52 protein-coding genes (1 of these 52 running past the window's edge) are annotated in these 57,671 nt (G+C 50.0%); 46 read left to right on the top strand and 6 right to left on the bottom strand.

Features of this window, described 5'->3' with window-relative positions:
• The 3 genes from DWZ45_RS13165 to DWZ45_RS13155 all read right to left on the bottom strand — a co-directional run.
• On the bottom strand, positions 1-1,457 hold the 5' portion of the coding sequence (locus DWZ45_RS13165) for an alpha-amylase family glycosyl hydrolase (protein WP_233430286.1). Its footprint begins 88 nt before the window's first position; 1,457 of the gene's 1,545 nt are visible here — the first part of the coding sequence; the start codon lies at positions 1,455-1,457; its stop codon lies off the left edge, out of view.
• A 23-nt stretch (positions 1,458-1,480) separates the two neighbouring features.
• Positions 1,481-1,723, bottom strand: a complete 243-nt coding sequence (locus DWZ45_RS13160; RefSeq protein WP_107001765.1) for a YaaL family protein — start codon at positions 1,721-1,723, stop codon at positions 1,481-1,483.
• Positions 1,724-1,804: 81 nt separating this feature from the next.
• Entirely contained in the window at positions 1,805-2,218 is a 414-nt protein-coding gene (locus tag DWZ45_RS13155; RefSeq protein ID WP_227589694.1) for a metalloregulator ArsR/SmtB family transcription factor, read from the bottom strand.
• Positions 2,219-2,748: 530 nt separating this feature from the next.
• Here DWZ45_RS13155 and DWZ45_RS13145 point away from each other — a divergent pair.
• From DWZ45_RS13145 to DWZ45_RS13085, 13 genes are all read left to right on the top strand, one after another.
• Complete coding sequence (locus DWZ45_RS13145) at positions 2,749-3,324, top strand: prepilin peptidase (protein WP_182426679.1); 576 nt, start codon at positions 2,749-2,751, stop codon at positions 3,322-3,324.
• Between the two features lie 35 nt (positions 3,325-3,359).
• Positions 3,360-4,364 (top strand): hypothetical protein, encoded by a 1,005-nt coding sequence (locus tag DWZ45_RS13140; RefSeq protein WP_022360412.1) that lies wholly within the window; start codon positions 3,360-3,362, stop codon positions 4,362-4,364.
• A 120-nt stretch (positions 4,365-4,484) separates the two neighbouring features.
• Positions 4,485-5,693 carry a CpaF family protein gene (locus DWZ45_RS13135; RefSeq protein WP_338126572.1) on the top strand — a complete coding sequence of 403 codons (1,209 nt, stop codon included), beginning with the start codon at positions 4,485-4,487 and terminating at the stop codon, positions 5,691-5,693.
• Positions 5,644-6,426 (top strand): type II secretion system F family protein, encoded by a 783-nt coding sequence (locus DWZ45_RS13130; protein ID WP_227589695.1) that lies wholly within the window; start codon positions 5,644-5,646, stop codon positions 6,424-6,426. The genes DWZ45_RS13135 and DWZ45_RS13130 overlap by 50 nt, the downstream gene beginning before the upstream one ends.
• Before the next feature lie 6 nt (positions 6,427-6,432).
• Positions 6,433-7,656: a hypothetical protein gene (locus DWZ45_RS13125; RefSeq protein WP_118469392.1), complete on the top strand. Its 1,224-nt coding sequence runs from the start codon at positions 6,433-6,435 to the stop codon at positions 7,654-7,656.
• Between the two features lie 26 nt (positions 7,657-7,682).
• Entirely contained in the window at positions 7,683-7,871 is a 189-nt protein-coding gene (locus tag DWZ45_RS13120; RefSeq protein ID WP_118469391.1) for a Flp1 family type IVb pilin, read from the top strand.
• A complete protein-coding gene (locus DWZ45_RS13115) occupies positions 7,868-9,802 on the top strand; it encodes a DUF5702 domain-containing protein (RefSeq protein ID WP_227589697.1) in 1,935 nt (644 codons plus the stop codon). Before DWZ45_RS13120 ends, DWZ45_RS13115 begins: the two co-directional genes overlap by 4 nt.
• Before the next feature lie 207 nt (positions 9,803-10,009).
• A complete protein-coding gene (locus tag DWZ45_RS13110) occupies positions 10,010-10,849 on the top strand; it encodes a hypothetical protein (protein ID WP_118469390.1) in 840 nt (279 codons plus the stop codon).
• Positions 10,850-10,894: 45 nt separating this feature from the next.
• On the top strand, positions 10,895-11,458 hold the full coding sequence (locus tag DWZ45_RS13105) for a prepilin peptidase (protein WP_118469389.1): 564 nt from the start codon (positions 10,895-10,897) through the stop codon (positions 11,456-11,458).
• The gene (locus tag DWZ45_RS13100) at positions 11,455-11,847 is read left to right on the top strand and encodes a hypothetical protein (RefSeq protein ID WP_118469388.1); all 393 of its coding nucleotides are present in this window, start codon (positions 11,455-11,457) and stop codon (positions 11,845-11,847) included. The genes DWZ45_RS13105 and DWZ45_RS13100 overlap by 4 nt, the downstream gene beginning before the upstream one ends.
• 13 nt (positions 11,848-11,860) lie before the next feature.
• Positions 11,861-13,483 (top strand): DUF6382 domain-containing protein, encoded by a 1,623-nt coding sequence (locus tag DWZ45_RS13095; protein WP_118469387.1) that lies wholly within the window; start codon positions 11,861-11,863, stop codon positions 13,481-13,483.
• 215 nt (positions 13,484-13,698) lie between these two features.
• Positions 13,699-14,121, top strand: a complete 423-nt coding sequence (locus DWZ45_RS13090; RefSeq protein WP_022360422.1) for an HIT family protein — start codon at positions 13,699-13,701, stop codon at positions 14,119-14,121.
• Positions 14,122-14,131: 10 nt separating this feature from the next.
• Entirely contained in the window at positions 14,132-14,689 is a 558-nt protein-coding gene (locus DWZ45_RS13085; RefSeq protein WP_227589698.1) for an RNA polymerase sigma factor, read from the top strand.
• Positions 14,690-14,789: 100 nt separating this feature from the next.
• Here the strand turns inward: DWZ45_RS13085 and DWZ45_RS13080 are convergent, their stop codons facing one another.
• Positions 14,790-15,857 carry an undecaprenyldiphospho-muramoylpentapeptide beta-N-acetylglucosaminyltransferase gene (locus tag DWZ45_RS13080; RefSeq protein ID WP_117796602.1) on the bottom strand — a complete coding sequence of 356 codons (1,068 nt, stop codon included), beginning with the start codon at positions 15,855-15,857 and terminating at the stop codon, positions 14,790-14,792.
• A 175-nt stretch (positions 15,858-16,032) separates the two neighbouring features.
• On the opposite strand from DWZ45_RS13080, the gene DWZ45_RS13075 reads away from it, so the two are divergent.
• A complete protein-coding gene (locus DWZ45_RS13075; RefSeq protein ID WP_117796603.1) occupies positions 16,033-16,875 on the top strand; it encodes a hypothetical protein in 843 nt (280 codons plus the stop codon).
• Positions 16,876-16,888: 13 nt separating this feature from the next.
• Complete coding sequence (locus tag DWZ45_RS13070; RefSeq protein WP_117796604.1) at positions 16,889-17,425, top strand: hypothetical protein; 537 nt, start codon at positions 16,889-16,891, stop codon at positions 17,423-17,425.
• A 191-nt stretch (positions 17,426-17,616) separates the two neighbouring features.
• Here DWZ45_RS13070 and DWZ45_RS13065 read toward each other — a convergent pair whose 3' ends face one another.
• Positions 17,617-17,865, bottom strand: coding sequence for a TIGR03905 family TSCPD domain-containing protein (locus tag DWZ45_RS13065; RefSeq protein ID WP_022360027.1), 249 nt, complete (start codon positions 17,863-17,865; stop codon positions 17,617-17,619).
• Positions 17,866-18,323: 458 nt separating this feature from the next.
• Between DWZ45_RS13065 and DWZ45_RS13060 the strand changes: the two genes are divergently transcribed.
• The 31 genes from DWZ45_RS13060 to DWZ45_RS12910 all read left to right on the top strand — a co-directional run bounded on the left by DWZ45_RS13060 (position 18,324) and on the right by DWZ45_RS12910 (position 57,019).
• The gene (locus tag DWZ45_RS13060) at positions 18,324-19,022 is read left to right on the top strand and encodes a 5'-methylthioadenosine/adenosylhomocysteine nucleosidase (protein ID WP_118469386.1); all 699 of its coding nucleotides are present in this window, start codon (positions 18,324-18,326) and stop codon (positions 19,020-19,022) included.
• A 331-nt stretch (positions 19,023-19,353) separates the two neighbouring features.
• Positions 19,354-20,439, top strand: a complete 1,086-nt coding sequence (locus DWZ45_RS13055) for a hypothetical protein (RefSeq protein ID WP_118469385.1) — start codon at positions 19,354-19,356, stop codon at positions 20,437-20,439.
• Positions 20,440-20,565: 126 nt separating this feature from the next.
• Entirely contained in the window at positions 20,566-21,915 is a 1,350-nt protein-coding gene (locus tag DWZ45_RS13050) for a glucose-6-phosphate isomerase (protein WP_118469384.1), read from the top strand.
• Between the two features lie 428 nt (positions 21,916-22,343).
• Positions 22,344-23,711: an ABC transporter substrate-binding protein gene (locus DWZ45_RS13045; RefSeq protein ID WP_117796607.1), complete on the top strand. Its 1,368-nt coding sequence runs from the start codon at positions 22,344-22,346 to the stop codon at positions 23,709-23,711.
• Positions 23,712-23,924: 213 nt separating this feature from the next.
• The gene (locus DWZ45_RS13040; RefSeq protein ID WP_022360022.1) at positions 23,925-24,815 is read left to right on the top strand and encodes a sugar ABC transporter permease; all 891 of its coding nucleotides are present in this window, start codon (positions 23,925-23,927) and stop codon (positions 24,813-24,815) included.
• Complete coding sequence (locus tag DWZ45_RS13035) at positions 24,805-25,629, top strand: carbohydrate ABC transporter permease (RefSeq protein WP_118469383.1); 825 nt, start codon at positions 24,805-24,807, stop codon at positions 25,627-25,629. Before DWZ45_RS13040 ends, DWZ45_RS13035 begins: the two co-directional genes overlap by 11 nt.
• 42 nt (positions 25,630-25,671) lie before the next feature.
• Positions 25,672-26,820: an ABC transporter ATP-binding protein gene (locus DWZ45_RS13030; protein ID WP_117796609.1), complete on the top strand. Its 1,149-nt coding sequence runs from the start codon at positions 25,672-25,674 to the stop codon at positions 26,818-26,820.
• Between the two features lie 78 nt (positions 26,821-26,898).
• Complete coding sequence (locus tag DWZ45_RS13025; protein ID WP_227589700.1) at positions 26,899-27,702, top strand: sugar phosphate isomerase/epimerase; 804 nt, start codon at positions 26,899-26,901, stop codon at positions 27,700-27,702.
• A gap of 150 nt (positions 27,703-27,852) precedes the next feature.
• The gene (locus DWZ45_RS13020) at positions 27,853-28,119 is read left to right on the top strand and encodes a hypothetical protein (RefSeq protein ID WP_107001749.1); all 267 of its coding nucleotides are present in this window, start codon (positions 27,853-27,855) and stop codon (positions 28,117-28,119) included.
• A 45-nt stretch (positions 28,120-28,164) separates the two neighbouring features.
• Positions 28,165-29,259 carry a hypothetical protein gene (locus DWZ45_RS13015; RefSeq protein WP_117796611.1) on the top strand — a complete coding sequence of 365 codons (1,095 nt, stop codon included), beginning with the start codon at positions 28,165-28,167 and terminating at the stop codon, positions 29,257-29,259.
• A 215-nt stretch (positions 29,260-29,474) separates the two neighbouring features.
• A complete protein-coding gene (gene yyaC / locus DWZ45_RS13010; RefSeq protein WP_117796679.1) occupies positions 29,475-30,074 on the top strand; it encodes a spore protease YyaC in 600 nt (199 codons plus the stop codon).
• A gap of 191 nt (positions 30,075-30,265) precedes the next feature.
• Positions 30,266-31,564 (top strand): LysM peptidoglycan-binding domain-containing protein, encoded by a 1,299-nt coding sequence (locus tag DWZ45_RS13005; protein ID WP_117796612.1) that lies wholly within the window; start codon positions 30,266-30,268, stop codon positions 31,562-31,564.
• 72 nt (positions 31,565-31,636) lie between these two features.
• Entirely contained in the window at positions 31,637-32,920 is a 1,284-nt protein-coding gene (locus tag DWZ45_RS13000) for a DUF5711 family protein (protein ID WP_022360015.1), read from the top strand.
• A 46-nt stretch (positions 32,921-32,966) separates the two neighbouring features.
• Positions 32,967-34,952 carry a transketolase gene (gene tkt / locus DWZ45_RS12995; RefSeq protein ID WP_118469382.1) on the top strand — a complete coding sequence of 662 codons (1,986 nt, stop codon included), beginning with the start codon at positions 32,967-32,969 and terminating at the stop codon, positions 34,950-34,952.
• Positions 34,953-35,181: 229 nt separating this feature from the next.
• On the top strand, positions 35,182-36,126 hold the full coding sequence (locus DWZ45_RS12990) for an ROK family glucokinase (protein ID WP_118469381.1): 945 nt from the start codon (positions 35,182-35,184) through the stop codon (positions 36,124-36,126).
• Positions 36,127-36,498: 372 nt separating this feature from the next.
• Positions 36,499-38,163 (top strand): putative manganese-dependent inorganic diphosphatase, encoded by a 1,665-nt coding sequence (locus DWZ45_RS12985; RefSeq protein ID WP_118469398.1) that lies wholly within the window; start codon positions 36,499-36,501, stop codon positions 38,161-38,163.
• Positions 38,164-38,257: 94 nt separating this feature from the next.
• On the top strand, positions 38,258-38,533 hold the full coding sequence (locus DWZ45_RS12980; protein ID WP_107001743.1) for a type II toxin-antitoxin system HicB family antitoxin: 276 nt from the start codon (positions 38,258-38,260) through the stop codon (positions 38,531-38,533).
• A 12-nt stretch (positions 38,534-38,545) separates the two neighbouring features.
• On the top strand, positions 38,546-39,232 hold the full coding sequence (locus DWZ45_RS12975; protein ID WP_338126573.1) for a flavin reductase family protein: 687 nt from the start codon (positions 38,546-38,548) through the stop codon (positions 39,230-39,232).
• Positions 39,229-39,765, top strand: a complete 537-nt coding sequence (locus DWZ45_RS12970; RefSeq protein WP_022360009.1) for a shikimate kinase — start codon at positions 39,229-39,231, stop codon at positions 39,763-39,765. The genes DWZ45_RS12975 and DWZ45_RS12970 overlap by 4 nt, the downstream gene beginning before the upstream one ends.
• 196 nt (positions 39,766-39,961) lie before the next feature.
• The gene (locus DWZ45_RS12965; protein WP_107001742.1) at positions 39,962-41,242 is read left to right on the top strand and encodes a DUF1576 domain-containing protein; all 1,281 of its coding nucleotides are present in this window, start codon (positions 39,962-39,964) and stop codon (positions 41,240-41,242) included.
• 101 nt (positions 41,243-41,343) lie between these two features.
• Positions 41,344-43,023 (top strand): potassium/proton antiporter, encoded by a 1,680-nt coding sequence (locus DWZ45_RS12960; RefSeq protein WP_118469380.1) that lies wholly within the window; start codon positions 41,344-41,346, stop codon positions 43,021-43,023.
• A 155-nt stretch (positions 43,024-43,178) separates the two neighbouring features.
• A complete protein-coding gene (locus DWZ45_RS12955) occupies positions 43,179-43,730 on the top strand; it encodes a TetR/AcrR family transcriptional regulator (protein WP_181357261.1) in 552 nt (183 codons plus the stop codon).
• Between the two features lie 360 nt (positions 43,731-44,090).
• On the top strand, positions 44,091-45,212 hold the full coding sequence (locus DWZ45_RS12950) for an efflux RND transporter periplasmic adaptor subunit (protein WP_227589701.1): 1,122 nt from the start codon (positions 44,091-44,093) through the stop codon (positions 45,210-45,212).
• The gene (locus DWZ45_RS12945) at positions 45,209-48,259 is read left to right on the top strand and encodes an efflux RND transporter permease subunit (RefSeq protein WP_107001739.1); all 3,051 of its coding nucleotides are present in this window, start codon (positions 45,209-45,211) and stop codon (positions 48,257-48,259) included. The genes DWZ45_RS12950 and DWZ45_RS12945 overlap by 4 nt, the downstream gene beginning before the upstream one ends.
• A gap of 88 nt (positions 48,260-48,347) precedes the next feature.
• On the top strand, positions 48,348-49,007 hold the full coding sequence (locus DWZ45_RS12940) for a TetR/AcrR family transcriptional regulator (protein WP_107001738.1): 660 nt from the start codon (positions 48,348-48,350) through the stop codon (positions 49,005-49,007).
• Positions 49,008-49,009: 2 nt separating this feature from the next.
• Complete coding sequence (locus tag DWZ45_RS12935; protein ID WP_181357260.1) at positions 49,010-50,251, top strand: TolC family protein; 1,242 nt, start codon at positions 49,010-49,012, stop codon at positions 50,249-50,251.
• A gap of 111 nt (positions 50,252-50,362) precedes the next feature.
• Positions 50,363-51,571, top strand: coding sequence for a TolC family protein (locus DWZ45_RS12930; RefSeq protein WP_118469379.1), 1,209 nt, complete (start codon positions 50,363-50,365; stop codon positions 51,569-51,571).
• A 313-nt stretch (positions 51,572-51,884) separates the two neighbouring features.
• Positions 51,885-53,312, top strand: a complete 1,428-nt coding sequence (locus DWZ45_RS12925; protein ID WP_107001735.1) for an amino acid permease — start codon at positions 51,885-51,887, stop codon at positions 53,310-53,312.
• Positions 53,309-54,622, top strand: a complete 1,314-nt coding sequence (locus DWZ45_RS12920; RefSeq protein WP_347475388.1) for a M18 family aminopeptidase — start codon at positions 53,309-53,311, stop codon at positions 54,620-54,622. Before DWZ45_RS12925 ends, DWZ45_RS12920 begins: the two co-directional genes overlap by 4 nt.
• Before the next feature lie 309 nt (positions 54,623-54,931).
• The gene (locus tag DWZ45_RS12915; protein ID WP_022359566.1) at positions 54,932-55,696 is read left to right on the top strand and encodes a carbon-nitrogen hydrolase family protein; all 765 of its coding nucleotides are present in this window, start codon (positions 54,932-54,934) and stop codon (positions 55,694-55,696) included.
• A 12-nt stretch (positions 55,697-55,708) separates the two neighbouring features.
• Positions 55,709-57,019, top strand: a complete 1,311-nt coding sequence (locus DWZ45_RS12910) for a cytosine permease (RefSeq protein WP_118469378.1) — start codon at positions 55,709-55,711, stop codon at positions 57,017-57,019.
• Positions 57,020-57,149: 130 nt separating this feature from the next.
• Here DWZ45_RS12910 and DWZ45_RS12905 read toward each other — a convergent pair.
• The coding region (locus tag DWZ45_RS12905; protein ID WP_147353114.1) for a LysR family transcriptional regulator substrate-binding protein at positions 57,150-57,671 on the bottom strand (522 nt) is incomplete at its 5' end.

Below are 57,671 nucleotides of genomic sequence, written 5' to 3'. Positions count from 1 at the left end.
TTTCCGGTAATCAGATCCGTAGCTTGTTCCGCTGTCGTGTGGAATGGAAGTGGAACTTGTAAATAAGCGGCGTTGTCATCGTTGTTGGCAGCGGTAAGGATCGCCTGGTGGTCACCGTGTCTGGCAAATGCGTACTGCCGGTTTGTCAGCAGAAGTTCCTGATAACGCCCACCGTGAAGCGCCGGTTCGGCGGCGTGGATGGCGGCGAGTTTCTGGATCAGAAGTGTAAGCGGTGTCACGGTGCCTGCGCTGGTATCTGTGTTTGAGCCTGTGGTGCTTGAAGTGGTCTGGCAGCAGGTGTTTGCGCCTGCGTGTATGTTTGGGCCTGTGGCGCTCGAAAAGCTCTGGCAGTTGCCATCTGTGCGGATGCCGGTGTTTTGTCCGTCGCTGGTCTGCATTTCTTCTGCAAGCGGTCTCGGCGGCAGGATTCTCGGACGGAGTTCCGTATCAGAGTTGTGTCCGCGGCGTCCCTGAATGCCCCATTCACTTCCATAATAGATGGACGGAATGCCCGGAAGAGTGAACAGCAGCGTGTAAAGCGGCGCAAGATGTGCCGGATTTAACAGTTTGCTTGCGATCCGGTCTTCGTCGTGGTTGTCCACAAAGGTGTAGAGATCCCGCCCCACCGCTTCGAGGCGGCGGACATTGTGTGCCAGTTCGAAATAATTGTGGTCGTTGTGCGCGGAATAGATACTTTTGTGCATCTCGTAGTTGGTGACGGAATGAAGCATCTGCGGATTGACCCAGCGGGCGTATTCGCCGTGGATGACTTCGCCCATCAGCCAGAATTCCGGCTTGATTTCATTTGCCAGCCGGCGCAGTTCCTGCATAAATTCAAAGGAAAGATCGCCCGCGCAGTCGAGGCGGATACCGTCGATGTCAAATTCCTGCACCCAGAAACGGACAGTGTCAAGCAGATAGTTCCGCACTTCCGGGTTTCGGTGGTTTAAGCAGGGAAGCTCCCAGATGCCGTGCCAGGATTCATAGCCGAAGGAATCGCCCAGCGGGCTGCCCCAGCCGAAATTGACGTTCCTGTACCATCCGGCGTAAGGGGACTGGTCACGGTGCGCCTGCAGGTCGCGGAAGGCGAAAAATTCGCGACCGGTGTGGTTGAACACGCCGTCCACGACGACGCGGATGCCATGCTCATGGCAGCAGTCCACGAAAGATCGGAACGAAACGTTGGTTCCCAGCCGCCGGTCGATGAGCCGGAAATCGCGGGTATCATAGCCGTGCGTGGATGATTCAAACAGCGGTCCGATGTAAATCGCGGAAATATGCAGGCTCTCTAAATAGGGAATCCACTGCATCAGTTCGTCCATGCGGGAATCGGAGGAAACGTCCCTGGTGCCATCCGCTGTCCCATCGGAGACAGGATAGGGATTGGCAAACGGTGCTCCGGTCATTCCCAGAGGATACATATGGTAAAAGATAGCTTTGTCGTACCAGGCTGTCATGAGAAAGGTCCTCCTTGTGTCGGTTAAATGGTATTTTCCTGTTGTTTAATATGTCGTAAAAGGAACTGATACCGGAGGTGTGCGGCTTTCAGTTCGTAGATATAGCAGTCAATCAGAGTCGGATCGACGACCTCTTCAAAATGGTTGAAAACGGTGTTGATCGTGCTCATGGTCTGTCGCAGTTCTGTCAGCAGCTCCGGGTCAGGGTGGGCGGAAAAAATGTCCGTGCTGGTGCTCCCGGAGCAGTGGGTGCGGTTGTGCTTCATGGTTTGATGCTCTCTTTCTGAATCCTATAAATTGGTACAACGATCAGTATATTCAGAAAATGGAAAGATATGCATCCTGGTTCAGGCGTTCATGGAAAGCACGGATTCCAGCAGATGTCCGAGCTGCATCAATTTCCGGGTGCTGTCTTCGATCGAGAGGTAATAATAATTGCAGGTTCCCTCCCGGTGGACGTCGATCAGCCCGGCTGTCTTTAAGATCTTCAAATGGTGGGAAACTGCCGGGCGCGACAGGCTGGTCCGTTCGGTGATTTCCCGGACATTTAAGCCGTGCGGACGGGGCTGGGTGGGCAGGCTGATTGGACGGTCATCGTTTTTATCAGGCTGATTTGTGTTCATAGGGGTGTTTTTTGTGCGTCCCGTGAGGGCTTCGTCCGTCAGTGCTTCGATGATCGTCAGCCGTATTTCATCACCCAGTGCGATAAAAAGAGGCATACAGGTATGAAAATGCTGTTTAAGTTCTGTTCCTTTTTTCATCGCGCTTCCTCCTTCTCGAATGGTTTAAAAATTTAAACTAATAATATTTTACCATTTTTTGTTTCGTCAGTCAATGAAAAGGAAAATGCTGGAATGGGTATTTATAGATAAAAAATAAAGAGATATTTTGGCAATTATTTTCAAATAACGAAATTGTCTAGCTAAAATAACGGGGTCAGATGCACAAAGTTTCTGAAATATTTTTGGCGCTTATTTTGGGTGTTTTGGGATTGACTTTTGAACAAAAACTGTTCATAATGGAGGAACATTCATGGATGGGTTCTTCCATCTGTCACGGGAATCCGGATTTCCCGTTGATCTATTATTAAGATTCTAAAAGTTAAGTTCAGAGAAATGTTCGATAATTTTTCAGGAATGTTTGAAGTGCATACAGGAAATGAATGGAAAAAGGTGGCGGTAAAAGCTGGCGCAGGATTGGCAGCTATCGTTTGCGGCAGGAGTTTTGACAAGAGGACATACTGTGCAGAAATTGTTCGTTTCATGTATGCGAAAGAGAAGGAGGGGATGGATTGACCTTTTTGCTGCTGTTGTTTACTGGCGGCTGTGCGTTTTGGGATTTGAAAAAACGCCGTATTCCCAATGGGATGCTTCTGATTGGCGGCCTGTTGTTTCTTTTGATTCGGTTTGATCTGGGGATGAAGATGGGATATACGGCCGGATGGGGAGGGCGGCTGCCGGGATATGGGGCGGCGCTTATGATGGGGATTGGCGAGACTTGTGGATATTTGATTCGTATCGGGAGTTTACTGATTGTCCTGTTCCCTCTGTATCTGTTTCGTATGATAGGTGCGGGGGACATCAAAATGGCAGCCGTCCTGTTTGGTGCCGCCGGGCTGCAGCAGGGCGGGCGGATTTTCCTGTGCGGGCTGGCAGCTGCCGGAATATGGTCACTTGTATTACTTATCCGGCGTGGGATTGCCAGGCAGCGGCTTACATATCTTGTGTTTTATTTGTACCGGTCCGCGCTTGGGGGAAGCGTCGAGCCGTACTATCTGGAAGCGCGGGATGGAAAAGAGGCATCTTTTTGTCTGGCACCGTGCCTGTTTCTGGGGGTGATTGGGGCGGAGCTGATTCGGTATCTGTAGGGGAAATGGTTTGTGATTAGGGAGGTGGCGGTGCGATGAAGCATATTCTGGCGGTGTATGATGTGGATCCGGTCTATGCGGCGCGGTTTGCAGAGGTAGTTAACCAGAAGGAAAAAATACCGTTTGAGGTGGTGGCGTTCAGCTCGATCGAGCGGCTGCGGGCATTTGCGGCGGAACATCCGGTAAAGCTTCTGTTGTTGGGCGAGCATGTTCCGGCGGAAGAAAAGGAGTCCATCCGGGCGGAAAAGGTTATTCTTTTATCGGATAATGGGGGAAAACCGGTCAGTCCGTCAGTTCCCTGTGTCTACAAATACCAGTCCAGCGATGCGATTGTGCGCGATGTGATGACCTGGTATGGGGAAAGCCCGGGGGAGCTGCCGGAGGTGTCCGGGCGGGGGCTGGCGAAGGTCTTGGGAGTGTATTCGCCGGTTGGACGGTGTTTAAAGACCTCGTTTGCCCTGACAATGGGAAAACTTTTGGCACAGGAGGAGCGGGTGCTGTATCTGAACCTGGAGGAATTTTCCGGTCTGTCGGTTTTGATGAAAGAAGAATATAAGAGTGATTTGTCGGATCTGTTGTATTTTTACAACGGTGGAAGCTATAATTCGCTTCGTTTGAGCAGCGTTGTCCACACGATGGGGGAGCTGGACTATATTCCGCCGGTGCGCTATCCGGAGGATCTGGATCAGGCGGGAGAGGAGGCAATCGCGGGGCTTATACGGGCAATTGCCGGGGAGAGTGCATATGATACGCTGGTAGTGGATATAGGAAGCGGGCGCAGGACGGCGCTTTCGGTAATGAAGCTGTGCCGGGTAATTTATATGCCGATCCGGGAAGATCCGGTGTCTTTGGCAAAGCTTAAGGAGCTGGAGCAGTATTTTTCACAGACAGGAAATGGCATGCTAAGGGAACGTATTAAACGCCTGAAGCTTCCGTATCACGGCAGTTTTGGACGGGGCGATTATATTGACCAGCTCTTATGGGGAGAACTGGGGGATTATGTACGGCAGCTGCTGCGGGGAAGCAGTGTGGGCGGATAATGTTCATTGTGGGTTAAATTAGAAGGGGCAAAGTCTTTTGACAGGGATAAATTGAGCGGGATTTTGCCAGTCATTCTAAAGAGTAAACGGTTGTGAGAGAAACAACTGGCAGGGGGAAGTATGCAGGAGCAGAAAATGGTTTTGAGGCAGCGTCTGATGGAGCAGATGGAGAGCCGTATGCAGGTGGAGGATGAGGAGCTGCGCGACCTGATCGACATGGCGATTCTGGAAGCGGCAGAAGGGGCGTATCTGCCGTTAAAAGAGCGGCTTTGTTTGAGAAAAGAGCTGTTTGATTCATTCAGACGGCTGGATATTTTGCAGGAGCTGGTCGATGATCCGACGATCACGGAGATCATGGTAAATGGCACGGAGCACATTTTTGTCGAGCGGCAGGGGCGTGTGGAAGAATTAGAAAAGCACTTTGATTCGGTAGGGCAGCTAGAGGATCTGATTCAGCAGATTGTAAGCCGTGTCAACCGGACGGTCAATCTGGCGTCTCCGATTGCGGATGCGAGACTGGAAGATGGTTCTCGTGTCCACGTGGTGCTGGCACCGGTGGCGTTAAATGGGCCGATTTTAACGATCCGGAAGTTCCCGGAACCGATCACGATGGAACGCCTGATTGAGTTAAAAAGTATCAGCCGGGAGGCAGCGGCATTTTTGCAGAAAGCGGTCGAGCGGGGACTCAATATTTTTATCAGCGGCGGAACCGGATCGGGAAAAACGACGATCTTAAACGCCATGTCCGGCTATATTCCACAGGAGGAACGCGTCATTACGATCGAGGATTCGGCAGAACTTCAAATCCGCCATGTAACGAATCTTGTCAGCCTGGAAACAAGGGTAGAAAACCGGGATGGTTCGCAGGAGATTTCCATGCGCGATCTGATCCGGGCGAGTCTCCGAATGCGTCCGGACCGCATCATCGTTGGGGAGGTCCGGGGCGACGAGGCGCTGGAAATGTTGCAGGCGATGAATACGGGGCACGATGGCTCGCTCTCAACCGGACATGCCAACAGCGCAAAAGACATGCTCTCAAGACTGGAGACGATGGTTCTGATGGCGGCAGAGCTGCCGCTTGCGGCGGTCCGGAGCCAGATCGGTTCAGCACTCGATCTGATGGTCCATGTCGGGCGGATGCGGGACCGGAGCCGGAAGGTGCTGGAGATCACGGAGGTGATAGGCTATGAAAATGGGGAAATCCGCCTTTCTCCCATCTATCAGTTTCAGGAAAGCGGGGAGGCTGGTTCCGGACAGGTGGAAGGAGCACTTGTCCAGGTTGGCAGATTTGAAGGGCGGCGCAGATTCGCGGGAGGAAGTGCTTTCTGATTACCGGTTTTACCACCTGACGGGGCAGGAGTGGATACGTTACCTTCTGGAGGGAACAGCGGTGTGCGCCGTGACGGCATATGTATTCTACCGTTCATTTCTGGCGTTCGTTCTGATGCTTCCGGCGGGGATGCTGCGGCCGTTTTTTAAGAGGCGGGAACTCTGCCGCCGGAGAAAAGAGGAGCTGCGGCTCCAGTTTAAGGAAGCGATTCAGATCGTGGCTTCGGCGCTGGCTGCAGGCTATTCAGTGGAAAATGCGTTTATTGCGAGCGTGCGCGATCTGGAAGAACAATACGGAAAAGAAGGGATGATTACCCGTGAGTTTTCATATCTGGCAAGCCAGCTTAAAATGAACCGGACCGTGGAGGCGCTGCTTTCTTCCTTTGCGAAGAGGAGCGGTCTGGATGAGGTGGAAAATTTCTCTGTTATTTTTACTGTATCCAAACGGAGCCGGGGCGAGCTGGCAAGCGTGGTTCACCATGTCGTTCACGTGATTTCGGATCGCATTCAGGTGCGGGAGGAAATTCTCACGATGACGGCAGAAAAGCAGTTTGAACAGAGAATTATGAACCTGATGCCGTACCTGATCGTGCTCTACGTGGATTTGTCATCGCCGGGCTTTTTCTCACAGATGTATGAGACAGCGGTGGGGCGGGTGGTGATGACCGGGTGTCTGGTGGTCTATCTGCTGGCATGGAGGGTATCGGGGAAAATTCTTCAGATTGAGGTGTGAAACAGCATGGGAAAAATGGGGAAAAAGCAGGTTTTATGCATTCTTTTGGGGATAATTCTGGCAGTTGCGGGATATCTGGTGGAAAAACGGGATGGGGCGCTGGAAGATGGGAACCGGCTGAACCGCTATGCATACGGAGAAGGGGAACGGCAGCAGGAAGTGTGGGTGCGCGGACTGTGCGAGAAGGAGATTCCGGTGGAGATTTCGCTCGGAGAGCGGGAATATGCGGAAGAGGATGCAAAAAAAGTATTGCTGGAGGCGGGAGGTAAACTGGCGGATTTAATTCGGGGAAACAATCTGTCCCTGCAGGAGGTAAGGGAAGATCTGCATCTCGTCGGCTGGCTGGAAGAAGAGGGCATCCGGGTCCGCTGGACACCGGAGGATGCGGAATGGATTCAGACGGATGGGACAGTTTTAAATGAAGAATGCCCGGAGAAGGGGATTCAGACAGAACTGACCGCATCCCTGCAGGCGGGGGTATTCAGCCGGGAGTACCGGTTCCCGGTCACGCTATATCCGCCGCTTCGGACGAAGCAGCAGGAAAAAGAGGCAGGTTTTAAGCGGCTGTTAAAGCAAATGGATGAGGCGCAGAGAACGGAAGGGCAGCTGGTTCTGCCAAAGATGTATGAGGGGAAGAATTTATCTTACCGGGTGCGCGGAGACAGGGAATATCTGCTGTTTCCGGTGCTGGGGATTGCGGCGGCAATTCTGCTTCCTCTTTATGAAAAACAGAAGGAGAGTGAGGCGAAAAAGAAGAAAAAGCGGGAGCTGATGGAAGATTATCCGGAGATTGTGTCAAAGCTGACTGTATTTTCCGGGGCGGGGCTTCCGGTCCGCCGGGCATGGGAGCGGATTGTGCTGGAATACGAGGCGGCATGCCGGGCGGGAACACAGACGGAGCGGGCGGCATACCGGGAAATGGCAGCGGCATATCACCGGATGCAGCGCGGTGTCCCGGAACTACAGGCATATGCGGAATTTGGTGCGGGCTGCCGCCTGAGACCGTACCGGAAGCTTTCCGGGCTTTTGGAGCAGAATGTCAGAAATGGGGCAGAAGGACTTCGAAAGGCGCTGGAGACAGAGATGGAGTCGGCATTTGAAGAAGAGAAAGCACTGGCAAGACGCCGGGGGGAAGAGGCATCCACAAAGCTGATGCTTCCATTGTTTTTGATGTTGATGATTATTATGGTGATGGTTTCAGTCCCGGCGTTTCTGGCGTTTGGGATCTGAAAATGGGGAGAAAGGAGAAAAAGTATATGGATAAAGCGTATCTGGTAAGAGAAGTAAAATCGTTTCTGATGGACGAGGGTGGTGTGGGGGTCATTGAGTTAGTGCTGATTCTGGTGGTGCTGATCGGTCTGGTCATTGTCTTTAAAAAGCAGATTAATACGCTTCTTACAAATATCTTTAAACAGATCAACAGCAAGTCGAAGGAGGTATATTGATCCGGGCAGAACGGCACATTGAAACAGAAAAGGAAGTTTGCGGGGAGATCACAGTTTTCCTGAGTTTGATTCTGACCTGTATCTGTGCGCTGATGGGCGGGCTGTTTGAGTCCGCCCGGGCAGCCGGAAGCGGCTGGTATATGCAGATGGCGCTCAATTCCTCACTGGATTCGCTGATGAGCTGTTATCACCGGGAGATTTGGGATAAATACCGGATTTTTGTGCTGGAATGTGCGGATAAAGAGCGCCTGGCGGCGGAGATGGAGCCGCAGATGGAAACATATCTGGCGGCAGCGCCCTTTTATCCGGTCAGCGGCGGCAAAGTACAGATCGAAGCGATGGATGCGATCACTGGGCATAATGGGGATTTTTTTGCGAAGGAAGTTACCGATTATATGAAAGTGGGTGTCTGGACGCTGGAAAGTGAGGAGTCTGAACTGCCTGAGATGGAAAAACGGATGACGGAAGCAAGGGCGGTTCATGGAATTGCGGAAGGATATCAGGAAAATGGCAGAAAAGTGCTACGTCTGGAAGAGTCGATCGAGGCGATCGGAGCCTGCCTGCAAAAACAGGAGAAACATCTGGAGGAGATGGAGGCAGCGGTCCGCCAGGTGGATGGAAGCTCGTTCTTTCAATCGGCGGAAAGCTTAGAGAAAGAATTAAAGCAGATTCCGGGGCTGGTTGCGGCGTATGAAAAACAGGCAGACCGGCTTGCGAAAGAATTGCAGGGATCGGAGCAGGGGGCGCAGGAAGCCCAGCCGGATCTGGAAGAAGGCTCCTGGGGCATGGTACAGGAGGAGATGCGGGGGTATCGTTCGTATTTGGATGCGGATGGAGCGCGCCGCCAGGAGGTAAAAAAGACAGAAGAGACGGCTCACGGAAATGAAGAGGTGGTTGCAGAAGCAGTTCGGAAAGGAAAGGAGATACAGGATTATATTGATGATTGGGAGCCTGACGATGAGGACGATGAGCTGGACGAGGAAGCGCTGTGGGCGCCGGTTCTGACGATCACAGCGGGTTTTCAGAAGGATGGACGTTTCCGGGTTCCGGCAGTCCGAGACAAGAAAAAAATGAATGTGCTGGAAGCAGTCAGCCGCCTGTCGGGGACGGATCTGCTGAGTCTTTGTGTGCCGGCGGGAACTGTGATTTCAGAAAACTGGATTTCGACCGCGGCATTTCCGTCGGCATTGTATGCAGGCGGAGAGAGCGGAAAGCGGGGGACAGCTGGGGATGTCTGGACGGCGGGGCTTGAACGGGCTCTTTTAGATGCGTATGCGGCGCATTTTTTTACCCGGTTCGGGCAGGAAAAGACGGGAAGTGTCCATTATGAGCAGGAATATCTCTTACAGGGAAATGCGTCGGAGCGGGAAAATTTAAAACGCACCGTCAATGAACTTCTGGCTGTGCGCGAGGCGGTGAATCTGGCAGCTTTATATGCGGATTCTGAAAAACGGTCGGAGGCGGAAGCATTGGCGCTGGCAATCACGGGGCTGGCGGGAATCACACCGATCACGGCGGCGGCATCCTTCTTTATCATGACAGTCTGGGCGTTTGCAGAGTCGGTGGCAGATGTGAAGGTTCTGCTGGCTGGCGGAAAAATTCCTTTTTTCAAACAGCCGGGGAAATGGCAGATTTCGCTTTCTGCTCTGACGGAAAAGGGCGCGTCCATCTTTCTGGAAACGGGGAAGGATCCTTCATTGAAAAACGGGACAGACGACAGAGGGCTGGACTACCAGGACTGGCTGAAACTCTTTTTCCTGATACAGGGAAAGAGCCGTTTCTGTTACCGGATGATGGATATGATTCAGAACCGCATTTCAGAAAAAGAGCCAGGATTTCGGATGGATCAGTGCCAGTATGGGGTAAGTGTGTCCTATGAGGCACAGGGAACGTTGATACCGCTTCGTAGAACGTCCCAGAAGGAATATTAAACACAATTACAGGGGAGTGGAGGACAGTGTCCTTTTTCAGGAGATGATGCAAGTGAATGTGCCTCTCCAAGTACATAAAGAAAGCCAGTAAAAAAGATGATGACAACTAACCTAACAAAACGAATAAATGAAAGTATCTGTGCGGTCTGGATACCTGTCCTTCGGCGGCATAGAGCCCAAGTAACAAAACGACCCTGGAAAAGGGCATTGTCCTCTGCTTCCCTGTGTGCGAGCCTGACGATTGAGGCGGCGCTTAGTCTGACATTGTTTATGTTTACGGTGATTCTCCTGTCAGTTCCGATGGAAATACTGGATACTCAGAGAAAGGTGCAGACGGTGCTGGAAGTGACGGGGCGGGAACTGGGATGGCAGGTGTATCGGACATCCCATACGGTGCATCGGGCAGAAATGGAGGCGGGAAAAGCGGCAGAGGCAGGAGAAAAGGGAACGGGGGGCTGGTCAGAACTTCCGTCCGGGCTTATCCTGCAGGGATATTTAAAGGAGAAGATTCAGACAGCGGTCGGGAACAAAGTGTCCAATATCCAGTGTGGCGCCAGCCGCGTATCGGAAGATGGAGAATGGATTGACCTGCGCGCCTCCTATCAGGTGCGGCTGCCGTTCTCGGTATTTGCGCTTGACCATGTGACGCTTACTTCCCGGAGCTGGAAGCGGGGATGGATTGGGGCGGAAGGCGGGTATTTCTCAGAGAAAAACGGTTCAGAACCGGAGGAAAAATGGGTCTATGTGGGGCGGGACAGTACGCGCTACCATCTCTCGCCTTCGTGCCATTATATATCGAATCAGATCACCGCGGCTGCGTATGCAGATGTAATTTCGGGGGTGCTTAGAAACAGCGGGGGATGCCGTTATAAGGCTTGCAGATACTGTGGAAAGACGGTGTCGGCGGGAGGTCTGGTGTATATTCTTCCGTCCGGCGAGGTTTACCATGGAAAGCAGGACTGTTCGTCATTGGCATATTATGTGCAGAAGGTGCGGCGATCAGATGTGGAATATATGGGTGTGTGTTCATACTGTGGAAGTGGATAGGTGCGGATGGCGGAAAGAATCAAGGAGGGGTGAGAGGGCGGAGTGATGGAAAACAGTGCAGGGATAAGTTTCATGGGATTTACGCGGATGGATTTGGAAAGTGCAGTATGTTTCCTCTGTGCGGTTGTTTTTTCCCTTTTTCTGATAGTCTTTTCCTGGCAGGATCTTCATAGAAAACGGATACGTGTAAGCTGGCTATATGGATTTGGAACGGCAGGAATGGCGCTTACGATGATACGGTGTGTACTGTCGGTTATAAAAGATGGATGGGATTGGAAAAAAAGTGCGTTGCAGATAACGGTATGGCTTTTGGGAATGCTGCCGGGGATTTTTTTGTTCTGGATGGAGCGGCAGACGAAAGGTGCGGTCGGACTGGGAGATGGCTGCTTTTTTCTGATCACTGGGTGCTATCTGGGGGGATGGCGGACGCTTGAACTTTTGATGGGAGCTGTATTTGTGAGCAGTCTGGCAGGAGGTGTCTGGATGCTTACGGCACTGCTTGGCGGAAAGGGGAATGGTCTATGGGAGAAAATGCGGAAAAAGAAGCTGCCATTTCTGCCGTGTGTGCTTCCGGTGTGGATTTGGATGCTGATAGCATCTCTTGGATGAAGCGGGAGGTTTCTGCCAGTTATACGGTGGAAGCCTCGTTTGTGATGGCGGTTGCATTCTTTTTTATCGCGGCACTGTTAAATGGGGTGTTTGAGGTGCATGGCAGGATTACGGGGCGTTTTGTCCTGCAGGAGGCGATGGAACGGTGCCTGTATCGGGAGGAAAAAACGTTGCGGGGAGATGGAATGACTGTGGGGGAGATAAGCAGCAGAGCTGGACAGCGCCTGCGTGGATTCTTCCGGTGCGGGGATGCAGTTTTGACGATCCGGGAAGATGGGGGAGACTTGGACGGAAGGGTAAAGAGCAGTACAGAGACGGAGATATCCCTGCGCGGACAGGAGCCGGAGCGGGCGATCCGTTTGCTGACAGTGTTGGAAAATGCAGAGTGATGGAGGATACGGGATGGAGATTCGGTATAGCCGGGAAATGAATCATAATTATATGATAATCGAAGCGCCGGAGAAAGAAACGGGCTATGCGGTACAGATGCTGTCGGCGAATGCCATCGAAGGGCTTTTGAAGTTCCGGGTCCGCCAGACGGAGGAGGCGAGAGAATATTATTATGAGATAACGTCGAGACAGCCGCTTAGACGGGTGTTGGAAAAACGGACCTTGTCGGGACAAGAACTCCGGTCGATTCTGCTTGGTGTGCTGGCGGTTCTGAAGCGGGTGGAAGAGTACCTGTTAAAAGAGGAACAGCTTTTGCTGGATCCGGAATACCTGTATCTGGAACCCGATCATTTTACTGTGGAATTATGTCTGGTTCCGGGGCATCGGGAAGAGGCGCCGCAGGCGCTCTCAAAACTGCTGGGGTATCTTCTGGAACGTGCGGATCATCAGGATCGGGAGGCTGTTGTATTAGCTTATAATCTGTACCAGATTAGTCTGCGGGAGAATTACGGAACGGCAGATCTGCTGCGCCAGCTTTCGGGGGAAGATCGGATCTTTTCGGCAGAAAAACGAAACGAGGATGAGGGGGATCCTGAGACGGCGGGAGTGTGGGCGGATCGGCAGGAGTGGATTGAAGCGGAGCAAAATCGGAGGGATACGTTGAAATCTCGATCTGGGAAAATGGCTTTTGACACTCAAACGCCAGCCAGGAAGGATTGGAAATATAGGCAGGAAGCGTTGTATCAGGAGAAAACGACGAAAAAGAACCTGGAGTCGGTAGAGAATTCAGATGAAGTGGGGGAAAAGTCTGAAAGGGCAGGTGGAAAACAAAAGGGACAATGGCAGAACAGGTGGATAAAGGTACTTGGAAGCGCGGTGGCAGCTGGCATTGTGTATTGGTACGTGACGGGAGAAATGGATGTATGGCTGTATGCAATCAGCGGCGGCATCGGGGGAATCGTGTTTTTGAGGGAGATGTTGGCAGCCCGCAGAAAATGGCAGGTATATGGTGGCAGGAAGAAAAATCGAGGTCAGGGAGAGGATAGAGAGGAAAGCACGGAAGTGGATCAGGCGAATGAAGCTGGACGAGGTGGAAAGAGTAGTCGTGTGCGGAATGGTGAGAGGAAAGTGATCCAGAAAAAGAAAGAACGGTCTGGGATAGAAGGGACTCTATCATATCAAGACTGGCAGCAGACAACGCCTGAAAACCGCTGGCAGGTCTATCCGGAGAGTGAAGAAGCTTATCGGCAGGAACTTCGAAGAGAAGAAGAAGCACAGATAGAGCGGGCGAGAGAAGCGGGGACTACGCTTCTGTCTGCCTCAAAGAATGGGGAAGGAACGGTGCGCTTAGAGCCGGTGGAAGCCGGAGGAACAGTGATTCAGATTTCCTATATTCCATTTACACTTGGAAAACATCCGGGGCTGTCGGACGCATGTATTGACCGTCCGACCGTCAGCCGTCTTCATGCGCGGATCGATCAGAAGGAGGGCGTATACATTCTGACAGATCTCAATTCAACCAATGGAACATCGGTCAATGGCTATCCGCTTCAGGCAAATGAAACAGTCAGTTTGGGGAATGGGGATTCCATTTATTTGGCGGATGTCGGATATAAATTTTGGGAACACCGATAAATTGTCTGAAAATATGAAATAATAACCAAAAACACGAAATTGATGTGAATTATTTTGCAAGTACATCAATTTCGCGTTTCTGCAAATTTACATAGAACAAGCCATGGGGATATGCTATAATAAAGGCACTTGACATGGAAGTTTCAAGCCAAGTGACAAAAGAAAATACCGCTTTTCCAGTGAATGGAGAAGCATAGAGAGAAGGAGAGACCGACATGACAGACAAAGAATGTATTTTTTGTAAGATCGCTGGCGGAGAGATTCCATCCTCAACGGTTTATGAAGATGAAGATTTTCGTGTGATTCTGGATTTAGGACCGGCATCGAAGGGACATGCGCTGATTCTGCCGAAGCAGCATTTCAAAGATTTATGTGAGCTGGATCCGGCGATTGCGGCCAAAGCTCTTCCATTAGCTGGAAAGATTGGTGCGGCGATGAAGAAAGCACTGGGCTGCACGGGTTTCAATGTGGTTCAGAACAATGGCATATCCGCAGGACAGACTGTTTTTCATTTCCATGTACACATTATTCCGAGATATGAAAATGGACCGGATATGGTGACATGGGCGCCAGGAAAAGCAACGCCGGAAGAGCTGGCAGAAATTAGCAGCTCCATCCGCGAAGAACTGACGCGATAGGAGTTTGGATATGCACCATGAGAATGAAAAAATGGCGCTTTTTGAAGCGCTTTACAGAGAGTACCTGGTACCGCTGAAGAAATATGCGTATAGAATTGGAGTAGGGTACGATGACATTGAGGATATGGTGCATGAAGCTTTCATTGAATATTACAAGCGCTATTCGTTAGATCTGGATCATAAAGTAAAGTTGGTTTTACTGATCCGCATTTTACGGAGCAAGTGGATCGATAACCGGAGGCAGATGCGGCGCCGCGAGATGCTGCATCTGGAAGATCCGGATGCGGAAGAAGAGATTATGAACCTTCTTTTGGAAGGGGAGATAGGAATTCAGCTTCTGGATCAGGAGGTTATCGATAGGGATATCTATTGGAACGTATGGAAGATTGTCAAATCTATGAAGAAGGACTGGCGGGATGTTTTGATTCTCCGTGTTTTGGAGGGCTTGACGGCGGAAGAAGCCTGTGCGGTTTTGAAAATCAAATCAACGGTATGCTGTACACGTCTTTACAGGGCAAAAGCAGAATTGCAGAAGCGCGTGTTGAGGGCAAAGCTGTTTGATATTTAAAAATCACATCGAAGCAGAGCCGTTTCGAATCTGTCCGATGTGATGATAAGCTTACATATTCAGTGTTTTAGTCTTGTACTATACAAACGTAGCAATGCTACTAACTGCGTGCGCAATCATGAATCAGCCCCATGATGGTTTTGACAGCATTGTTTAAGTGGCTTTCAGACATTTTATCAATGAACTGCTGGCGATTTTTATAGGTCTCTTCGATTGCCTGGCTGAGAGTATCTGCGGTTAAAACTTCTTCTTCCAGAACGGTGCTGAATCCCTGTTTTGCAAAGGAGTTGGCATTTAAGATCTGGTCGCCGCGGCTGGCAGCAGCCGACAGAGGGATCAAAATGTTCGGTTTGCGGAGTGCCAGAATTTCGCAGATGGAATTTGCGCCCGCGCGGGAGATGATCAGATCTGCCGCTGCAAAGAGATGGCGGAGTGGTTTATCCACATACTCATACTGAACATATCCTTCGGTGCCGATGAGAGACTCATCCAGATTGCCTTTTCCGCAGATATGTATTACCTGATAGGTTTTCAGAAGCTGCGGAAGAATGCCGCGGACAGCCTGATTGACCGTGACGGAGCCGAGACTTCCGCCGATGATCAGAATTACTGGGCGATCGGCAGAAAGATGGGCGTACTGGAGTCCCGCCAGACGATCCCCGTGCAGAAGCTCTTCACGGATCGGGGAACCGGTCAGAACCGCCTTATCTTCCGGAAGATATTTAAGTGTTTCCGGAAAGTTGCAGCATACCTTGGAAGCGGCTGGAATACAGATTTTATTTGCCAGTCCTGGGGTCATATCGGATTCATGGATGATGACAGGCACTTTATAATGCTTGGCAGCCAGAACGACCGGAACAGCGACAAAACCGCCTTTGGAAAAGACGATATCCGGTTTGTATTTTTTCATAAGCTTGCGAGCCTCAAAGTATCCTTTCAGAACGCGAAGCGGATCTGAAAAATTCTTAAGGTCAAAATAACGGCGCAGTTTTCCAGATGAGATTCCATCGTAAGGGATGCTGGCTGCCTCGATCAGGCGGCGCTCAATGCCGTTATAAGAACCAATATAGTGAATCTCAAAGTCTTCCTCGCGCAGTGCCGGAAGCAGGGCGAGATTCGGTGTAACATGACCTGCAGTACCACCGCCGGTCAGAATGATTTTTTTCATAGTAGTTTCCTCCACACATCAGCCGCTGGTTACGGTGTGAGGGGACAACCATAACCTGAAAACAACTGTTTTTATGCTTTATCATACCCGCAAAGGGTTACATTTAGTATAGTAAACGGAAAAAAAGAAAAGTCAACCTAAAAGTTAGGACGAGGACAGAGAGGAGGGATAAAAAGTGAGCAGAAGCCGGCGCGGAAAAAAAGCTGGAGAAGATGCAGAGCGCCTGCTGCAGGAAGCGTTTGGAGTCAGCGAAGATCAGCTGTTGAAGGATTTTATCCTTGCACAGACGGAAGTAAAAGACAGCGACATACCTCCAGGATCAGAAGATGGCTTTGAGAGGTTGATGGCAAAGTTAGAAGCGGAGGTGGGAACAAGCCCGGAAAGTGAAAAAGAATCATCCAGCGAGAACATTGTCAAACTGCACGAAGAAGCTCGCAAACCACGCCGGTTGAAATCGATTGTAAAAGTCTCTGTAGCTGCCGCCGCTATCGCAGTGATGGTTGTGGCGATGGGGATTTCGGTTGGGGCGAAGAGGGAGTATCGGTATGTGGTGCGGGAGAAGGACAGTGTACGGAATGAGATTGTCTTAAATAATGTTGAGGCTATTCCTGGAGAGGATGAATTAGATAAAGCATATATAGAAATAACTAAAAAAACAAAGGTTCGTCCGTTGAAACTTGCGTATATGCCTAAAAAGATGAAGTATGTAAAAGCAGATATAGGAGAAACGTGGGTTATAATGTATTTTTCTTATGAAAAATATCGTGTAAAGATATTAGAAGAAGTAGGTGGTACTGGTAATTCTACAAATGTTATATCTGATAGAAAAAAAGAAGAGTATATTTATAATGATTTGTTAAAAGAAAATATTTATTTTGAAAAATCAGAGCTTTCAGATGGGAAATTTGAATATAGTGCTAATATTGTAAAAGGGGATACATACTATCAAATTTCGGGGATAATTCCTAAAAAAGAGTTTAAAAAGATTGTTGAAAATTTATTTTTAGAAAATTATTAGGGGGAAATTTTATATGAGAAAAAAATTATATACACTGATATGTGCAGGAATGATTATAGCTGCAAGTATGATGCAAGTTTATGCAGCAGACACACAGTATATTAATGGAGTTTCGGTTGAAGAGGCGGATTATAGCAATGCTTGTTTATTAAATGAAAATGTTTCGGAGGGAATTGCGAGGGGGATAGAACCAAGGGGAAGTATTATTGATACGGCATTAACAAGAATTAGTAATTTAGGAAAAGGAGATATTGGAATCCTTATTCAGACAGTAGCTCATGTAGAGTGTGATAAAATAAAAAATATTGCAGTTCTGCAAAGAGAAGAGGATGGTAAATGGGTAGAAGTTTCTAGATATATATATGATGCTAGCAAAGAGGATTTTCCAACGGAAGATTTATCAGGAATGTCGAATGATTTTACAGTGAAAAACCAGAAAACAGGATATTATTATAGAGTAGTTGGCGTTCATTATGTAGAGTCAAATGGAAAGGGACAGTCCTTTATGACAAAAACAGAGGGAATCAAAATCACCGAATACGGCGACTAATTCTAAACGGGGACAGTGTTACTAAATTTATATTTGCAACACGAAATAGTATGAAAAAAGCGATCACATAAATACCCCCACCTGCAACCATCCAGGAATTTCTGATTCAAAATTCCAGATGTTTTCAGGTGGGGGTTCTTAAACGGTTTTTCATTATGCCAACAGGCGTGAAAGAATCTCCTCAAAAATTCCTATTTCACGTTCGCTTTATACTCCTTCAACGCCTGTGCCAGCTGATCCGGGCAGGAAGTTGGGCGGAAGCCGCACTGGATGCCTTCGATGCGGGAGATTGCCTCGTCAATATCCATGCCATCGATCAGGCGGGCAACGCCCTGTGTGTTGCCGGAGCAGCCGCCGACGAACTGCACATTCTTTACTTTATTATCTTCTACTTCAAAATTAATCTCACGGGAACAGACTCCCTTTGTCTTGTATGTCATGGTAAAACCTCCTCAAAATGGTATGTGTTTTAATCTGCTGTGGCGGGAATCCACCGCAGTAAAATGATTATAGTCTGCCAGTAAAGGTGTTGTCAAGATAACAAAAATCCAGTATACTTTCTTTTGAGAAGATACGGTGTAACTGTTCATAGGTAGGCACTTTTGGAACCGAAAGTGCCGTAAGAAAACATGGTGGCAGCAGGAATTTGCACAACGTGTGAACTGTGACGATACGGTCGTGTTAAAAAGAATAGAAGGATGAATAATAGAATGTACGCTCGGAGTCTTTTCTGCACTTGCTTTTGCGGCTTATTTTCCGCCAGCTGCACCCGAATTTCAGAGGCGGACGCAACGCCAACGCTTCAGAAATTTGGGCGCAACTGACAAAAAATTATCTCACAAAATCAAGCACAGAAAGATTCCGAGAGTACATTTAGAAAAAACAGGAGGATAAACAGATGTTAGGAATCATCGGAGCGATGGATGAAGAGGTGGCTCAGATCAAGGAGAAAATGACGGATGTTACCGTGACAAGCGTAGCCGGTATGGATTTTTATCAAGGCAAACTGGGCGGAAAGGACGCAGTTGTGGTCCGCTCTGGTATTGGCAAGGTAAATGCAGGTATGTGCAGTCAGATTCTGGCGGATCGGTTCCATATCAGCGCGATTGTGAACACAGGTATCGCCGGTTCCCTGCGTGCAGAGATCAACATTGGCGATATCGTTGTATCGACGGATGCGGTGCAGCATGATATGGATGCGAGCGGATTTGGATATCGGATCGGACAGATTCCGCGTGTAGATACCTTTGCATTTGAGGCGGATGAGAAGCTGCGCGAGCTGGCGATTGAGTGCAACCAGAAGGTCAATCCGGAGATTCGGGCATTTCCGGGACGCGTGGTAAGCGGCGACCAGTTTATCTCGGATAAGGCAAAAAAGGAGTGGCTGATCGAGCAGTTTAGCGCAAGCTGTACCGAGATGGAGGGCGCAGCGATCGCACAGGCGGCATATTTAAACGGAATCCCGTTCCTGATTATCCGTGCTATTTCAGATAAGGCGGATGACAGCGCAGGTATGGATTATGCGGCATTTGAGGCGCAGGCGATCAAGCATTCGGTAAACCTACTGCTTGAAATGGCATCCCGGTATGAGGCATAATGAGTCATAAATATGATTCACAGACGGAATTTTTAACAACCAGAAATTTTGCATGATACGCATTATTAATACCTATTAAAAATCGAATTAAGGCAGAATTTGACGAACGATTTTCCCCTTTCTCATCTTCACAAAGACTCTTTCGGCGGATATAATAAAGCCACGATGCAGGCGGGATTTGACAGGGCGCAAAAAGCAGAATGTGAAAAGCAGAATGCAAAAAGCAGAATGTGAAAAGCAAATTGCAAGAGACAAACTGCGAAGCGCCTAAACCTGACCTGTGGCAAGCCACCCGGAAGTGATCCGGAAGTAGAGAAAGGGGAGCTTTTTTATGCTGGAATTTTTACAAACTGGAAAAGCGCTGTCCGTTCTTGCGGCAATCGGAATGATCGGATTTGTCAGCAAGTTGATTACACGGAGCCTCTACAAAAGATTATTAAAAGAAACTGACAACATGGCGATGACCCGGAACAAGAATCTTCAAAATCTGAAGCAGCGGTTGGAAAATACCTGCCGCCTGGGTCAGAACATCGTGAACACGCAGGCATATCTGGACAAGCAGATTGACGGATTTTCATTTTTACATATTTCGCTGGATGCGTGGAACGGCGTGTCAATGGAAATGGTGCTTTTAGGGCTTCTGACCGGAGCAGCGGAGGCATTTCTGGCATACTGGTATGAGCTGGATGCGAGCTATATTGTGCTGTATGCGTCGGCAGCTGTCATGAGCGGTCTGTTTCTGGCATTTATCGAGAGCTGTTTCCAGATTGACCAGAAACAGCAGCGGCTGGAAACGGCGCTTTTGGAGTATGTGGATAATTCGGTGTTCCTTCGGGCGGCACGTGAGAAGGAGACGCGCGGACAGGAAATGTCCGGAGCTTCTGGAGTATCCGGCGGAATTGCTGGCGTGGACTCGAATGTGCGGGAAATGCCGAAATGGCTGCAGAGTACTCTGCGGGCAGATCGTGGCGTGAGTGGTCGGGATGGTGCTGAAACGGATAACCGGGATCTGGGAGAAACGGAGTTTGAAAAAGGAAAATCGCGGACAGCGATGAGAGTGAATCCGTTCCGTGAGCGGGATGCACGGGCACAGAATCTGATGCGGGCAGTTCGCACTGCACCGCGCGAAGCGGAGGAACGGGACAAGCATGAGACAGATGGGCATCTTACGGATCGCCGGATGGTATCAGGAAATGAAACGGAAAACAATACGGGTCCCAGGCAGGAAGCGAAGGAGCGTCCCGGCGACAAGGAAATGGAGTATTTGAAGCAGAGCCTCGACCAGATTGCAGCAAGCCGGGATACGCGGAAAACACGAAATGGCGAGGCAAATGCGGGTGACTGGATGAAAGGTTTGAGCCGCGAGGAGGCGCAGGTTCTGGGGGATATTATGAGGGAGTATTTATCGGGGTTGTAAATGATGATTCCAACTGAAAACTGGTTGCACACGGGTGTCCAGATTGCTATAATAAAGATAAGTTAAGTTTTTGACAAAGTAATCACGCCGCCTGCGGACGGCTGAAATGCAAAGGAGAGGAAACATATGGGAAAAGATGTGATCTTTGATTATTCAAAAGCAGCTGCATTTATTCATGAGGAAGAGATCGCCGGTATCAAGGCGGGCGTGCAGGCGGCAAGAGAGACGCTGGTAGAAAAGACCGGCGCGGGCAATGATTTCCTTGGATGGATCGACCTTCCGGTGGACTATGATAAGGAAGAGTTCGGACGCATCAAAAAAGCGGCGGAGAAGATTCAGAAGGATTCCGATGTCCTGCTGGTAATCGGTATCGGCGGTTCGTATCTGGGCGCAAGAGCGGCGATCGAGTTCCTGTCCCATAGTTTTTACAATAATCTTCCGAAAGAAAAAAGAAAAACACCGGAGATTTACTTCGTTGGCAACAGCATCAGCAGCAAATACATCCATGATCTGATGGATTTGGTCGATGGAAAAGATTTCTCTATCAATATTATTTCCAAGTCCGGTACGACAACGGAGCCGGCGATCGCATTCCGTGTATTTAAGGAGATGCTGATTGAGAAATATGGTAAAGAAGAGGCAAACAAGCGAATTTACGCGACGACAGACCGGGCGCGGGGCGCACTCAAGAATCTGGCAAATGAAGAGGGCTACGAGTCCTTCGTGGTTCCGGATGATGTTGGCGGTCGTTTCTCCGTCCTGACGGCAGTCGGTCTGCTTCCGATCGCGGTCAGCGGCGCGGATATAGATGCGTTGATGCAGGGCGCGGCAGACGCGAGAAAGAATGCACTGGAGACTCCGTTTGAGAAGAATTCTGCTCTGTTATATGCGGCGGTCCGCAACATTCTGCTCCGGAAGGGCAAACAGGTCGAGATTGTGGCAAACTATGAGCCGAGCCTGCACTATGTATCGGAGTGGTGGAAACAGCTCTACGGCGAGAGCGAGGGCAAGGATCAGAAAGGTATTTTCCCGGCAGCGGTTGATTTAACGACCGATCTTCATTCGATGGGTCAGTTCATCCAGGACGGCGCGAGAATCATGTTTGAGACAGTTCTGGAAGTGGCTGAATCTCCGGCGGAGGTCATTTTGAAGAAAGAAGATGTTGACACGGACGGTATGAACTATCTGGCTGGCAAGAGCGTGGATTTCGTCAACAAGAGTGCGATGAACGGCACGATTCTGGCACATACCGACGGCAGTGTGCCGAACCTGAAAGTGATGATCCCGGCGATGGATGCATACAGCTTGGGACAGCTCTTCTATTTCTTTGAATTTGCCTGCGGCGTCAGCGGATACCTTCTGGGTGTCAATCCATTCAACCAGCCGGGCGTAGAGAGCTATAAGAAAAATATGTTTGCACTGCTTGGCAAACCGGGCTATGAGGAAGCGAGAGAGGCGCTGCTTAAGAGACTGTAGGGGGCGGACATATAAAAAAGTATGCGTTCTGCGGCATTCTCTCCGGCATGTTCCATGAAGGAAACTGCAGCCCGGATATAAACATAGAAAACGGAACATAGAATAAAAAACGCTTTTATCAGCAAAAACTGATAGAGGCGTTTTTTTGTGTAATAGGAAATTCCTTGGAATTCCCCATTACACAAAAAGGCACATTCTTTTATGCCGCAGAACCTCGAAAAAACAATTTTCAAAAATTATAGATAATTTTTACATAAATCACCTCCTGCATTTTACAAACCATCTTTAAGATAGAATCTGGACACAGCACAAGTGATTTGACAGAAGAGAAGCGCGGCAAAGGACTCCCGATCACGATTTTGACATAGATGGCTGGTTCCAAGGTAAGACAGACTGGGAGATGGGACACCGCAGCAGGAGGAGAACGAATGAAGGTAAGTATGAGACGTCTGATGGCGCTTGCGATGGCAGGCACGATGACATTGATGGCAGGATGCAGCCAGGCATCCAGCTCGGCGACAGGAAGCAGCGACACACAGAGCGCGTCCGGAGAGAGCGGGGCAGAGAAGGCGGCATCCGGCGATAAAACGGTGATTGAATACTGGCACTGTAACGCAGAAACCCAGGGAGGTCTGGTCGTAGACGATCTGGTAAAGAAATTTAATGAGGAAAATGATCACATCGAGGTAGTAGCGAAATACAACCCGGATATGTACAAAGGTCTGATGCAGAATCTGCAGGCGGAAGCGGCGACCGGAAATACACCGGCGCTTGTTCAGATTGGCTGGGCATTTCTGGATTATTTCTCCAATAACTTTGACTATGTGGCGCCGCAGGATGCGATTGATAAATTCGACAGCGAGGATGCAAATTTCTTAACCGACAATTTCCTTCCAAATGTCTTAGACCTGGCGGTCAACAGCAACGGCGAGCAGGTCGGAATCCCGTACTCCTTAAGCAGCCCGGTTCTCTACATCAATAAAGATCTCTTAAAAGAAGCGGGCCTTTCCGAAGATGGACCGGAGACCTGGCAGGAAGTACAGGAATTTGCCGAGGCAGTCAAAGAGAAGACAGGAAAATATGGTTTCTATATGCAGGAACCGGCAGACTTCTGGGCGCAGCAGGCATTGGTTGAGAGCGCGGGAGCGGATATGTTGACTGCGGATGCATCCGGCAAGAAAAAAGCAAGCTTTGCAACCGAGGACGGCATTGCGGCAATGCAGATGATGCAGGATATGGTAAAAGATGGTTCTGCCCTTCATGTTTCATGGGAAGAGGGCTGCCAGAGCTTTATCGACGGCAACTGCGCGATGCTCTACACCACCATTGCGAGACGCGCTTCCGTACAGAAGGGGGCACAGTTTGACGTAGCAACCGTGAAATCCCCGCTGTGGAACGACAAGGAGCGCAAGGTTCCGGCAGGCGGCTGTTTCTTAGCCATCACCGCGCAGAGCGACGAGCAGATTCAGGCGGCATGGGAGTTTGAAAAGTATCTTTACAGCGTAGAATCAATGGCAGCATGGACCGAGGGAACCGGTTATGTACCGCCGAGAAAAGATGTGGCAGAGGCAGAAAATGGATTGAAAGATTTTCTGGCTGAGAACACAATGATGAATGCAGCGATTGAGCAGATGGACGGCGTTGTATCATGGACCGCATTCCCGGGCGATGCAGGCCTTGAGGCAGAGCAGCTTCTTCTGGATATGAGAGACCAGATTCTGGGCGGTCAGGTATCTGCGAAAGATGGTATGACGAGCACACAGGATGCGATCAACCAGCTGCTGGATGCACAGTAGGGACAGGCAGCCTGACGCTTGGAACGGCTTTCGGGTGGCAGAAAAATCATTACAAAATTTAGGACAGAAATGAGAATGGGGTTGTTGCGGAATAGCAGAACGTGTTTTGGCAGAATGGACTGCGTGCAGATAAGACGCAGGAAGCGGCCGGAGCGCGAAAGAGCTGTTTGGCGGCAGCCCCTTCATAAAATGCATTGGAATGGAGGAAATAGTTTGAATCGGGAGGACAAAAAACAGGCAGCGCTTGGATATGTTTTTTTGCTGCCGTCGCTCGTCATGTTTGCGGTATTTATGTTTTATCCGCTTTTTTACACGCTGTATTTGAGTTTTTTTGAGTGGAACATGGTAAAGCCGGTCAAGAAGTTTGTGGGACTGGGGAATTATATTTCCGTTTTGAAGGATCCGAATACATGGAAAATCTTTGGCAATACATTCTGGTACATCGTGATTCTTCTGGTGTTTAACTTTGTGATGCCGTACATTTTATCATTCATTCTTTCGTGCGTCATCAAAAAGGGACAGAGTTTTTACAAGGCGGTCTTTTTCCTGCCGAGTGTGATTTCGCTGGTCGTCGGCTCGATTCTGTATACATGGATTCTGAATCCGATTTCGGGTCCGGTCGCGATTGTGGCAGGCTGGTTTGGGCTGAAACTGCCGTTTTGGTCGAAAACGGAGGGCTGGGTCATCGCGGTACTCTGTATTATCACGACCTGGAAGACGTTTGGCTACAATTTCATCAACATCCTAGCGGGCGTCTCCGGTGTCTCAATGGAGGTCATCGAGGCGGCGCGTCTGGAAAATGTGCCGATGTGGAAGATTTTTAAGGATATCGTCGTGCCGATGAGTTCTGCAACTGGAATCTATGTGTTTATTACGACGATCGTGCAGGGACTCCAGTATGTGTTCACGCCGATCAAGGTCGTCACACAGGGAGGACCGAACTATGCCAGTTCGAACCTGATTTATATGTCGTACCATGAGGCGTTTACACTCTATAAAACAGGAACTTCCTCGGCGGTATCGGTCATGACGATGGCACTCTTTATCATTCTTTTGGTGCTGGAATTCCGGTTTGTAGAAAAGGGGGTTTACTATGAAAACTAAAGACAGACAGATCGGCTGGCATCTGTTTCTGGTGGTGGTCGTTTTCCTCCTTCTGATGCCGATCGTATTTGCAATTTCCAACTCTTTCAAGACGATGCAGGAGGCGTTCAACACGGTTTTTCAGGTGATTCCGCTGCATCCGACGCTGGAAAATTATCGGCATGTATTTGACAAACTGCCGTTTGTGAAAATCACGCTGAATACGTTTCTGATCGCATCGACGGTCACGATTTTTAAGACAATCACGGGACTTCTGGCGGCGTATGCGTTCGTCTATTTCCGGTTTAAGGGAAAAGGATTTTTGTATTTTATTATGTTAAGTACGCTGTTCATCCCGTTTACGGTCACGATGATTCCAAATTATCTTCTGATCTCTAAAATCGGTCTGCGCGATCGTATCTGGGGCGTCGCACTGCCGCAGCTGGCGGATGTGCTGGGAATTTTCCTGCTGCGCCAGGCAATGCGTGGAATCCCGCTGGCACTCATTGAGGCGGCACGGATGGAAAATATCCGGCACATGAAAATCATGCGCGACATTGTGATTCCGCTGGTGCGTCCGTCCATCATTTCCACCGGCATCATTTTCTTTATCAATTCGTGGAATGAATATGTGTGGCCGGTGCTGATCTTAAAATCCAAGGAAAATTATACGCTGTCGCTGGCATTGCAGATGTACATCAGCGCCGAGGGCGGTACGGAATTTACGATCGCGATGGCGGTGTCGGTGCTCACGATGCTGATTCCGCTGGTACTGTATATCATTTTCCAGCGCTATATCATCAATACATTTGCGGCGTCTAGATTGAAGGGATAATGGGAGATTGCGCTGGACATAAGAAAGGGATAGATTAATTCAATGAAAAATATTGTATTTGAAAATGTTAAAAAAGCGTATGGCAAAAATGTGGTCGTGGAGGACCTCTGCATGGAGGTAAAGGAGGGCGAACGCCTGATTTTATTAGGTCCGTCCGGCTGTGGAAAATCGACGACACTTCGCATGATTGCGGGACTGGAAAATGTGACCGCCGGAAACCTGTGGATGCGCGACCAGGTGGTAAATGATGTGCCGTGCGGCGAGCGCGGTGTCTCGATGGTGTTTCAAAACTATGCGCTGTTTCCGCATATGAGCGTCAAGAATAATATCATATATGGTTTAAAAGCGCACAAGATGGATGAGAACGAGATCGATGCGCGCTTAAAAGAAGTCCTCAAAATGCTGGAACTGGAAGGGCTGGAGGATCGGAAGCCGAAGGAGCTTTCCGGCGGACAGCGCCAGAGAGTGGCATTGGCGAGAGCCGTGGTAAAGCGCGCCGACTATTTCCTTCTGGACGAGCCGCTGTCAAACCTGGATGCACAGCTTAGGATGCGTGCGAGAAAAGAACTGGTAAAAATCCATGAAATGTACCACCCGACGTTAGTCTACGTTACGCACGACCAGATCGAGGCGATGACGGTTGGCGATCGGATCGCGCTCATGTACCGGGGCAAGATGGAAATGCTCGATACCCCGTCACACGTGTACAATCGTCCGGCAAGCGTGTTCTGTGCGAAGTTTATCGGTTCGCCGTCCATGAATATCGTGGAGGCGGAATATCATAACGGGGCGCTTGTCATCGGGAAGCAGAAGGTAGAACTTCCGGGTATCTGGCAGCGGATCGCCGCGCAGTGCCCGTCGGGACTGCTGTACGCCGGTGTCCGCCCGGAACACGTGATGATGAGCCGCACCCCGCAGGAGCGGTCGATCGAGGGCATGGTCCGTTACGTGGAGGATTACGGAAACCGGTACGGTGTTTATATTCAGGTCGAGGGAGACAAGAACGAGCTGATTGCCATCCGCGAGGGCGAGATTCCACAGCCGGGTGAGAAGGTATACATCCATGTGGAGACGGAAAAGCTGCATCTGTTTGACCGCGGGACGGAGAAATCGCTCGGTTACCCGGAGATGGTGATCCGCGCACAGGAAAAGCTGGCGGTGCCGAAATTGGAAAAGGCGATCGCCCAGTAAGAATAGAGATAATAGAGCGAAAAAAGTGTTTTCAAAACAAGATTATGAACGTATATTTTGAAGAGGAGACATGCAATCATGAGAAAAATTCTTATCAGCACTAATATGTATAAAGGCAGCGAGTTCGGTCAGGTTCTTCCGTATCTCAAACGGTTTCCTGGACAGGTGGGAGTCGAGGTGTTTCCGATGTTTCATGAGGAATGCTTTGAGAAGAACCTGCGGGACGCCATGCCGCTCTTAAAGGAAGTCCCGGTCAGCTTCCATGGTCCATATTATCAGGCAGAGCATTCGGCAGCGGAGGGGACTGTAGAGTATGCGCGCACGATGGAGCTGCTTGAAAAGACGCTTTCGTATGCGAAAGAGCTTTCAAGCAAATATCTCGTTTATCATCACAACAACTGCCGCATCATACCGGGCGAGAAGGAAGACCGCGTCCGTGTTTCCTGTGAAAATTATTACACCGTGAAACAGCTGTGTGAGGAGGCGGGAACCCAGGTGGTCGTGGAGAATGCCGGAGTTCTGGAGCGCGGAAACCGTCTCTTCGATGAGCAGGAATTTATCGATCTGTGCCGCCGGGAACAGTATGCGGTGCTCATCGACATCGGGCACGCCTGGGCGAACGGCTGGTCGCTTAAGCGGGTCGTAAACGCGCTGGCGGACCAGATTGTGGCGTACCATCTCCACAACAACGACGGTGTCCACGACAGCCATCAGAGGATTCATGAGGGAACACTTGATTTTGACTGCTTTTTAAAATTGGCAAAGCAGGCGACGCCGGATGCCGAGTGGGTCATGGAGTATGCGATGGACGTTTCTGGAAATGTGCGGGGGATTGAGGAAGATCTGCAGTTTCTTTTGAAAATGGGAAGTGCTGCACGATGACACAGTGGCAGTGAATTTTGCCGAAAAGCCCCGCCTTGTCAACTCTTAAAAAAGCTGATATACTGGACATAAGATTGTGAGAAAAGATGTCCGGAGAGAACATCCGGACACGGTAAAAATGAAATTTGACAGCGGGAAAGGAACGGCAGGATGTTTCGTCTTTGGGGAAAAATGATGAAGGAAAACCGGATGCTTAGGGATATTGTGATCAGCAACGGTGATTATACAATGTCGAGAACGGCGATGGTGTTTGACGCGATCGACCAGATTTGCTATGCCTTTGATCTGGGGCATCCGGTCTGGCTGGATAAGACGATCGAGGAGTTCAAACGTCACGATAAGGCGCGTTTTACCCAGGACAACTTTATCGAGAGCATCGATTTCGATTATCTGGAGATACAGGTGCTGGAAGAATAAAGGGCAGGCAGCCGTTACAAAAAGACAAAGACCGGGAGGGGCGAGATGGCACAGGCGATAACGGATGTGAAAACATTTCTGGAAGACGCCAGACAGGCAGTGGTGGAGCTGGCGGAGTTTGAAAAACAGGAGGAGACGCTTGCTCAGGAAGAGAAAAAGCGTCTGCGCGTGCTGGAGACGGAGCGGAAAGCGGTGGCGGATGCCGTGAATTCGACCGTGAAAAAGCGCCGGGATGAGATTGAAAAAAGCTATGACGATGAGCTTGGGAAGCTGCAGGATAAGCTGAAACGCACGCGGACACGCCGCGAAAAGGCGAAAAACCAGGGCATCAAGGAGCGGATTAAGGAAGAAACGCAGGAGCTTCACGCGCACAACCGAGAGCTTGCCGTGCGGATGCGGACGCTGTTCCAGTCGGATCGTGTTCCATTTGTCTGCAAAAGCCCACTGTACTATGCGCTGTATTTTCCGAGGGGATTCAAAGAATTTCTGACGGTGTTGATTACCTTTGCGATCTGTTTCCTGTTGATCCCGTGCGGCATCTACAAGCTGCTTCCAGAACAGAAGACTTTATACCTGGCGATGATCTACGGCGTGGATGTGGTTGTTTTTGGCGGACTGTATATCCTGATTGGAAACTGGACGAAGGATCGCCATCTGGCGGCGCTGCAGGAAGGACGTTCGATCCGCAGTCTGATCGCGGCGAACAACCGCAAGATCGCGGTGATCACCTCCTCGATCCGTCGGGATCGCAGTGAAGCGCTCTACGATCTGGAAAAATACGACGATGAGATCTCCCAGATGGAGCAGGATCTGGAGGAGACGGCGAAGAAGAAAAAGGACGCATTAAACACCTTCGAAAATGTGACAAAAACCATCCTGACCGATGAGATCACCAGCAACAGCCGTGCAAAGCTCGAACAACTCAAAGAAGGCCATCAGGAGGTCGAGAGCCGCCTGCACTATACCGAGACGGTAATCAAGGAAAAGAGAATCTTTATCACAGATACCTACGAGTGCTACTTAGGCAAGGAATTTCTGAATCCAGAAAAGTTGGACGCGCTAAAACATATTCTGGATAACAGCACAGCCGTTAATTTAAGCGAGGTCATCGCAGAGTACCGCGAACGCGGCGGAAAGTAAACTGTGGAAATTATTTCATAAAAATAAATAATTAGATATAGGAACAACCAGAAAAAAGATGTGACACCGGGCGCTGTAAAGCTGCCTTCTGTCACATCTTTTTTCGTCCGTGTATATATCCTTCAATTTTCGCATAATTTCCTGCCACCCCGCCTATAATAAAGGTAAAACAACCCCTGTCCAACAGGCAGGGAGAAAACAGGACGGTGTGGGAGATGAACAGACGGGGACGCAGCCGGTTCGGTGGCAGTCCGGAGATATATTACTACAATTCAGCCCGCCGGGACGCGGTGGGAGAGCTGGCAGGGCAGTTAAGTGGGCTGATTCAGGAAGAAATGACCCGAAGGCATAAAAAGAAACTGGTTTTCCTCTGCATCGGCACGGATCGCTCGACCGGAGACAGTCTGGGACCGTTGATCGGATATAAACTCAAACAGGAACGGCGGCGCGGTACGCTGGTATTCGGAACACTTGATCGCCCCGTGCACGCGATGAACCTGGAACATTACGTGCAGGTTTTAAAAAATGGGTACCCGGATGCGTTGGTGGTGGCGGTCGATGCCTCGGTTGGCGATGAAAACCATATCGGCTATGTCACGCTGGGGCGTGGGGCTTTAAAGCCGGGGCTTGGCGTCTGCAAGGAGCTTCACGCGGTCGGAGATCTCTTTATCACCGGGATCGTGGCGGGCTGCAGCCATTACGATCCGATGATGCTGCAGAGTATCCGCCTGGCACTCGTTATGCAGCTGGCAGACTGCATCAGCGCGGGGATCGGGCTTGTCGAAAATTTTTGCCTGGATGCTGCCTCCGTTTGACAAATTTTGCATGCAATCGGCGTTATGATAGGCGGAAAGAAATTCATCATACTCCTGAAATTACGGAAAATCATGTTACTGTATTTGAGCAGGTATTTTCAGCACTGAAAATGCTGCACGGTGCAGCAATCAAATCATGGAAGCAAGTACAGACCCGGTTTCAGGAGAATCTATCATAGCGGGGTGAACATATGGGAGAATATTCTGGTTCCCGCGCAGAACTGCCGAAAAATATCCGGCAGATCGGCGAGCGGGATGAGGTGGTCCGGTTGTATGTGGAGGATTATGTAAACACGTATTTGAAACAGGTATATCCATCCGGCGGACCGGGACTCCGGGTCGGGCTGCTGCTCGGAAATTCGGATCCACAGCAGGAGGTTCCGTGCCTCTTTGTGGACGGGGCGCTGGAGATGGAGGAGGTTGTGCCGTCCGGGGAGAAGATTGTCTTTTCGGAGGCGGCATGGAAAAAGGCATACCAGCGGATGGAGGAGACATTTCCGAAAAAGACCGTGCAGGGGTGGTTTATCTGCGGCGCGCCGGGGTGTATGTTAAGTCCCCTGACCTACTGGCGGCTGCACAAGCAGTATTTCGGTGGGAAAAACCAGCTCATGTACATAAACAGCGGTGTGGACGGTGAGGCGGCATACTATGTGATGTCGGAGGACGGGTTTTACCGTTTGAAAGGATATCATATATACTACGAGAAAAACCAGATGATGCAGGACTATATGATTCTGCGGAAGGACGCCCGCCGGGTGGAGACAGGCACCGGCGATCGGGTGATCCGCGATTTCCGTAACCGGATGGAAGAGCGGCAGCAGGAGGCGGCGTCGCGTTACGGGACGATCCGGGCGCTGGGGACGCTGTGCGGCGTGCTTTCGGTCGCGGTGCTTGCCGGCGGCGTGGTGCTTTTCGGCAATTACCAGAAAATGCGCGAGATGGAGAGTGTGCTGGTATCCGTCCTCCCGGATGGTGTGCGGGGCACTGCGGACGGGAAAGAGGCGGTCACGGTGGAACAGCTCCGCGGTAGTGTGACGCCGCTTGAGAGCAGCGATGTGGATGCAGACGGAACAACAGCGGAAAACGGAGGACAGGCGCATAAATGGACACTTGAGAGCGCGGCGGATGGAGATACAGAGGGCACTGCCATAGCAGGCAGACAGAATGGACAGGCTTCCGGCGGGCAGAGCGAAGAGGACGGAAAAATGGCGGAGACGAAAGCCCCGTACATTTTGCCGGAGCCGGAGGCACAGCGCGACCTGCCGAATCCGGGCGGCAATTCGACGGCGGGACAGGACTATCCGGTCACAAACTTGAAGCCCGGCGGCACGTACACGGTCGGGGACGGGGAGACACTCTATGGGATCTGTTTTAAGCTTTATGGTAATATCCGTCATCTGGACGATATCCTTGCGGTCAACCATCTGACCGATGAAAACCGCATTATCGCAGGGCAGACGCTGGTGCTGCCGGATGTGTCCGGAGAATAGCAAAAAGATAATGCCAAACCATCTAAAATAGTGTATAATCAAGATGGCAGTCCAGCTACAGGAGATAAAAAAATGAGTGAGATGAACCCGATTGAACGGGAACAGAAGAAAAAGCAGCTGAGAGGGCGTGTGATCGACACCGCCACGCAGGACATGTTTCCCCGCCGGGGCATAAGCCACGGGGAAAATGAGGAAGAGGTGGCGGAGAAAGCCGAGCGCCATTCCAGACGGAAACGTCTCCGCAGGGTGCTGACGGCGGTGTTAATCGCGGCGCTTTTGGCGGCTGGTTTTATGTATTATAAAGATAACCATGCCTACACGGACTATACGGTAGCGTGGGAAAAAGAGATTGCGGCGAGTGAGAGCAGCACGACGGAATTTGTTCCATTTGGGGAAAATGTCCTGAAATATACGAAGGACGGAGCTTCCTATCTGGACAAGTCCGGCAAGGCGGTCTGGTCGATGAGTTATGAGCTGAAATCACCAATCTGCTATGTCAACGGCGATTATGCCGTGATCGGGGACCAGCAGGGCAATGATATTTATATTGTGGACAAGACCGGAAGCCAGGGACAGGCGACGACGCTTCTGCCGATCCTGCGCGTCAGCGTATCGGCATACGGCATCGTGGCGGCGCTGGTGGAGGACAGCAATGCTTCGTATGTGACCTTTTTCAAGAAAGACGGCAGCGAGCTTGACTGGGCGATCAAGACGGTTATGTCGGGAAATGGTTACCTGATGGACGTTTCCTTATCGCCGGATGGTACGCAGGTCATGCTTTCTGACCTGTATCTGCAGGACGGGGCACTCAAAAACCGGATTGTATTTTACAATTTCTCCGAATATGGAAAGAATTATCCAGACCGTCTGGTCGGAGGTTTTGATGAGCTGGGAGACAGCATCTGTCCGCGCGTCCGGTTTCTCGATGAGGATCACGCGTGTGCATTTGCGGATGATCAGGTGGCATTTTTCTCTTTGGAAAATGTAACAAGCCCGGCGCTGGTGCGCCAGGCGGAGATCGACGGGGAAGTCCGCGGCGTGGCATGGTCGAAGGACTATGTGGCGGTCATCTCGGACAACACCGAGGGCGGAAGTGAGAGCCGTTTGAGCATGTTTAAATCCGATGGAACCGCTATGGGTACGGCAGATTTCTCGTATTCGTGGCGTAACATAAATATACAGGGCGATTTCGTCATCCTAAATAACGAAAATTCCTGTCGGGTCTACAGTCTGTCCGGCAAGGAGCGGTTTGCCGGGGAGTTTGATTTCTCTGTGGCGCAGGTAACACGCGGCCGCGCGTTCAATTCACTGATTATCAGCGGCGGCGACCGGATGCGCGAGATCCGCCTCAAATAACACACGTTTAGTTTTTAAAATTAAGATACATAGCAGGAGGTTACTTATGAATCAGATTGACACATTATCCGTAAACGCGATCCGGATTTTATCCGCAGACGCAATCCAGAAGGCAAATTCCGGTCATCCGGGACTTCCGCTGGGATGTGCAGCAGCGGCTTATGAACTGTGGGCACATCATATGAACCATAACCCAGCCAACCCGAAGTGGGAGAACAGAGACCGTTTCATCTTATCCGGCGGTCATGGTTCCATGCTGCTTTACTCTCTGCTGCACCTGTTTGGCTACGGAAATCTTTCCAAAGAAGATCTGATGAACTTCCGCCAGTTAGATTCCAAGACTCCGGGACATCCGGAATATGGTCATACCGTTGGCGTTGAGGCGACGACCGGTCCGCTGGGCGCAGGTATGGGTATGGCAGTCGGCATGGCGATGGCTGAGGCACATCTGGAAAGCGTATTCAACAAAGAAAATTATCCGGTAGTTGACCATTACACCTATGTATTGGGCGGCGACGGATGTATGATGGAAGGCATTTCCTCTGAGGCATTCTCTCTGGCAGGTACCCTGGGACTTTCCAAGCTGATTGTTCTCTATGATTCCAACCGCATCTCCATCGAGGGAAGCACCGACATCGCATTCCGTGAGAATGTACAGGAGCGTATGCAGGCATTTGGTTTCCAGACGATCACGGTAGAAGACGGCAATGATATCGACGCGATCGGCAAGGCGATCGAGGCTGCAAAGGCAGATACCGAGCATCCGTCCTTTATCACCATCAAGACGCAGATCGGCTTCGGCTGCCCGGCAAAACAGGGCAAGGCGAGCGCACACGGCGAGCCGCTGGGCGTGGAGAATGTGGAAGCACTCAGAAAGAACTTAAACTGGCCGAGCGAAGAGCCGTTCTTCGTACCGGAAGAGGTATACAAAAACTACTCCGAGATCGCAGAGCAGAAGGCAGAGGTAGAAGCTGCATGGAACGTGATGTTTGCCGCTTACTGCGAGGAATATCCGGAGATGGAAGCGCTCTGGAACCAGTATCACAATGCAAAGGCGGGCGAGGCGCTGAAAGATGACGCCGGATTCTGGGCAAAACAGGAGAAACCGGAAGCAAGCCGTGCGATCTCCGGACGCCTGATCAACTACATCAAGGATGTTCTGCCGAACCTGTTTGGCGGTTCTGCTGACCTGGCACCGTCCAACAAGACCAACATGAAGGATGCGGGCGACTTCTCCAAGGAGGACAGAGCTGGACGTAACCTGCACTTCGGTGTCCGCGAACTTGCGATGGCAGCGATCGGAAATGGCATCATGCTGCACGGCGGTCTGCGTGCGTATGTATCGACCTTCTTTGTATTCAGTGATTACTGCAAACCGATGGCAAGACTGTCTGCACTGATGGGCGTGCCGCTGACCTATGTATTTACGCATGACAGCATCGGCGTTGGCGAGGATGGACCGACCCATGAGCCGATCGAGCAGATGGCAGCGCTGCGTGCGATGCCGAACTTCCATGTATTCCGCCCGTGTGATGCGACCGAGACAGAGGCAGCTTGGTACAGTGCTGTTACTTCCGAGCACACACCGACCGCACTGGTGCTGACCAGACAGAATCTGGAGCCGATGGCAGGCAGCAGCCGTGAGGCATTAAAGGGCGGCTACATCATCGACGACTGCGAGGGCACACCGGAGTTAATTCTGATTGCCAGCGGTTCCGAGGTAGCTCTGGCGGTTCATGCAAAAGAGACTCTGGCAGCAGAAGGTCAGAAAGTCCGCGTTGTATCCATGCCGTGTATGGATCTGTTCGAGGAGCAGAGCGAGGAGTACAAGGAATCCGTACTTCCGAGAGAAGTACGCCGCCGTGTAGCAGTAGAGGCGCTTGGAAGCTTCGGCTGGGACAAGTACACCGGCTTAGACGGCAAGATCATCGCGATGGAACGTTTCGGCGCCAGCGCACCGGCAGGGCTTCTGTTCAAGAAGTTCGGCTTTACCGTTGAGCATGTGGTAGAGGTGGCTAAGAGCCTGAAATAATGCTGATTTTGGTAAAAAAATAAGATAAAAGACAGGCACCTGTCTGTCGGTAGAAAAGAATGCGGTACCGCTTAAGCAGAAATGCGCCTTTCTCCGGCAGGCAGGTGTATTTTGCTTTCCAAACCTTGCAAAACGGGGATGCATTGCGTATAATAAGAGCCAGCGCAGAAAAAAGATGAGGGCATAGAAGAAAGGCTGCCAGTGCAGCCGTAAGGGAAGGGATCCAGACATGGAAAAAAAATGTATTGGGATAGACGTCGGCGGAACGACGGTTAAGATTGGTATTTTTGAGACGGACGGAACGCTTGTTTATAAGTGGGAGGTTCCGAGCCGCAAGGAAGAGAATGGGGCGTACATTCTTCCGGATGTAGCCGCTTCGATCAGGAAGAAATTGAACGAGCGGGGAATTCCGATGGATGCCGTGATCGGCGCAGGCATGGGATTTCCGGGACCGGTGCAGCCGGATGGCTATGTGGAGGTCTGCGTCAACTTAGGATGGCGCGATCTGAACCCGCAGAAGATTTTGAGTGAGTTATTAGATGGAATGCCGGTCCGCTCCGGTAATGATGCTAATGTGGCGGCGCTCGGCGAGATGTGGCAGGGCGGCGGCAAGGGCTGCCATGATATCGTGATGGTGACGCTGGGAACCGGTGTCGGCGGCGGCGTGGTACACGATCAGAAGATCGTTGCAGGACGCCACGGACTGGGCGGCGAGATCGGTCATATCCATATCCGCGAGGGCGAGAAAGAAACCTGCAACTGCGGCGGACACGGCTGCCTGGAACAGGTAGCGTCCGCGACCGGTATCGCCAGGGAAGCGAGACGGAAGATGGTGGCAAAGCCGGATGCGTCGGTGATGCGTGCCTACGGTGATGCGATCACCGCAAAAGATGTGCTGGATGCGGCAAAAGCTGGGGATTCACTGGCGCTGGAGGTTATGGACACCGTGTGCTATTATCTCGGATGGGCGCTGGCGACTATTTCGATGACCGTGGATCCGGAGATTTTTGTCATCGGAGGCGGCGTGTCAAAGGCGGGGACTTTTTTAACGGATTGGATTGACCGCTATTACCGTGAATTGACCCCGATCTCTGAGAATAAGGGCGAGGTTCGCCTGGCAACATTGGGAAATGACGCAGGTATCTATGGGGCGGCGAGACTGATCTTAGATTAGGCGCCTTGTTTTGAGTGACAGAGTGCAGGGTAAATGGTCTGGACGTTTGAAGGAAATAGAGATAGAAAAACGTCCAGATATGACGAAAATATGCTGTAGACAAGAGGAGACCCCGGAGCGGTCAAGCATCCGGGGCAATTATGAAAAATCTATGTGCAAAATTACTATAAAACAAATTTAAAAAGTGAAATCTTTTATGCTTTTAGTATAAAAATAAGATATGAATAAAATATGAACACCGTGTAAACAGATTATGAAAATTGGCGATTTTGTACAAAAAAGTTTCATGAATCAGAGGTTTCTCTATCAAAACAGAGGATAGAAAGAAAAATGGCAGAATTTGCAGCGCACGGTGCGAATCAGGAGGAAAAAATGGCAGCAGAAAAAGCAAAGAAAACGATTGTAATTGGACATAAAAACCCGGATACGGATTCGATTTGTTCTGCAATCGGCTATGCGAATTTCAAAACACTTCAGACGGGCGGCGAATATGTACCGTGCCGTGCCGGAGAACTGAACCCGGAGACAACCTTCGTACTGGATTACTTTAAGGTAGCTGTGCCGAAACTGATTAAATCCGTCAAAACGCAGGTCAAGGATATTGAGATCCGCGAGACTCCAGGTGTTTCCAAGAATATTTCCCTGAGAAAAGCATGGAACCTGATGCAGGAGGATGGTCTGGTAACACTTCCGGCTGTTACCGATAAGAATATACTGGAAGGTCTGATCACAGTCGGCGATATTACCCGTTCTTATATGAATGTATACGACAGCAGCATTCTTTCCAAAGCATGCACCCAGTATGCAAATATCATCGAGACCCTGGAGGGCGCGATTTTTGTTGGCGATGAGAAAGAGTACTTTGATAAAGGAAAAGTCCTGATTGCGGCAGCTAATCCGGATATGATGGAATATTATATTGAAGAGAACGACCTGGTTATCCTCGGCAACCGCTATGAGTCACAGCTGTGCGCGATCGAGATGGGTGCAAGCTGTATCATCGTGTGTGAGGGCGCTGGCGTTTCCATGACGATCAAAAAACTGGCACAGGAGCGCGGCTGTACCGTCATCACAACTCCGTATGATACCTACACGGCAGCCCGTCTCATTAACCAGAGTATGCCGATCAGCTATTTCATGAAGACTGAGAAGCTGATCACCTTTGATACAGATGATTTCATCGATGATATTAAGGATGTGATGGCAAGCAAGCGTTTCCGTCATTTCCCGGTACTCGATAAAGAAGGCAAATACAAAGGCCTGATTTCCCGCCGTAACTTACTGGGTGCGCGCGGCAAGAACGTGATTCTGGTCGATCACAATGAGCGCGGCCAGGCGGTAGACGGCATCGAGAATGCCAATATCCTGGAGCTGATTGACCACCATCGTCTGGGTACTGTGGAGACAGTCGGACCGGTCTTCTTCCGTAACCAGCCGCTCGGCTGTACGGCAACAATCATCTTCCAGATGTACCGCGAACAGGGGCTGGAGATCGACAAGACCATCGCAGGTCTGCTCTGCAGTGCGATCATCTCCGATACGCTTCTGTTCCGTTCTCCGACCTGCACACCGATGGATCGGGCAGCAGCGGTTTCTCTGGCTGAGATGGCAGGCATCAAGCTGGATGAGTTCGCAAACCAGATGTTTGAGGCAGGCAGCGAGTTAAAGGGCAAGAGCGATGCAGAGATTCTGTATCTGGATTTCAAGAAATTCTCAGCTGGAAAGACAAACTTCGGCGTCGGTCAGATCAACTCCCTGAATGCAGAGGAGCTTGGAAAGCTGAAGAACCGTATGCTGCCGTTTATGGAGAAGGCGCGTGAGGACGAAGGTCTGGATATGCTCTTCTTCATGCTGACGAATATCCTGACGGAGACGACCGAACTTCTCTGTGTTGGACAGGGGGCGGCACAGGTTGTGGCAGATGCGTTCCACGTAGGTGATGCAAATGAAGAGCTGAAGCAGACGGCAACACTGCCGGGCGTTGTTTCCAGAAAGAAACAGCTGATTCCGGCACTGACAGTGACACTGGAGCAGTAAATCAGGTGACAGTGCGCGGACGGGATTGTTTCATACGGAAAATCCAGTGATAGTTCGTGCAGGGCAGGAAGGTCGGACGGAAAGGAAGGATACCATGACATTTGTATATCCGGCGGTTTTTACGCCTAAGAAAGATGGAAAAGGGTATGATGCATATTTCCCGGATTTGGAGTGCTGCGAGGCGGAAGGTCCGGATCTGGAGGATGCGGTGGAAAATGCGCGGGAGGCAGCGTACAACTGGATCAGCCTGGAGCTGGAGGAAGAGGGCGATCTGCCGGCACAGACGCATATCGATGATATGAGCCTGCCGGAAGGAAGCATGGTGAAACAGATCATGGTCCGGATCAAACTTCTCCCGGACAACGATTAAGAGGATATAGGGATGGCACAGAAGAGAGCGGCTGGAAAGCCAGAAGAGCGTCGCCGGGGAGGAGCAAGGCAGAACCCGGAAGGACAGTTGAAAAAACGGATGGAGATCCGGAACACTCCGGGACCGCGCGCCCAGTGGAAGCCGGGCAATATGATTTATCCGGTTCCGGCGGTGCTGGTCACAGTGGCGGACTGCGAAGGAAACAGCAACATCATCACGATTGCCTGGACGGGCACGATCTGTACGAACCCGCCGATGGCGTACATTTCGGTGCGCCCGGAGCGCTATTCTTACCATATGCTGCGGGAGAGCGGTGAGTTTGTCATCAACCTGGCGACGGAGTCGATGGCGTATGCGACCGATTACTGCGGCGTCCGCTCCGGCAGGAATGTGGATAAATGGAAGGAGACAGGGCTCACACCGGTTCCGGCGCAGACGGTGAAGGCGCCGGTGATCGCCGAAAGCCCGGTCGCGATCGAGTGCCGGGTGACCGAAGTCAAGGAACTGGGGTCACATCATATGTTTCTGGCAGAGGTAACGGGTGTCAGCGTGGACGAGCAGTGGCTCAACGAGCGCGGCAGCCTGGAGCTTGCAAAGGCGGAACCGATTGTGTATTCGCATGGCGGCTATTATGGGCTTTCAGAGCTTCTTGGAACATTTGGATGGAGTGTAAAGAAAAAGAAGAGGTGCCAAAGATGAAAAATAATGTAACCCTGATTGGTATGCCGTCCGCAGGAAAGAGCACGGTCGGAGTGCTTTTAGCAAAGAGACTGGGCTATTCCTTTATAGATGTGGATTTGCTGATTCAGGAACAGGAAGGTAAGCGTCTGCGCGAGATCATCGAAGAACAGGGACTGGATGGATTTCTCGATGTGGAGAATCGCGTCAACGCGGGGGTGGAAGCCGAGCAGGCGGTCATCGCACCGGGGGGCAGCGTGATCTACGGAAAGGAAGCGATGGAACATTTAAAATCCATCGGACTGGTTGTCTATCTGAAAATTACTTATGACGAGCTGGTAAAACGCGTCGGCGATGTCAAGGACCGCGGCGTGGCGCTGAAAGACGGCATGACACTTCTGGATCTCTACCATGAGAGGATCTCGTATTTTGAGAAATACGCAGACATCACGATCGACGAGGAAGGTAAAGAGCTGGGGGCGGTGGTTGATGAGCTGCGCGAAATATTGGAAGAGCGCGGTTATGTGCTGGGAAGTGCGCCGGAGGAAGAGTAACAATTTCACATGAGAATGGGGGCAGCCGGTTCTGTCGGACGGGTTTCATAACGGGTTACAGTGAGAAAAAAATCAGTTGCAAAACAGTTGAAAATCCAATACAATAGAATAGTAACCATTTTTATAGAATGTTAACAGTCGGGGGTGCAAAGATGCGGAATCTTTTTTGCATCCCTTTTTTGAAAGGTGTGCGTATATGACTACAGTGAAATCTCTGTCCAGAGAGATGAAATTCTTTCTTCTGGCACTGATTCCGATCTATTTCATTTCAGTGGGGCTGATTATACAGCCGTTTGACTCCATTGTGACTGGTATCTATGAAATCATAAGGGAACCGGATTTCCTGATCACCGATTATATTGCGGTCGGCGGCATGGGAGCCGCGTTTGTCAATGCCGGGATGATGGCGCTTATCAGCATCTACTTTGTCTATAGTCTTGGGATGGAGATGGACGGGCATACGATCACATCCTGCTGTCTGATGTTTGGATTCTCTTTGTTCGGAAAAAATCTGATGAATATCTGGGCGATTTTTCTGGGTGTATTTCTCTATGCAAAATATCATAAAATGCACTTATCCAACTATATTTATGTCGGCATCTACGGAACGAGCCTGTCTCCGATCATCACACAGCTGATGCACGTGGTGGAGCTGCCGCTCTGGCAGCGCTTCTGTGTGACGATTCTGGTGGGAATCTGTATCGGATTCGTGCTTCCACCGCTCGCGACGCATTCCCACTATGCCCATAAGGGATATTCCCTTTATAATGTGGGATTTGCCTCTGGCATCATTGCGACGGTCCTGGTCTCCACGTTTAAGTCCTTTGGAATTGAGACGGAGGCGCGTCTTATCTGGTCCTCCGGCAATGATGCGATGCTTTTAGGGCTGCTATTTGTCCTGTTTGCAGGCATGTCGGTGGTGGCAGTGCTGTGGCGCGGAAAAGATACGCTTTTAGGGTATGAAAAACTCCTTGCGACAACGGGAATCGGCGGTACCGATTACCTGCTGGAATTGGGCGGTGCGGTGACGCTTCTCAACATGGGACTCAATGGTCTGTTTGCGACCTTCTTTGTGCTGGCAGTCGGTGGAAACCTAAATGGACCGACGATCGGCGGAATCTTTACCATCGTTGGATTCAGTGCGACTGGAAAACATTTGCGGAATATTTTCCCGATCATGGCGGGCGTCTGCATTGCGAGCACCGTCCGGGCGTGGGATATCACGAATCCGTCGGCACTTCTGGCGCTGCTCTTTTCCACGACGCTGGCGCCGATCGCCGGAGAGTTTGGAATTTTATGCGGCGTGTTAGCCGGTTTTCTGCACGCGTCGGTGGCGCTCAATGTCGGGATCGTGTATGGGGGCATGAACCTCTATAACAATGGATTTGCGGGCGGTATCGTCGCAATGTTCCTGGTGCCGGTGATCCAGTCGATCCGCGACCGGAGGGCGCGGGCGAAGGGAGATCTGTCGCTGTAAGATTTCCTCTTTTTAATGGAATCTTAACACGAAAGAGGCATAGAGATATTGTATCATTATAAAAACACCACATTTATGATACCTACTAAACATAGAAAGGAATGATACATATTTCAACTTCATTTGCGCTTCTGGTCGTAGCGATTATTATCCTTGTCTGCATCGCGGGAAGCCGTCTTTCGGGGCGGCTGGGGGTGCCGACGTTGTTTATTTTTATTATGCTGGGAATGCTGTTTGGATCGGACGGTATTTTTAAGATTCCATTCGGCAATTTTGCACTGGCGGAACAGGTCTGCTCGGTGGCACTGATTTTTATCATGTTTTACGGCGGGTTCGGCACGCGCTGGAGTGAGGCGAAGCCGGTCGCGGGGCGGTCGATTTTGTTATCCTCGGTGGGTGTAGTGCTGACGGCGCTTTTGACCGGCCTGTTCTGTCATCTGGTGCTTAAGATGGCACTGATGGAAGGAATGCTTCTCGGCGCAGTTCTTGGATCGACCGATGCGGCATCCGTGTTCTCGATCCTGCGTTCGCGCAAGCTGAACCTCAAATACGGCACGGCATCCATGCTGGAGTTAGAGAGCGGAAGCAACGACCCGTTTGCGTACATGATGACGGTGATTCTGCTGTCTGCGATGACGGGGAGTGTGAGCGGCGGTTCGGCGGTTCTGCTTTTGATCCGCCAGCTCGCATTCGGGCTTTTGACCGGCGCGGCGATCGCGTTTCTGGTGACATGGCTTTTAAAGCGGTATGCCTTTTATGGCGAGGGATTTGACACGATCTTTGTCTTTGCGGCGGCAATCATTTCCTACGCGCTTGCATCCCAGATTGGCGGAAATGGCTACTTAAGTGTGTATTTGACCGGTATTATCCTCGGAAATCAGGAGCTGAAGAACCAGAAAGCGCTGGTTGGCTTCTTTGATGCGTTTACCGGTATGATGCAGATGCTTCTGTTTTTCTTACTGGGACTTCTGGCGTTTCCCTCGCAGATGCCGTCGATCGTGCTTCCGTCGATCGCAATCGCATTGTTTTTAACATTTGTGGCGCGTCCGGCGGCGGTTGGCTTGCTGCTCGCGCCGTCGAAATCGCCGATCGGGCAGTATCTGGTTATTTCCTGGGCGGGTCTGCGCGGTGCGGCATCAATCGTATTTGCGATCATGGCGACGCTCAGTGAGGGATATATGAAATATGATATATTCCACATTGTGTTCTGCGTTGTTTTATTTTCCATCATTTTTCAGGGTTCGCTGCTTCCGAAGGTGGCAGAAAAATGTGACATGATTGACAACTCGACCGATGTCATGCGGACGTTCTCGGACTATACGGGCGATATGCAGATTCAGTTCGTGCAGCTTCCGATCGGGGACAATCATCCGTGGAAAAACCGTAAAATCTGTGAGATCGAGATGCTTCCGGGTATGTTAATCACAGTGATCCGGCGCGGCGCGCAGACGATTGTGCCCAAAGGACAGACTGTAATTCAGGAAGGGGATACCGTCGTCTTGGGTGCAGAGGGCTTTACGGACAGCCAGGGAATCCTTTTAAAAGAGATTTTGATGACACCAGATCACCGCTGGTGTGGTAAGAAGATCGCGGAGGCGCGCTTCTATAAGAATACGATCATTGTGATGATAAAGCGGGGCAGCCAGATCATCATTCCAGACGGCGGTACGCAGATACTGGAAGGCGACCGGGTGGTTGTATACTCGCAGAAACTGCCGCAGGTGGAAGGGCGTGTGAAACACGAAATCGGACCGGCCGTATCGGCTGCTGTTCACAAGTAAGCACGTTTTCTTACGGCACTTTCGGTTCCAAAAGTGCCTATCCGTGAACAGTAACGCGGATTCATAGTAGGAACATGGAAATTTCAGGCAATACTTGCAGTTTGTTGAATTATAAACTATACTTAAACAACAACGGTTTGCCGGAGGAAAAGAGTATGCAGCAGGGAAATACGAAGGAACGGATTGTAGAGGCTTATATCGAGCTGGAGTCGGAAAGACCGGTCGAGAAGATCACGGTCACGGCGCTGGTCGAGCGGAGCCGGATCACAAGAAAAACATTTTATTATTACTTTAAAGATATATATGATTTGATGGAATACCGGATGGAACGCGAGATGAAGCGCGTCATGGAAGAGACGATGAGCCAGCCAGATCCGGAGAAGGCGCTGACACAGCTGTATATGTATATCATGGAAAATCAGAAGCATATCAGGGCATTGTCCGAGTCGGTACAGTTCATGGCGCTGCGCCGTCAGATGGGAGAAAAGGTGTACCAGTATTTTTATAACCATCTGGAGCGGATTGGTATGTTTAAGAACCTGACGATGCCGGAGGCGGCGATGGCGGTGCAGATCATCATTTTCTCGGTTATGGGAGTTGCGTTTGACGCGCCGTTTAAGGATGAGGCGGATGTGAAGGAGCGCGTCGCCACGTTCATGAGCGTGATCCGCAAATGCACCGGGCGTGACCCTATGCAGGTCCGTTAGGAAAGCAGGTTTCCGGCAGTTTTGAGAATTATTGTAACTGTTCAGTAGGTCTGCGCGTGACTGTGAAGGTACTGAACAGTTACGAATTATTATCAATTAGAAAATGGAACAAGGAAACGCAGGAGGAATCAGCGGTATTTGGTTGGTTTTTTCTGCGTTTTTGCTGTCATGTACCCGGAAAAAACGGTCAGCGGCAGGAGAATTCGGGTGCCATGAAAAAAAGATGAACATGGATAGATACATTTTGGCGAATTTGTGTACACACCTGTCCGAACTTGGGAGTGGCAAAGTGTATACGAGATGAGTAAAATATAGACTGAGAAAAATTTTTACCAAGAACAAGCATAGATGGAGGAAATTATGAAAAAAAGAGGAAAGATTCTGGCGCTGGCTGCGATTGTAGTTGTTGGCGCTGTCGTTTTGTCCCGATGCGGTCATAAGAATACGGCGGTGGAATATGAATCCCGTCCAACCGTAAGAGTAGAAAATCCGGTTCGTCAGGACATCAGCTTGTACACGGATCTGACCGGACTGGTAGAGCCGCAGTCCCGCGCGAGCGTCATGCCGAAGATGAGCGGCGAGGTGCTGGAGGTTTACTTCCAGGCGGGTGATACGGTCCAGGCAGGGCAGGCGCTGTGCAAGATCGATTCCGACGCGTTGACAGCGTTAAAGCTACAGGTGGATGCGGCTTCCGTTGCCTTAAAGAATGCGGACAGCAATTTAAGCCGTACCCAGGCGCTCTTTGCTGATGGTTTTGTCTCCCAGGAGGCGATGGAGCAGGCACAAAACAGCGCACAGAATGCGAAGATTTCCTATGAATCTGCGAAGAACCAGTACGATCTGCAGGTGAAATACACGACCGTGACGGCGCCGATCGACGGTGTGATCGAGTCCCGGAGCGTCGAGCCGCATGATCATGTATCTCCGGCAGGCGAGATCTGCACGATCTCCGGTGCCAGCCAGTTACAGGTTAAATTCGGCATCACCGAGAAGATCCACCAGACGATGGAGTTGGGCGACAGCGTGACGCTGGAGAAAAATGGTGCGGATTACACCGGTACTGTAACCGAAATCGGATCTATGGTCAACGAGAGCAGCGGCCTTTATGACGCGCGTGCGATGGTGCCGGATGCAGCAGGTCTTACGAATGGTTCTCGCGTAAAAATGACGGTTATCATGGACCATGTCAGCCAGGTGCTGACCGTTCCGGTCGATGCAGTCAGCTATGACAACGGTGCCCCGTTTGTATATCTCTATGAGGATGGAAAAGCGGAGAAGACCGAGATCGAAGCAGGTATCTATGACGATGAAAATATGGAAGTAAAATCGGGTCTGACGAGTGACAGCCAGGTCATCGTGAGCTGGAGCAACGAGCTGGTGGATCAGGGAGAAGTCCTGTTAGCACAGGATACCGATGGCGCGCAGACAGACGGAAACAATGAGACAGCAGCGGAGACGACAGAGGCAGGTGACAAAGAATGATTCGACTGACAAAACTCGCACTGCGGCGTCCGGTTACCATCATTCTCTGTCTGATTACCATCGCGTACTTCGGCCTTCAGTCCGTCATGGGCATGAAGCTGGAACTGACGCCAGAGATGGAGATGCCGATGTTAATCATCGCTACGGTGTATCCGGGAGCCAGCCCGGAGGACGTAACCGATCTGGTTACCAAGAAAGAAGAAGATGCGATCACATCATTGGACTCGGTCGATAAGGTACAGTCCATTTCCCGTGAAAATGTATCGATCGTCATTGTCCAGTATGAGTACGGTACCAACATGGATACCGCATACATTAACCTGAAAAAGGCGATAGATGGCATTCAGAGCGATCTGCCGGACGATGCCAACGATCCGAATATCATGGAGCTGGATATCAACTCGATGGCGACGGTTACGCTGGCAGTCAGCGGCGACGCTGATCAGAACCTTTATACATATGTAGATGACAAAATTGTTCCTGAGTTTGAGAAATTAAGCTCGGTCGGCGAGGTTTCGATTGCCGGCGGTCAGGATAGCTACACCCGCGTGGAACTGATTCCGGAAAAACTGGCACAGTACCACCTGAATATGAATACGGTTGCACAGTTAGTCGGTGCCGCCGATTTCACGATCCCGGCGGGCGATGTCCGGGTTGGAAAACAGGATCTCGACGTCAGTGTCGGCAACGAATTTAAGAGCACGGAAAGTCTGAAAAATGTCGTACTTCCGCTGGCAAACGGTGAGACGATCCATCTTTCTGATATCGCAAATGTCTATGAGGCGCTGGAGGATGCAAGCTCGATCGGACGTTACAATGGCGAAGATGTTATCTCCCTGGGAATCAAAAAACAGCAGAGTTCCACCGCGATCGAGGTTTCCAACCAGGTAACCAAGAAGGTGCAGGAAATTGAAAAGCAGTATCCGGGTCTTAAAATCACCGTGGTAGATGATGCCAGTGACACGCTGAAACAGTCTTTAAGCAGCGTAATCCAGACCCTGATCCTGGCGATCATCCTGTCCATGATCATTCTGTTCTTATTCTATGGCGATTTGCGTGCGTCGGTCATCGTAGGTACGTCCATTCCGATCTCCGTTGTATTGGCGATCATTTGTATGGCGGCGATGGGATTCTCAATGAATATTATTTCCCTGACGTCGCTCGTTCTCGGTGTAGGTATGATGGTTGATAACTCGATCAACGTCCTCGACGGATGTTTCCGGGCAAAGGAAAAACTGGATTTCTATGATGCGGCGCTGGAAGGTACGCGCACGATGATCGGCTCGATCACCGGCGGTACGCTGACAACCTGTGTTGTATTTATTCCGCTTCTGATGTTAAATGGTATGTCTGGACAGCTCTTTACACAGCTCGGGTACACGATCATTTTCTGTATGACGGCTTCCTTATTCTCAGCAGTCATCATCGTGCCGCTCTGCTATATGTTCTGGCATCCGGTTGAGAAGGATCATGCGCCGGCAGGACGTATAATCAAAGGCATCCAGGGCTGGTATCGCAAGCATATGCCGCATGTCATCAAGCGCTATGCGCTTGTATTCGGAACGACTGCAGTGCTGGTTGTCCTGTCCATCCTCATGGCGTCCAGACTGAACCTGGAGCTGATGTCTTCGATCGATGAAGGTATCGTCACGATGACGATCAAGACGAAACCGGGTTATTCGGTATCGGCGATCCGTGACACTGTGCTCGATCTGGAAAATATGGTAGAGACAGACGAGGATGTGGATCATTACCTGATGACATATGGAAACAGTGGTGTCAGCATGACTTCCGGAAGTGATGTGACGCTGAATGCCTACTTAAAAGATAAGAGAAAACTTTCCACGGACGAGGTTATCGAGAAGTGGAGATATGCGACACAGAACTACGTTGATGCGACCATTACCTTGGAACAGGGCAGCAGCAGTATGAGCAGCAGCATGAGCAGCGGTGATTCAATTGAGGTGGATCTGCAGAGTACCGATTACGACACCCTAAAGAAGGCAGCGGATGATCTGGTAACTGAGCTTCGCAAGCGCGAGGATGTTATGCAGGTACATTCTTCTGTTGAGAATGCGGCGCCGGTTATCAAGGTAAATGTGGATCCGGTTAAGGCAGAGGCAGAGGGACTGACCCCGGCCAGCATCGGTTCGATGGTATACAGTAATTTAAGCGGTGTGAAAGCGGCGACGATCTCCGTCAACGGCAATGATCAGGACGTGAAGGTAGAATTTGCGCCGGATCGCTACGATTCCATCGCGAAACTGCAGGGCATGATGATCACGACGGCGACGGGTAATACGCTTCCGCTGGAGGATCTGGCAGAGATCTACTACCAGGATAGCCCACAGGAGATTTCACGAAAAGAGAAACAGTACCAGGTATCGATCACGATGCAGGCACAGGCAGATTATAAGAAGACGGCTGAAAAAGATGTCAAGAGCTTCGTGCAGAACTGGGAATTCCCGTACGGCGTTGAGATGGCGACCAATAGCCTGGATGAGTCGATGGGCGAGGAGCTTTCCGCGTTGGGAATGGCGCTTGTCACAGCGATCTTTCTGATTTTCATTGTCATGGCGATCCAGTTTGAGTCCCCGAAATTCTCCCTGATGGTTATGGCAACGATCCCGTTCAGTTTGATCGGTTCCTTTGGATTCCTGTTTCTGGCGGACTGCCCGATCAGTATGAACTCCATGCTTGGTTTCCTGATGCTGGTCGGTACGGTTGTAAACAACGGTATTTTATACGTGGATACGGTGAACCAGCTGCGGATGGAGATGCCGTTAGACGAGGCGCTGGTAGAAGCCGGTGCGATCCGTGTACGCCCAATCTGCATGACGACACTGACGACCATCATTGCGATGATCCCGAACTGTCTGGCATTTGGTAAGGCGGGCAAGATGATGCAGGGCTTAGCGCTTGTAAACGTCGGCGGTCTGGTTGCGGCGACGATCCTGACGCTGGTACTGCTTCCGTCCTTCTACCGGGTGGTTTATAACATGGGAAAAGGCAAAGAAGATGAGTATGATAAGCTGGACTGCGACTAAGGAAAAGCAGGTTAAGCAGTGAATCTGTCAGGCGGCGGACCCGGGGCGGGGAAGCTGCCTGTACGGATAGAAAAAGGGGGAGAAGAAGATGCCGTCGGAACGATTTAAGCGATTGCCGGAGGAAAAACAGAAGAAAATCCGGGACGCGTGTATGGCTGAATATACGCGGACAACGATAGAAAAAGCATCGCTCAACCGTATGATAGAAGATGCCGGGATCTCCCGGGGCAGTTTTTATACGTATTTTGACAGTAAATGGGATGTTTTAGGATATCTGTGTGAGAGTTTTATCAATGAATTTTATGAGTGCGGCGTGCGCTGCCTTGAAGAGGCGCAGGGGGACATCTGGGAGATGTTAGGGCAGTTTTTAAACGGTTCGCTTGCCCTGTGCCGCGATGAGAGACGCACCGATTTCATCCGCAACATCATGGAGTGCAGCAGCCGCGAGGCGCTGATCTTTGATATATTCAGCTCCGATCCGGACAGTCCACGCGCCGTGCGTGGACGGAAGCTGGAACGTGCCGCCTATGAGTCGTGCGTGGGAAAATCCTTGCGGAAGATGGGCTGGGAGGAATATATGAGTTTTTTCCGCATGGCGATGATGGCGATCGCGATGGAGATCAAGAGCTTTCACGACGGAGTTCCGGAAAACCGTATCCGGGAACGGTTTGCCCTGACACTCGGCATCCTGAAACGGGGCGCTGGGATAGAATCGGGAGCGGGCGCGCAGAGCGCCGAAAGGAAATGAAGATGAGTAAGATGAAGAAAAACAGGAAAAAACTGTTTGCCATTCTTTTACAGGCGGCGTTAGTCAGCACGGCTATGACGATGCCGGCATATGCGGCTAAAACGCCGGGGATCGGCTCAGATGCGCTGGTTGGCGACGATGCGACCGGTCCGGTGCTGACGGGCGGCAATACCGAGGTGGAGGAGGAAACTTCCCCGTACACCAAAGAACAGCTAGAGGATGGGACGCTGGAATATGGCGAGATCGCATGGCGAATCGAGGGGTACAACAGCACGTACTTAAACCTGCGTTCCCAGCTCTACAGCCAGACGACCAGCCAGTCGGCGGGAACTGCCCTGGCGGCAGAGGCGAGCGCCCTCATGGAAGATGCGATGGACCTGAAGTCCGACGATATGGATGCGGAGACGAGAGAGCTGTTTGAGGGCTACAAGGCGGCAGCGAGAGAGCTGCGCAAACAGGGGGCAAAGCTTACGAACAAGGAGCTTTCCGGCACCTATGCCCGGACCCTGCGTCAGACAAAGAATAAGTTAGTCAAGGCGGTGCAGAACTTGCTCATCCAGTATGAGGAACTGCTCCCGCAGGTGGAAACAGCGAAAAAGAATGTGGAAATGTGCCAGGTAAATGCCGATGCCGCACAGAAGATGCAGGCGCTCGGCCGTGCTTCCGCGCAGGAGGTCCTGACGGCGCAGAAGGCGCTGCAACAGGCCAATTCCAGCGCCCAGCAGGCAGAAAACGGGGCATTGCAGCTCAAACAGAATATTTTAATGCTACTTGGATTTGGCGCGGATGCGCCGGTAACCTTTGCGGATGTGCCGGTTCCGGATGCGTCCCGGATCGCGGCAATGGATCTGGGTACCGATACACAGGCGGCAGTCAGTGCGAATTATGATCTGATGTCGGTACGTGCAAATAAGGCAACGGGTTCTTCCAACCGTACGGTCAAAAAAAGAAACGTTGCTTATACCGAGGATTCGGTGGCGATCACAATCCAGAACCTCTATGCGGCGGTAGTATCCAAGAAGCAGGCGTATGACAGTGCAGCAGCCGGATATCAGGCGGCCGCGCAGAGTTACGAGGCGGCAAAGCGCCAGAACGCACTGGGAATGCTCTCAAGAGCCAATTATTTGGGGCTTGAGTGTTCCTGGCTCAGCAGCGTGGCATCGTATAAGACCGCCGAGCTGGAATATACCAAAGCGGTGGAAAATTATGAGTGGGCAGTTAGAGGCCTGATTGTAAGCAAGTAGTTCGTCAGGAATTTGCCGTATTTAAATGCGAAGCCACGGCAAATTCCGTTACTGGACACGTATGCGTGAACCGTAACGTGAATGGGAACAGAAAGGAAGTAGGAACCGGAAATGAAACATAGAAGAAGGAAAACGGCGCTTCTGAGCGCAGCGGCAGCAGCGGTTCTGGCATTGCAGGGATCATTTGCGGCGCTGGCTGCCAGCCCGCAGTTCGCCTACGATGCGGATACATGGGCGAAGCTTCAGGACAATGTGATGGAATACAGCGAGCTGCCGTATCTGGTACAGGAGTACAACCCGACGTATTTAAACAACCAGACAACCTATCAGGCAGGACGCGATACAAAGAATGCGAAGGAAGTGCAGGATAAGCAGTACAATCAGGCAAATGACCTGTATGACAGCGCGGATAACCTGCGGGATCAGGCAGACCAGATTGAGGATTATCTGGCAGTGCCGGGCATGGCAAGTGCGTATGCCAGCCTGATGTCTGCATCGGTGATGGTCGAGCAGAATGCATTAAAAACGCAGCAGTCGGCCGATGCCTCCTACCGCGACAGCGAGATGGACCGTCTGGACTATATGAACAGCCAGGATGCGGTCGTGGTACAGGTAGAGGCAGCGTTTGCGGCGTATAATCAGGTCAAAAAGACAATTCCGCTGATGGAGAAATCGCTGGAACTGCAGGAACTGACACTGCAGATGACTCAGAAACGCCAGCAGCTCGGTCAGGCGACCCAGATTGATGTGTTAAATGCACAGAAATCGCTGCAGTCGCTTCAATCCACATTGACACAGACGAAAGCGGGGCTTCAGACCCAGCACCAGCAGCTCTGCGTCCAGACCGGCTGGACCTATGACGCGGAACCGGATATCCAGGATCTGCCGCAGGCGGATCTTGGACGGATCGCGGCAATGAACCTGGCGGCGGACACACAGACGGCGCTCCAACAGAACCTGTCCTTACAGTCCAATAAGCGCGGCTATGCCAATATGGCAGAAGGTTCAGCTGATAAGAAAAACATGGACCGCACCATCAAGAACCAGGAGCAGACGATCCGCTCCAGTATGCAGACACTCTACAACGACATCATGCAGAAGCAGACAGCCCTGCAGCTTGCCGATGCGTCTCTGGCAGCAGAGACGCAGGCGATGAATGCGATGCAGAAGAAGCTGGAGCTTGGCATGACGACCCAGATGGAGTACAAGAGCGAGGAAGTCTCCGTACTGGAAAAGCAGATCGATAAGGAGACAGCTAACATGAACCTGCAGCAGGCGATCGAGACGTATGAGTGGGCGCTGAAAGGTTACATGAAGTAGGGACAGAAGTTAAGTTTCTGGCACTTCCTCTGCGCGGGGGTTAACGTGGCGCTGGAGGAGCTGTGTATATCGAAAATGATATAATAAAATATTTATAAAACAAGAGGCAAAAAGCGGCGTTTTCTTTCGAATCGCCGCTTTTTTTGGGGAAAAAATAGGTGCATATTGTATGGATTTAACAAAAAATAGCCACAAACTACAGAATACTACCGATTCGGACTGGAAAATACTGGGTTAATAAAAAAATACTTTTGACAATTAACGCAGCATAGAAAATAAAAAAGATACTTTCAGTAAGGAGAGAAAATAAGATATGAACAAATCACAACAAAACAAAATCAAGTGGTATATGCTTTCCTTTATGTGTTTCTCCACCCTCTGGGGATTTGGAAACGTTTTAAATGGTTTCGTATACTTCAATGGAACACAGGTTATCTTCTCCTGGATTCTGATGTTCGCACTGTACTTTGTACCGTACGCACTGATGGTCGGAGAGCTTGGTTCCGCATTTAAGAATTCGGGCGGCGGTGTCAGCTCCTGGATTCATGAGACAACCGGCGCGAAGGCTGCATACTACGCAGGTTGGACCTACTGGGCTTGCCATGTCACCTACATCGCATCGAAGGGATCCGGCGGTCTGAAAGCGCTGAGTTGGATGATTTTCCAGAACGCAGAGAAGTATGCGTCCTTTAACACGAAAGCGGTTCAGTTAGTTACCTTTGCGGTACTGCTGTTCTTCTGCTGGGTTGCAAGCCGCGGCTTAAACCCGTTAAAGAAACTGGCTACCCTGGCGGGAACCAGTATGTTTGTCATGAGTATCCTGTACATTCTGCTGATGTTTGCTGCACCGGTCATCAATCCGAACGGTGGTTACCTGTCGGTGGATTTCAGCTTGAAAAACCTGATTCCGCATTTTGATTGGAAGTATTTCAGCAGCTTGTCCATCCTTGTATTTGCAGTCGGCGGCTGTGAGAAGATCTCCCCATATGTAAACAAGGTAGAGGATCCGTCCAAGGGATTCCCGAAGAGTATGATTTTTGCAGCGATCATGGTAATCGTCTGCGCGATCTTCGGTACAATCGCGATGGGTATGATGTTCGATGTATCCTTGGTTGAGGCTAATTTTGACTCTTACAATGCGAATGGACAGTACTGGGCATTCCAGAAACTGGGTGAGTATTACGGCGTTGGAAACCTGATTATGATCATTTATGCAGCCTGCAACGCGATCGGCCAGTTCTCGACGCTGGTAGTCAGCATCGATGCACCGCTTCGTATGCTGCTTGACAACGAGGATGCGCGTCAGTTCATCCCGACCAAGCTCTTAAAGAAAAACAAATTTGGCGCTTACGTCAATGGTATCTGGATGGTAGTCATCCTGTCCGGTTCCATCATTCTGGCTCAGGTTCTGGTTCCGAATGCGGATACGGTTCTGCGCCAGCTGACACAGCTTAATTCGGTTACCATGCCGATGCGTTATCTGTGGGTATTCTTTGCGTACTTCATGCTTCGCAAACATTCAGATAAGTTTGAGCGCGAGTATCGTTTTGTGAAGAACAACGGAGTGGCACTGGGCTTTGGCGCATGGTGCTTTATCCTGACCGCAGCCTGCTGCTTATTAGGTATGTACAAACAGGGTGATCTGTACACAACCATGCTGAATGTCATCACACCAGTCGTTCTGGTAGCACTGGGACTGATTTTACCGGCGATTAAGAAGAGAGAAGGGAAGTCTGCATGATGAATGCTGCGAAGGAATTATTGACTTTTATTGAGAACAGCCCGAGTATGTTTCATTCGATTGAGACGATCAAGGGAATGCTGGATGAGGCAGGTTTTACCTATCTGCCGGAGAGAACTTGCTGGGACGTGAAGCAGGGCGGAACGTATTACACGATCCGCAACCATTCCAGTATCATTGCGTTCCGCGTCGGAAAGGAACTGGGCGATTACCATTTCCAGATGTGCGCCTCCCACAGTGATTCACCGACTTACAAGATCAAGAATGTACCGGAGTTAAATGGTCCGGGCGAGTATCTGCGCCTCGATGTGGAAGCATACGGCGGCATGATCGACAACACCTGGTTTGACCGCCCTCTGACCGTTGCAGGCCGTGTACTGGTAAAAGACGGTCAGGGCGTGAGCGCGAGACTTCTGTACATCGATAAAGACCTGCTCATCATTCCGAACGTAGCGATTCATTTCAACCGTGAGGTGAACAATGGATACAAATACAACCGTCAGGTTGATTTATGCCCGCTGTTCTCTGCCGGTGAGCTGAAAAAAGGCGCGTTTGACGCGATGATTGCGAAAGAGCTTGGTGTGGCAGCGGAGGACATTTTAGGGAAGGATCTCTTCCTTGTAAACCGCCAGCCGGGTACGATCTGGGGGTATGCGGACGAGTTCGTTTCCAGCCCGAAACTGGACGACTTACAGTGCGCTTACGTTTCCATGAAAGCATTCCTGGAGGCGAAGAATGAGCGCGATGTCAGCGTATACTGCTGCTTCGACAATGAGGAGGTTGGTTCCAATACGAAGCAGGGGGCGATGTCCACCTTCTTACAGGATGTCCTGCACCGCATCAACGGCGCACTTGGCAAGACGCCGGAGGACTACTATCAGGCAGTTGCCGGTTCTTTCCTCGTAAGCTGCGACAACGCACACGCCGTTCACCCGAACCACGGGGAGAAGACGGATGCAGTCAACTGCTCCTGGATGAACAAAGGTATCGTCATCAAGGAGAGCGCGAACCAGAAATACACCACGGACGCATTCAGCCGTGCAGTATTTACCAATATCTGCAATGAAGCTGGTGTACCGGTTCAGGCATTTGCAAACCGCAGCGACAGCGCAGGCGGTTCCACACTGGGCAATCTGTCCAATACACAGGTCAGCGTCCATGCGGTAGATATCGGTCTTCCGCAGCTTGGTATGCACTCCTGCTACGAGACAGCCGGTGTGAAGGATGTGGAGTATGCAATCAGTGCTCTGACCAAATTCTATCAGACCAATCTTCAGATTGAAGGCGCTGAGAGCGCAATGTTTGAATAGTTTTAGGATTGCGAAAGTGCGAAGCACATAGCAATCCGGTATCAAAATATAGTAAAAGCCCCGGAATCACAAAACTCCGGGGCTTTTACTATATTTTTATATCTAAATGACGACAGACTTGAATTCAGACTATAGTCGGTATAATGACGATTTATTACTTTATAAAATAATATGATTTTATTTTGTTTGATTTGCGTGATAAAATCAAGAAAAGAAACGTAATTTCGTGAGTAAGTATGAAAATGAAAGGAGAAAAGGATCGAATATTTGGATTAAATTGAAAAAAAGTAAGTTTAAAAAGGAGGACATATGTTAAAGCTAGGAATTATTCAATTATCTATCCAGGAAGGAAATATCGAAAAAAACTGTGCTCATATAGAAGAACTTGTTAGAAACCATTCTTCTGACGACATAGATCTTCTTTGCTTTCCGGAACTTTGTATCAGCGGATACAATTTTGAAAAGGCCATAATTTCAGATAGGGAAGCACTTTTTTTCTCAGAGCTTGCCAGTAAATATAAGATAGCAATCATGGCCGGAATTAATAAAAAAGAGGGAAACCAGCATTATGATGTTGCCTGTATTTGGGATGAAACAGGAACACTTTTGGGAGAGTACAAAAAAATTCATTTATGGGATAAGGAAAATGATTTTTTTGCGAAAGGAGAAGAGCTGGTTACGGTTTCGTTTAAAGGCTGGACAATTGGATTGTTAATTTGTGCGGATTTTGGATTCTCAGAATTGGCAAAATCTTTAGCATTAAAAAAGAACGCAGATGTGATTATGTATCCGAGCGCGTGGAATCCGGGTTGGGATTATCTGTTTTCCGGATGCAGCAGTATAAGAGCAGCAGAAAACCAGGTTTATACGGTTGGATTAAACAGGGCATCCGGGGACGTGGAGTATTGTGGTAATACAACTGTTTCGAATCCGGATGGAACAACGCTTGCCAGATTATGCACATCAGAAGAATCCTACACACGTGTTGTGCTCAAAAAGGAATGTTTGGAGAAAGCGAAAGAAACCATCCCGTGGAGATTAATGAGACGTGAAGAAGTTTATAACAAAATATAGGAAGGAGATTGTATGGGAAAAGAATTAGAAAAAGAAAAAACGGTGATTATAGATGATCCGATGACCCCGGTACCGCTAAATCAACGGCAGCATTGGACAGCACCGGCATTTATTTTCGGAGGCCTTGAATTCAGTGTCACCTTGTTGATGATAGGTTCTACATTAATAGGCGCATTTGGCTTAAAAGGAATCATACCGGTTGTACTGTTCACTTTCATATGCTTAACATGGGTAGGAAATGCTATCAGTGGATATATGGGAGCCAAAACAGGTCTTTCCTCTTCCGTAATTGCAAAACAAGGATTTGGCGACAAACAGGCAAAATTTATTATCGCACTAGTTATCGGTGTTATCAGTATGGGCTGGTGGGCCGTTCAGACATCGGTAACAGGCAATGCGTTTTGTGCAGTTTTGGGAATTGACTATACAGTTAATCGAACTGCCTGGATGATTACCACCATTGTCGCAGGAATATTGTTCGCAATTCCTTCTGTTATTGGATATTCATCTATGAAATGGACGGATTATTTTGCGGTTCCTGGTGGAATTCTTCTGTGCATTGTTGGTATTTACCTGGCATTAAAGAACATTGGATGGTCGAACATTATTAGTTACGAAGGAAGCGGTGAGATTTCATTTGCTGCCGGTGTGACGATGATACTTGGCATGAATGTATCGCAGTTTGTTATTTCTGCTGATTATACAAGATATGCAAAACCGTGTTGGAAGGATAATATTTTAATTCCGATTGGAATTGTTGCAATTGGTATTCCGCTTCTTTTTATTGGTGCCATCATGGGAGCAGGAAATGGAACTGCAGATATTGTTGCAGTTATGGAAAACTTAGGATTTCCTATCTGGGGATTTATTGTTCTTTGGCTTGCTGCCTGGACCAGTCAGCTTGTAAATAACTATACAATGGGACTTTCTTTCTCCAATATGCTGAATATAAAAACAAATAAAGGAAGAGCGATTGTAACGGCCGCAGGTACATTTTTATCACTTCTTCTTTGTTTTACGGGTATTCTGGAAAATTTACAGAAACTGCTTAGTCTGGCTGCTCTTCTTTATCCGGCCATTGCAGGGGTTATGTTTGTTGATTTCTTCCTCAGAAAGGGAGTGTGGGAAGATAAGCAGGGATGGAATTTTATGGCTACAATTGCAATGATTGTGGGAATTGCAGTTGGCTATATTACAACCTATGTTGTAGTAATTGGAATTCCGCCGGCACAATCTCTGATTATAACCGGTATTACCTATTATGTAATAATGAAGGTGAAGGCAAAGGTAGCACCTGATAAATTTACAGAGGGAATTAATTAAGTTAAGATATGCAATAGAAGTATGAAAAGCTTATACATAAGTGTCGACAGCCGCTTCGCGATCAATAAGATTGCGGAGCGGCTGTTTTGCCATAGGAAACCTCGTTCTATGTGCCATGGCACATTTCTTCTTATAAATTCAGATCTCCCAGACTGGCAAGATAATGTTTGCATATATCCAGGAATTCCCTGTTTTTTTCAGCGAAAAAGCTGTTCTTCATCCATACATAGTTAATGAAGGTTTTGCTTTTAAAATCGTTAATAAAAATCTGGCTCATAACACCGCGATCCAGTTTTTTCTGTACGACAAACTTGTATACAAATGAGAGACCAACATTTTCAATGACAAGATTATGAACGGTATTGATGGTTCCGACTTCTACAAAAGAGGCGAAATTATGTATGTCCTGATTGTAACCGTGAAGAATAGAACGCAGATTGAGATAGGATTTTGAACCTTCTTCTCTGAAAATCAACCGATAGGGATGTAATTCTTTAAAATCTACGGTTTTTCCGGCCAGCGGATGAGTGGGAGCGCAGATGCAGATGATTTCAGACTCGAATAATTCGTGGCATTCATATTCTTCCGGTGGACAGTAAGTATCCACAATACAAGCCTGGATTCTTCCGTTTGCTAATTGAACTAACAAGTC

This window comes from Clostridium sp. AF32-7AC (assembly GCF_003477925.1).
Taxonomy (GTDB): Bacteria; Bacillota; Clostridia; order Lachnospirales; family Lachnospiraceae; genus Otoolea; species Otoolea fessa.
The sequence above is the reverse complement of the archived record's forward strand: the minus strand, read 5'-3'. Positions and strand labels throughout refer to the sequence as shown.

What these genes read in the sequence shown, in the direction of transcription:
- DWZ45_RS13025 (WP_227589700.1), top strand. Translation starts at nt 26,899, where the DNA reads ATGAGAAAAATTCTTATCAGCACTAATATGTATAAAGGCAGCGAGTTC.
- DWZ45_RS12930 (WP_118469379.1), top strand. Translation starts at nt 50,363, where the DNA reads ATGAAACATAGAAGAAGGAAAACGGCGCTTCTGAGCGCAGCGGCAGCA.
- DWZ45_RS13035 (WP_118469383.1), top strand. Translation starts at nt 24,805, where the DNA reads ATGAAAACTAAAGACAGACAGATCGGCTGGCATCTGTTTCTGGTGGTG.
- DWZ45_RS13060 (WP_118469386.1), top strand. Translation starts at nt 18,324, where the DNA reads ATGTTAGGAATCATCGGAGCGATGGATGAAGAGGTGGCTCAGATCAAG.
- DWZ45_RS13065 (WP_022360027.1), bottom strand. Translation starts at nt 17,865, where the DNA reads ATGACATACAAGACAAAGGGAGTCTGTTCCCGTGAGATTAATTTTGAA.
- DWZ45_RS12950 (WP_227589701.1), top strand. Translation starts at nt 44,091, where the DNA reads ATGAAAAAAAGAGGAAAGATTCTGGCGCTGGCTGCGATTGTAGTTGTT.
- DWZ45_RS13005 (WP_117796612.1), top strand. Translation starts at nt 30,266, where the DNA reads ATGGGAGAATATTCTGGTTCCCGCGCAGAACTGCCGAAAAATATCCGG.
- DWZ45_RS13135 (WP_338126572.1), top strand. Translation starts at nt 4,485, where the DNA reads ATGCAGGAGCAGAAAATGGTTTTGAGGCAGCGTCTGATGGAGCAGATG.
- DWZ45_RS13000 (WP_022360015.1), top strand. Translation starts at nt 31,637, where the DNA reads ATGAGTGAGATGAACCCGATTGAACGGGAACAGAAGAAAAAGCAGCTG.
- yyaC (WP_117796679.1), top strand. Translation starts at nt 29,475, where the DNA reads ATGAACAGACGGGGACGCAGCCGGTTCGGTGGCAGTCCGGAGATATAT.
- DWZ45_RS12940 (WP_107001738.1), top strand. Translation starts at nt 48,348, where the DNA reads ATGCCGTCGGAACGATTTAAGCGATTGCCGGAGGAAAAACAGAAGAAA.
- DWZ45_RS12915 (WP_022359566.1), top strand. Translation starts at nt 54,932, where the DNA reads ATGTTAAAGCTAGGAATTATTCAATTATCTATCCAGGAAGGAAATATC.
- DWZ45_RS13095 (WP_118469387.1), top strand. Translation starts at nt 11,861, where the DNA reads ATGGAGATTCGGTATAGCCGGGAAATGAATCATAATTATATGATAATC.
- tkt (WP_118469382.1), top strand. Translation starts at nt 32,967, where the DNA reads ATGAATCAGATTGACACATTATCCGTAAACGCGATCCGGATTTTATCC.
- DWZ45_RS13155 (WP_227589694.1), bottom strand. Translation starts at nt 2,218, where the DNA reads ATGAAAAAAGGAACAGAACTTAAACAGCATTTTCATACCTGTATGCCT.
- DWZ45_RS13055 (WP_118469385.1), top strand. Translation starts at nt 19,354, where the DNA reads ATGCTGGAATTTTTACAAACTGGAAAAGCGCTGTCCGTTCTTGCGGCA.
- DWZ45_RS12970 (WP_022360009.1), top strand. Translation starts at nt 39,229, where the DNA reads ATGAAAAATAATGTAACCCTGATTGGTATGCCGTCCGCAGGAAAGAGC.
- DWZ45_RS13045 (WP_117796607.1), top strand. Translation starts at nt 22,344, where the DNA reads ATGAAGGTAAGTATGAGACGTCTGATGGCGCTTGCGATGGCAGGCACG.
- DWZ45_RS13160 (WP_107001765.1), bottom strand. Translation starts at nt 1,723, where the DNA reads ATGAAGCACAACCGCACCCACTGCTCCGGGAGCACCAGCACGGACATT.
- DWZ45_RS13100 (WP_118469388.1), top strand. Translation starts at nt 11,455, where the DNA reads ATGAAGCGGGAGGTTTCTGCCAGTTATACGGTGGAAGCCTCGTTTGTG.
- DWZ45_RS12935 (WP_181357260.1), top strand. Translation starts at nt 49,010, where the DNA reads ATGAGTAAGATGAAGAAAAACAGGAAAAAACTGTTTGCCATTCTTTTA.
- DWZ45_RS12945 (WP_107001739.1), top strand. Translation starts at nt 45,209, where the DNA reads ATGATTCGACTGACAAAACTCGCACTGCGGCGTCCGGTTACCATCATT.
- DWZ45_RS12920 (WP_347475388.1), top strand. Translation starts at nt 53,309, where the DNA reads ATGATGAATGCTGCGAAGGAATTATTGACTTTTATTGAGAACAGCCCG.
- DWZ45_RS13140 (WP_022360412.1), top strand. Translation starts at nt 3,360, where the DNA reads ATGAAGCATATTCTGGCGGTGTATGATGTGGATCCGGTCTATGCGGCG.
- DWZ45_RS12990 (WP_118469381.1), top strand. Translation starts at nt 35,182, where the DNA reads ATGGAAAAAAAATGTATTGGGATAGACGTCGGCGGAACGACGGTTAAG.
- DWZ45_RS13125 (WP_118469392.1), top strand. Translation starts at nt 6,433, where the DNA reads ATGGGAAAAATGGGGAAAAAGCAGGTTTTATGCATTCTTTTGGGGATA.
- DWZ45_RS13020 (WP_107001749.1), top strand. Translation starts at nt 27,853, where the DNA reads ATGTTTCGTCTTTGGGGAAAAATGATGAAGGAAAACCGGATGCTTAGG.
- DWZ45_RS13015 (WP_117796611.1), top strand. Translation starts at nt 28,165, where the DNA reads ATGGCACAGGCGATAACGGATGTGAAAACATTTCTGGAAGACGCCAGA.
- DWZ45_RS12980 (WP_107001743.1), top strand. Translation starts at nt 38,258, where the DNA reads ATGACATTTGTATATCCGGCGGTTTTTACGCCTAAGAAAGATGGAAAA.
- DWZ45_RS12985 (WP_118469398.1), top strand. Translation starts at nt 36,499, where the DNA reads ATGGCAGCAGAAAAAGCAAAGAAAACGATTGTAATTGGACATAAAAAC.
- DWZ45_RS13030 (WP_117796609.1), top strand. Translation starts at nt 25,672, where the DNA reads ATGAAAAATATTGTATTTGAAAATGTTAAAAAAGCGTATGGCAAAAAT.
- DWZ45_RS12955 (WP_181357261.1), top strand. Translation starts at nt 43,179, where the DNA reads ATGCAGCAGGGAAATACGAAGGAACGGATTGTAGAGGCTTATATCGAG.
- DWZ45_RS13070 (WP_117796604.1), top strand. Translation starts at nt 16,889, where the DNA reads ATGAGAAAAAAATTATATACACTGATATGTGCAGGAATGATTATAGCT.
- DWZ45_RS12965 (WP_107001742.1), top strand. Translation starts at nt 39,962, where the DNA reads ATGACTACAGTGAAATCTCTGTCCAGAGAGATGAAATTCTTTCTTCTG.
- DWZ45_RS12975 (WP_338126573.1), top strand. Translation starts at nt 38,546, where the DNA reads ATGGCACAGAAGAGAGCGGCTGGAAAGCCAGAAGAGCGTCGCCGGGGA.
- DWZ45_RS13120 (WP_118469391.1), top strand. Translation starts at nt 7,683, where the DNA reads ATGGATAAAGCGTATCTGGTAAGAGAAGTAAAATCGTTTCTGATGGAC.
- DWZ45_RS13090 (WP_022360422.1), top strand. Translation starts at nt 13,699, where the DNA reads ATGACAGACAAAGAATGTATTTTTTGTAAGATCGCTGGCGGAGAGATT.
- DWZ45_RS13085 (WP_227589698.1), top strand. Translation starts at nt 14,132, where the DNA reads ATGCACCATGAGAATGAAAAAATGGCGCTTTTTGAAGCGCTTTACAGA.
- DWZ45_RS13080 (WP_117796602.1), bottom strand. Translation starts at nt 15,857, where the DNA reads ATGAAAAAAATCATTCTGACCGGCGGTGGTACTGCAGGTCATGTTACA.
- DWZ45_RS13105 (WP_118469389.1), top strand. Translation starts at nt 10,895, where the DNA reads ATGGAAAACAGTGCAGGGATAAGTTTCATGGGATTTACGCGGATGGAT.
- DWZ45_RS12910 (WP_118469378.1), top strand. Translation starts at nt 55,709, where the DNA reads ATGGGAAAAGAATTAGAAAAAGAAAAAACGGTGATTATAGATGATCCG.
- DWZ45_RS13050 (WP_118469384.1), top strand. Translation starts at nt 20,566, where the DNA reads ATGGGAAAAGATGTGATCTTTGATTATTCAAAAGCAGCTGCATTTATT.
- DWZ45_RS12960 (WP_118469380.1), top strand. Translation starts at nt 41,344, where the DNA reads ATGATACATATTTCAACTTCATTTGCGCTTCTGGTCGTAGCGATTATT.
- DWZ45_RS12925 (WP_107001735.1), top strand. Translation starts at nt 51,885, where the DNA reads ATGAACAAATCACAACAAAACAAAATCAAGTGGTATATGCTTTCCTTT.